53 protein-coding genes and 1 riboswitch (2 of these 54 cut by a window edge) are annotated in these 55,399 nt (G+C 65.2%); of the genes, 17 read left to right on the forward strand and 36 right to left on the reverse strand.

Annotated elements, in window-relative coordinates; translation table 11 throughout:
- The 3 genes from AC07S4_RS09060 to AC07S4_RS09070 form a co-directional block, all read left to right on the forward strand.
- A protein-coding gene (locus AC07S4_RS09060; protein ID WP_494986321.1) for an MHYT domain-containing protein crosses the window boundary here: on the forward strand, positions 1–36 show its 3' end. Its footprint begins 3,429 nt before the window's first position; only the last 36 of its 3,465 coding nucleotides appear in the window; the start codon falls outside the window, past its left edge; its stop codon occupies positions 34–36.
- The gene (locus tag AC07S4_RS09065; protein ID WP_494986322.1) at positions 33–1,049 is read left to right on the forward strand and encodes an HD-GYP domain-containing protein; all 1,017 of its coding nucleotides are present in this window, start codon (positions 33–35) and stop codon (positions 1,047–1,049) included. The genes AC07S4_RS09060 and AC07S4_RS09065 overlap by 4 nt, the downstream gene beginning before the upstream one ends.
- A 108-nt stretch (positions 1,050–1,157) precedes the next feature.
- Positions 1,158–3,584, forward strand: coding sequence for a putative bifunctional diguanylate cyclase/phosphodiesterase (locus AC07S4_RS09070; protein WP_494986323.1), 2,427 nt, complete (start codon positions 1,158–1,160; stop codon positions 3,582–3,584).
- A 7-nt stretch (positions 3,585–3,591) separates the two neighbouring features.
- On the opposite strand, the gene glcF is transcribed toward AC07S4_RS09070, so the two are convergent.
- The 3 genes from glcF to AC07S4_RS09085 are packed head-to-tail and all read right to left on the reverse strand — an operon-like array spanning position 3,592 to position 7,436.
- Complete coding sequence (gene glcF, locus AC07S4_RS09075; protein ID WP_494986324.1) at positions 3,592–4,854, reverse strand: glycolate oxidase subunit GlcF; 1,263 nt, start codon at positions 4,852–4,854, stop codon at positions 3,592–3,594.
- 4 nt (positions 4,855–4,858) lie between these two features.
- Entirely contained in the window at positions 4,859–5,935 is a 1,077-nt protein-coding gene (glcE, locus tag AC07S4_RS09080; RefSeq protein WP_494986325.1) for a glycolate oxidase subunit GlcE, read from the reverse strand.
- 10 nt (positions 5,936–5,945) lie between these two features.
- The gene (locus AC07S4_RS09085) at positions 5,946–7,436 is read right to left on the reverse strand and encodes an FAD-linked oxidase C-terminal domain-containing protein (protein WP_494986326.1); all 1,491 of its coding nucleotides are present in this window, start codon (positions 7,434–7,436) and stop codon (positions 5,946–5,948) included.
- Positions 7,437–7,533: 97 nt separating this feature from the next.
- Between AC07S4_RS09085 and AC07S4_RS09090 the strand changes: the two genes are divergently transcribed.
- Positions 7,534–8,088: a cob(I)yrinic acid a,c-diamide adenosyltransferase gene (locus AC07S4_RS09090; protein ID WP_494986327.1), complete on the forward strand. Its 555-nt coding sequence runs from the start codon at positions 7,534–7,536 to the stop codon at positions 8,086–8,088.
- A 102-nt stretch (positions 8,089–8,190) separates the two neighbouring features.
- Complete coding sequence (locus AC07S4_RS09095; protein ID WP_494986328.1) at positions 8,191–10,329, forward strand: hypothetical protein; 2,139 nt, start codon at positions 8,191–8,193, stop codon at positions 10,327–10,329.
- On the opposite strand, the gene AC07S4_RS09100 is transcribed toward AC07S4_RS09095, so the two are convergent.
- A complete protein-coding gene (locus AC07S4_RS09100) occupies positions 10,309–11,208 on the reverse strand; it encodes a LysR family transcriptional regulator (RefSeq protein ID WP_494986329.1) in 900 nt (299 codons plus the stop codon). The genes AC07S4_RS09095 and AC07S4_RS09100 overlap by 21 nt on opposite strands.
- A gap of 105 nt (positions 11,209–11,313) precedes the next feature.
- Here AC07S4_RS09100 and AC07S4_RS09105 point away from each other — a divergent pair, with 105 nt between their 5' ends.
- Entirely contained in the window at positions 11,314–12,576 is a 1,263-nt protein-coding gene (locus AC07S4_RS09105) for an SGNH/GDSL hydrolase family protein (protein ID WP_494986330.1), read from the forward strand.
- On the opposite strand, the gene AC07S4_RS09110 is transcribed toward AC07S4_RS09105, so the two are convergent.
- The 5 genes from AC07S4_RS09110 to AC07S4_RS09130 form a co-directional block, all read right to left on the reverse strand.
- Positions 12,536–13,288 carry a M48 family metalloprotease gene (locus AC07S4_RS09110; protein WP_494986331.1) on the reverse strand — a complete coding sequence of 251 codons (753 nt, stop codon included), beginning with the start codon at positions 13,286–13,288 and terminating at the stop codon, positions 12,536–12,538. The two genes, AC07S4_RS09105 and AC07S4_RS09110, sit on opposite strands and share 41 nt — an antisense overlap.
- Before the next feature lie 70 nt (positions 13,289–13,358).
- Entirely contained in the window at positions 13,359–13,886 is a 528-nt protein-coding gene (locus AC07S4_RS09115; protein WP_494986332.1) for a gamma carbonic anhydrase family protein, read from the reverse strand.
- Positions 13,887–13,893: 7 nt separating this feature from the next.
- Complete coding sequence (dxs, locus tag AC07S4_RS09120) at positions 13,894–15,774, reverse strand: 1-deoxy-D-xylulose-5-phosphate synthase (RefSeq protein WP_494986333.1); 1,881 nt, start codon at positions 15,772–15,774, stop codon at positions 13,894–13,896.
- Between the two features lie 2 nt (positions 15,775–15,776).
- Positions 15,777–16,676 carry a polyprenyl synthetase family protein gene (locus AC07S4_RS09125; protein ID WP_161071647.1) on the reverse strand — a complete coding sequence of 300 codons (900 nt, stop codon included), beginning with the start codon at positions 16,674–16,676 and terminating at the stop codon, positions 15,777–15,779.
- Positions 16,673–16,933, reverse strand: a complete 261-nt coding sequence (locus AC07S4_RS09130) for an exodeoxyribonuclease VII small subunit (protein WP_161071648.1) — start codon at positions 16,931–16,933, stop codon at positions 16,673–16,675. The genes AC07S4_RS09125 and AC07S4_RS09130 overlap by 4 nt, the downstream gene beginning before the upstream one ends.
- Before the next feature lie 314 nt (positions 16,934–17,247).
- Here AC07S4_RS09130 and AC07S4_RS09135 point away from each other — a divergent pair, with 314 nt between their 5' ends.
- Genes AC07S4_RS09135 through AC07S4_RS09145 form a run of 3 tightly spaced genes read left to right on the forward strand, consistent with a single transcriptional unit; the run spans position 17,248 to position 20,174 of the window.
- Positions 17,248–18,348, forward strand: coding sequence for an aromatic ring-hydroxylating oxygenase subunit alpha (locus AC07S4_RS09135; protein ID WP_494986334.1), 1,101 nt, complete (start codon positions 17,248–17,250; stop codon positions 18,346–18,348).
- 33 nt (positions 18,349–18,381) lie between these two features.
- Positions 18,382–19,305: a DMT family transporter gene (locus AC07S4_RS09140; RefSeq protein ID WP_494986335.1), complete on the forward strand. Its 924-nt coding sequence runs from the start codon at positions 18,382–18,384 to the stop codon at positions 19,303–19,305.
- Positions 19,306–19,322: 17 nt separating this feature from the next.
- Positions 19,323–20,174 carry a sulfurtransferase gene (locus AC07S4_RS09145; RefSeq protein WP_494986336.1) on the forward strand — a complete coding sequence of 284 codons (852 nt, stop codon included), beginning with the start codon at positions 19,323–19,325 and terminating at the stop codon, positions 20,172–20,174.
- Between the two features lie 57 nt (positions 20,175–20,231).
- Here the strand turns inward: AC07S4_RS09145 and AC07S4_RS09150 are convergent, their stop codons facing one another.
- From AC07S4_RS09150 to polA, 4 genes are all read right to left on the reverse strand, one after another.
- Complete coding sequence (locus AC07S4_RS09150; protein WP_494986337.1) at positions 20,232–20,504, reverse strand: hypothetical protein; 273 nt, start codon at positions 20,502–20,504, stop codon at positions 20,232–20,234.
- Between the two features lie 77 nt (positions 20,505–20,581).
- Positions 20,582–21,310 carry a ZIP family metal transporter gene (locus tag AC07S4_RS09155; protein WP_228895019.1) on the reverse strand — a complete coding sequence of 243 codons (729 nt, stop codon included), beginning with the start codon at positions 21,308–21,310 and terminating at the stop codon, positions 20,582–20,584.
- A 131-nt stretch (positions 21,311–21,441) separates the two neighbouring features.
- On the reverse strand, positions 21,442–22,326 hold the full coding sequence (locus AC07S4_RS09160; RefSeq protein WP_494986338.1) for a dienelactone hydrolase family protein: 885 nt from the start codon (positions 22,324–22,326) through the stop codon (positions 21,442–21,444).
- A 48-nt stretch (positions 22,327–22,374) separates the two neighbouring features.
- A complete protein-coding gene (gene polA, locus AC07S4_RS09165) occupies positions 22,375–25,176 on the reverse strand; it encodes a DNA polymerase I (protein ID WP_494986339.1) in 2,802 nt (933 codons plus the stop codon).
- Between the two features lie 139 nt (positions 25,177–25,315).
- Here polA and AC07S4_RS09170 point away from each other — a divergent pair, with 139 nt between their 5' ends.
- The 3 genes from AC07S4_RS09170 to AC07S4_RS09180 are packed head-to-tail and all read left to right on the forward strand — an operon-like array spanning position 25,316 to position 27,526.
- Positions 25,316–25,711: a hypothetical protein gene (locus AC07S4_RS09170; protein ID WP_494986340.1), complete on the forward strand. Its 396-nt coding sequence runs from the start codon at positions 25,316–25,318 to the stop codon at positions 25,709–25,711.
- A 58-nt stretch (positions 25,712–25,769) separates the two neighbouring features.
- Entirely contained in the window at positions 25,770–26,726 is a 957-nt protein-coding gene (locus AC07S4_RS09175; RefSeq protein ID WP_494986341.1) for a homoserine kinase, read from the forward strand.
- 14 nt (positions 26,727–26,740) lie between these two features.
- On the forward strand, positions 26,741–27,526 hold the full coding sequence (locus AC07S4_RS09180; protein ID WP_494986342.1) for a BPSS1780 family membrane protein: 786 nt from the start codon (positions 26,741–26,743) through the stop codon (positions 27,524–27,526).
- 28 nt (positions 27,527–27,554) lie between these two features.
- Here AC07S4_RS09180 and AC07S4_RS09185 read toward each other — a convergent pair whose 3' ends face one another.
- The 17 genes from AC07S4_RS09185 to AC07S4_RS09265 form a co-directional block, all read right to left on the reverse strand.
- Entirely contained in the window at positions 27,555–29,864 is a 2,310-nt protein-coding gene (locus AC07S4_RS09185; RefSeq protein WP_494986343.1) for a UvrD-helicase domain-containing protein, read from the reverse strand.
- Between the two features lie 54 nt (positions 29,865–29,918).
- A complete protein-coding gene (locus AC07S4_RS09190) occupies positions 29,919–32,117 on the reverse strand; it encodes a M56 family metallopeptidase (protein WP_494986344.1) in 2,199 nt (732 codons plus the stop codon).
- 178 nt (positions 32,118–32,295) lie between these two features.
- Complete coding sequence (locus tag AC07S4_RS09195; RefSeq protein ID WP_494986345.1) at positions 32,296–33,402, reverse strand: S-(hydroxymethyl)glutathione dehydrogenase/class III alcohol dehydrogenase; 1,107 nt, start codon at positions 33,400–33,402, stop codon at positions 32,296–32,298.
- Between the two features lie 71 nt (positions 33,403–33,473).
- Positions 33,474–33,887: a response regulator gene (locus AC07S4_RS09200; protein WP_494986346.1), complete on the reverse strand. Its 414-nt coding sequence runs from the start codon at positions 33,885–33,887 to the stop codon at positions 33,474–33,476.
- A complete protein-coding gene (locus AC07S4_RS09205) occupies positions 33,884–34,435 on the reverse strand; it encodes a response regulator (RefSeq protein WP_494986347.1) in 552 nt (183 codons plus the stop codon). Before AC07S4_RS09205 ends, AC07S4_RS09200 begins: the two co-directional genes overlap by 4 nt.
- Positions 34,436–34,576: 141 nt before the next feature.
- Positions 34,577–35,206 (reverse strand): ANTAR domain-containing response regulator, encoded by a 630-nt coding sequence (locus tag AC07S4_RS09210; protein WP_494986348.1) that lies wholly within the window; start codon positions 35,204–35,206, stop codon positions 34,577–34,579.
- 68 nt (positions 35,207–35,274) lie between these two features.
- Positions 35,275–35,913, reverse strand: coding sequence for a thiamine phosphate synthase (gene thiE, locus AC07S4_RS09215; RefSeq protein WP_494986349.1), 639 nt, complete (start codon positions 35,911–35,913; stop codon positions 35,275–35,277).
- A gap of 28 nt (positions 35,914–35,941) precedes the next feature.
- Positions 35,942–36,766 carry a bifunctional hydroxymethylpyrimidine kinase/phosphomethylpyrimidine kinase gene (gene thiD / locus AC07S4_RS09220; protein WP_494986350.1) on the reverse strand — a complete coding sequence of 275 codons (825 nt, stop codon included), beginning with the start codon at positions 36,764–36,766 and terminating at the stop codon, positions 35,942–35,944.
- A complete protein-coding gene (locus AC07S4_RS09225) occupies positions 36,763–37,557 on the reverse strand; it encodes a thiazole synthase (RefSeq protein WP_494986351.1) in 795 nt (264 codons plus the stop codon). The genes thiD and AC07S4_RS09225 overlap by 4 nt, the downstream gene beginning before the upstream one ends.
- A 36-nt stretch (positions 37,558–37,593) precedes the next feature.
- Positions 37,594–37,797 (reverse strand): sulfur carrier protein ThiS, encoded by a 204-nt coding sequence (thiS, locus tag AC07S4_RS09230; protein WP_494986352.1) that lies wholly within the window; start codon positions 37,795–37,797, stop codon positions 37,594–37,596.
- A gap of 6 nt (positions 37,798–37,803) precedes the next feature.
- Positions 37,804–39,696 carry a phosphomethylpyrimidine synthase ThiC gene (gene thiC / locus AC07S4_RS09235; protein WP_494986353.1) on the reverse strand — a complete coding sequence of 631 codons (1,893 nt, stop codon included), beginning with the start codon at positions 39,694–39,696 and terminating at the stop codon, positions 37,804–37,806.
- Between the two features lie 96 nt (positions 39,697–39,792).
- Positions 39,793–39,895, reverse strand: a riboswitch (TPP riboswitch).
- Positions 39,896–39,982: 87 nt separating this feature from the next.
- Complete coding sequence (locus tag AC07S4_RS09240) at positions 39,983–40,363, reverse strand: hypothetical protein (protein ID WP_494986354.1); 381 nt, start codon at positions 40,361–40,363, stop codon at positions 39,983–39,985.
- Positions 40,364–40,486: 123 nt separating this feature from the next.
- Entirely contained in the window at positions 40,487–40,780 is a 294-nt protein-coding gene (locus AC07S4_RS09245; protein WP_494986355.1) for a hypothetical protein, read from the reverse strand.
- Between the two features lie 51 nt (positions 40,781–40,831).
- Positions 40,832–41,071, reverse strand: coding sequence for a hypothetical protein (locus AC07S4_RS09250; protein WP_494986356.1), 240 nt, complete (start codon positions 41,069–41,071; stop codon positions 40,832–40,834).
- A gap of 184 nt (positions 41,072–41,255) precedes the next feature.
- The gene (locus AC07S4_RS09255; protein ID WP_494986357.1) at positions 41,256–42,737 is read right to left on the reverse strand and encodes a DUF4214 domain-containing protein; all 1,482 of its coding nucleotides are present in this window, start codon (positions 42,735–42,737) and stop codon (positions 41,256–41,258) included.
- A 121-nt stretch (positions 42,738–42,858) separates the two neighbouring features.
- On the reverse strand, positions 42,859–43,203 hold the full coding sequence (locus AC07S4_RS09260; protein WP_494986358.1) for a hypothetical protein: 345 nt from the start codon (positions 43,201–43,203) through the stop codon (positions 42,859–42,861).
- 171 nt (positions 43,204–43,374) lie between these two features.
- Positions 43,375–43,674 carry a hypothetical protein gene (locus AC07S4_RS09265; protein ID WP_494986359.1) on the reverse strand — a complete coding sequence of 100 codons (300 nt, stop codon included), beginning with the start codon at positions 43,672–43,674 and terminating at the stop codon, positions 43,375–43,377.
- A gap of 274 nt (positions 43,675–43,948) precedes the next feature.
- Here AC07S4_RS09265 and AC07S4_RS09270 point away from each other — a divergent pair, with 274 nt between their 5' ends.
- Together AC07S4_RS09270 and AC07S4_RS09275 are read left to right on the forward strand one after the other, a co-directional pair.
- The gene (locus tag AC07S4_RS09270; RefSeq protein ID WP_494986360.1) at positions 43,949–46,747 is read left to right on the forward strand and encodes a valine--tRNA ligase; all 2,799 of its coding nucleotides are present in this window, start codon (positions 43,949–43,951) and stop codon (positions 46,745–46,747) included.
- Positions 46,748–46,910: 163 nt separating this feature from the next.
- Positions 46,911–47,357 carry a DUF2147 domain-containing protein gene (locus AC07S4_RS09275; protein ID WP_161071674.1) on the forward strand — a complete coding sequence of 149 codons (447 nt, stop codon included), beginning with the start codon at positions 46,911–46,913 and terminating at the stop codon, positions 47,355–47,357.
- Positions 47,358–47,366: 9 nt separating this feature from the next.
- On the opposite strand, the gene AC07S4_RS09280 is transcribed toward AC07S4_RS09275, so the two are convergent.
- Positions 47,367–47,828, reverse strand: a complete 462-nt coding sequence (locus tag AC07S4_RS09280; RefSeq protein WP_494986361.1) for a YaiI/YqxD family protein — start codon at positions 47,826–47,828, stop codon at positions 47,367–47,369.
- Between the two features lie 145 nt (positions 47,829–47,973).
- Between AC07S4_RS09280 and gcvA the strand changes: the two genes are divergently transcribed.
- The 3 genes from gcvA (at position 47,974) to AC07S4_RS09295 (ending at position 50,822) form a co-directional block, all read left to right on the forward strand.
- On the forward strand, positions 47,974–48,894 hold the full coding sequence (gcvA, locus tag AC07S4_RS09285; protein ID WP_494986362.1) for a transcriptional regulator GcvA: 921 nt from the start codon (positions 47,974–47,976) through the stop codon (positions 48,892–48,894).
- A gap of 162 nt (positions 48,895–49,056) precedes the next feature.
- Complete coding sequence (locus tag AC07S4_RS09290; RefSeq protein ID WP_494986363.1) at positions 49,057–49,803, forward strand: SDR family oxidoreductase; 747 nt, start codon at positions 49,057–49,059, stop codon at positions 49,801–49,803.
- A 197-nt stretch (positions 49,804–50,000) separates the two neighbouring features.
- The gene (locus AC07S4_RS09295; protein WP_494986456.1) at positions 50,001–50,822 is read left to right on the forward strand and encodes an alpha/beta fold hydrolase; all 822 of its coding nucleotides are present in this window, start codon (positions 50,001–50,003) and stop codon (positions 50,820–50,822) included.
- 11 nt (positions 50,823–50,833) lie between these two features.
- Here the strand turns inward: AC07S4_RS09295 and AC07S4_RS09300 are convergent, their stop codons facing one another.
- The 5 genes from AC07S4_RS09300 to ruvC form a co-directional block, all read right to left on the reverse strand.
- Positions 50,834–52,225, reverse strand: a complete 1,392-nt coding sequence (locus AC07S4_RS09300) for a DUF4214 domain-containing protein (protein ID WP_494986364.1) — start codon at positions 52,223–52,225, stop codon at positions 50,834–50,836.
- A 195-nt stretch (positions 52,226–52,420) separates the two neighbouring features.
- Positions 52,421–53,209 (reverse strand): glutaminyl-peptide cyclotransferase, encoded by a 789-nt coding sequence (locus tag AC07S4_RS09305; protein WP_494986365.1) that lies wholly within the window; start codon positions 53,207–53,209, stop codon positions 52,421–52,423.
- A 103-nt stretch (positions 53,210–53,312) separates the two neighbouring features.
- Positions 53,313–54,368, reverse strand: a complete 1,056-nt coding sequence (gene ruvB / locus AC07S4_RS09310) for a Holliday junction branch migration DNA helicase RuvB (protein ID WP_494986366.1) — start codon at positions 54,366–54,368, stop codon at positions 53,313–53,315.
- Positions 54,369–54,371: 3 nt separating this feature from the next.
- Complete coding sequence (gene ruvA, locus AC07S4_RS09315; protein WP_494986367.1) at positions 54,372–54,950, reverse strand: Holliday junction branch migration protein RuvA; 579 nt, start codon at positions 54,948–54,950, stop codon at positions 54,372–54,374.
- Between the two features lie 24 nt (positions 54,951–54,974).
- Positions 54,975–55,399: the 3' portion of a crossover junction endodeoxyribonuclease RuvC gene (gene ruvC / locus AC07S4_RS09320; protein ID WP_494986368.1), read on the reverse strand. It continues 124 nt past the right edge of the window; the window shows 425 of its 549 coding nt (coding positions 125–549); its start codon lies beyond the right edge, outside the window; its stop codon occupies positions 54,975–54,977.

Here is a 55,399-nt window from a genome sequence, read left to right on the forward strand (position 1 = left end):
TCCGTCCTGCCCGCCACGGCCGGGAGCACACTATGACCCAAACACCTGCGCAAGCCAACGGCGCGCCCAAGCGCCTGCCCGTCATCCTCGCGGTGGACGACGAATCCACCAACCTCCAGCTGCTGCGCCAGATCCTGCAGGACCGCTACAGCCTGCTGTTCGCCAAGGACGGCCCGCGCGCGCTGGAACTGGCCGCCAAGGAGCAGCCCGACCTGATCCTGCTGGACGTGATGATGCCGGACATGACGGGCTACGAAGTGTGCCGCCGCCTGAAAGCCGATCCGGCCACGGCCGCCATCCCCGTCATCTTCGTCACCGCGCTCACCGACACCACGGACGAGGTGGACGGCTTCGAGGCCGGCGCGGTGGACTACATCACCAAGCCGGTCAGCCCGGCGGTGGTGAAGGCGCGCGTGCGCCTGCACCTGTCGCTGGTGCGCCTGGACGAGTTGAAAGCGAGCCGCCTGGAGATTGTGCAGCGCCTCGGCCTGGCCGCCGAATACAAGGACAACGAAACCGGCCTGCACGTGATCCGCATGAGCCACTACGCGCGCCTGCTCGGCATCGCGGCCGGCATGGACGAGGACGACGTGGACGACCTGTTCAACGCCGCCCCCATGCACGACATCGGCAAGATCGGCATCCCGGACCGCATCCTGCAAAAGCCCGCCAAGCTGGACCCGGACGAGTGGCGCGTCATGCAGACCCACCCCACCATCGGTGCGGACATCATCGGCCGCCACGCCACCGGCATGCTGGCCGTGGCTTGCCAGGTGGCGCAGAACCACCATGAGAAATGGGACGGCAGCGGCTATCCCAACGGCCTGGCCGGGGAAGCGATACCGCTGGCCGCCCGCATCGTGGCGGTGGCCGACGTGTTCGACGCGCTGACCTCGGTGCGCCCCTACAAGGACGCCTGGACCGTGGAGCAGGCCTGCGACCATATGCGCGCCCAGCGCGGCCTGCATTTCGAGCCCCGGCTGGTGGACCTGTTCCTGACCCAGCTGCCGGCGGTTGCCGAAATCATGGAAAAATGGGCGGAACGTTAAAAAGGGATGTGCTTTATTTACTTTTACGTAATAATGGGAATGGGAACGATTTAGAGCTGGACGGAAACCATGCCACTGCTGGGGAAATTGCTGTCATTGTGGATGCGCATGGGAATCTACGCGAGGCTGTTCGTCCCTATCTTTGTGCTAGTAACCATCATCATCAGCGTGCGCTACTCGCTGCTGACCGAATCCGAATCGGCCACCGCGCGCCAGCGCTATGAAGTGGAAGCGCAGCAGCTCGGCCAATACCTGGCCGCCGCGCTCAGGCCGCTGCAGCGCGAACAGAACGACAACGCCATCTCAGCCCTGCTGGCCGGCGCCGCCGCGCAGAATCCCGACCTGGCCCTGGTGTGCTGGGAACACGCCGGCGGGCAAGCCCGCGCCGCCGGCGACCCGGACCTGGCCGGCATTGCCCATCCCGCCTGGCTGGGACCGGCCATCGCGATCGAACCGCTGTATCTGAACCTGCGCGTGCCGCTGCACAGCGGGGCCGGCGCCGGTACCCTGACGCTGTGGTTCCACCCCACCCAGCCGCTCAACCGCGTGTGGCGCGCGCTGCGCCAGCAGGCCATCATCTCGGCGCTGAACGTGGTCACCATCTTCGTGCTGCTTGGCCTGCTGGTCTATCTGAACCGCCGCATGCAGCTGCGCCTGGAGAGCGCCACCAGCCGTTTCCAGAACGGCGAACTGGGTGTGCGCATGCAGGTTGCCGGCTCGCCCGAAGCGCGCGCCATGGCCAGCACCTTCAACAGCATGGCCAGCCAGGTGCAGGCGCTGGTGCACTCGCTGCAGGACCAGAAGGAGCGCATCGAAGTCACGCTGGCCTCCATCGGCGACGCCGTCATCACCACCGGCCTGGATGGCCGCATCCGCAGCATGAACGAAGCGGCGCAGCAGCTCACCGGCTACAGCGAGGAGCAGGCCTGCGGCAAGCAACTGCAGGCGGTGTTCACGCTGGCCAACAACTTCGGCCACCAGGCGCTCAAGCGCACCATGCACAGCATCGGCGCCGGCGGCGCGGCGGTGCGCGCCAAGAACCAGACCCTGCGCCAGCCCTCGGGCGCCAGCTTCGTCATCGAATACACGGTGGCGGCCATCCGCCGCAACGGCCACGACGAAGAAAGCGCGGTGCAGGGCGCCGTGCTGGTGTTCCGCGACGTGAGCGAGAAAAAGCAGCTGATCCAGCAAATGTCCTGGCAAAGCCAGCACGACCTGCTGACCGGCCTGCCCAACCGCAGCGCGCTGGCGGCGCGCTTCGAGCACGAGCTGGAACTGGCGCGCGACCAGGGCGGCGGCGCCACGCTGGCCGTGTGCATGCTGGACCTGGACCACTTCCAGCAGGTGAACGAGCGCGGCGGCCATGCGCTGGGCGACGAGATCCTCAAGCAGGCCGCGGGCCGCCTGCACAGCTTTGCCGGCCCGCGCCACTACGCGGCGCGCCTGGGCGGCGATGAATTCGTGCTGCTGCTGCCGGACCAGCCCGGCCAGGCCGCCGTCGAGCAGGCGCTGGCCCAGCTCCTGGCGCTGCTGGCCCGGCCCTACCACTGCGAGACGCAAACGCTGTCGGTGCCGGCCAGCGCCGGCGTGGCGCTCTACACCGGCGGCGACATCAGCGCCGACAGCCTGCTGCGCCAGGCCGACCAGGCGCTGTACCAGGCCAAGCTCACCGGCCGCAACAAGGTGCACTACTTCGACGCCCACCTGGACGAGGAAGTACGCACCCACCACAACCGCCGCACCGAAGTGCGCGCCGCCCTGCGCGCCGGAGAACTGTGCTTGTACTACCAGCCCAAGCTAGACATGCGCGCCGGACGCATCATCGGCATGGAAGCGCTGCTGCGCTGGCGCCATCCGCAGCGCGGCATTGTCGGGCCGATGGAATTCCTGCCGGTGGTCGAGCACACCGATCTGATCGTGGAGATAGGAGACATGGTGCTGCGCCACGCGCTGCGCCAGCTGGAGCTATGGCGCGCCAGCCATCCGGACTGGGTGGTCAGCGTGAACATCGCCGCGCGCCACTTCCAGCGCACCGACTTCGTACCGCGCCTGACCGCCATCCTGGCGGAATTCCCCGCCGTGCCGCCGCGCATGCTGGAGCTGGAGATACTGGAATCGTCCGCGCTGGCGGACATCGGCCATGTGCGCGCCATCATGCTCGAATGCCAGGCGCTCGGCATCCGCTTCGCGCTGGACGACTTCGGCACCGGCTACTCGTCCATGTCCTACCTGAAGCGGCTGCCCGCCGAAGTGCTGAAGATAGACCAGAGCTTTGTGCGCAACATGCTGGTGGACCGCGACGACCTGCACCTGGTGTCGGCCGTGATCGGCCTGGCGCGCGCCTTCAACCGCAGCGTGATCGCCGAAGGCGTGGAGACTGTGGAGCACGGCGCCCAGCTGATGCGGCTGGGCTGCGAACTGGCGCAAGGCTACGGCATTGCGCGCCCCATGCCGGCTGACGACGTGCTGGACTGGACCGCCAATTTCGCCGCCACGCCCGCCTGGCAGCGCGCCGCGCTAGCTGCCGTCCCGTAACGGCGGGTTAGCGCGTAGCGCGTAACCCGCCATCCGCCAGCGCCTGGTCGATCAGCTCAATCCAGTGCAGCACCGGCGTCTCCGTCCCCGACTGGATATGCGTCAGGCACCCGATGTTGGCCGAAACGATCTTCCGCGCCCCGGTCGCCTCCAGGTTCTCCACCTTGCGGTCGCGCAGCTGCTTCGACAGCTCCGGCTGCAGCATGGAATACGTGCCCGCCGAGCCGCAGCACAAATGGCTGTCCGCGCACAGCACCACATCCACGCCCACCGCGCGCAGCACGCCCTCCACCTTGCCGCGTATCTGCTGCCCGTGCTGCAAGGTGCATGGCGGATGGAAGGCCACCCGCTCGGAAATCCGTCCGCCCATGCGCTGCGCCAGCTCCGCCTCAAAGGCCGGCATCACCTCGCTCAAATCCCTGGTCAAATCCGAAATCCGCCGCGCCTTCTCCGCATAGGCCGCGTCGTGCGCCAGCAAATGGCCATACTCCTTGACGGTCACGCCGCAGCCGGATGCCGTCATCACAATGGCCTCCACCGGCGCCGCGCCAGCCTCGCCGGACACGTAGGGCCACCACGCATCCACATTGCGCCGCATATCATCCAGCCCGCCATCCTGGTCGTTCAAATGGTAGCGCAGCGCTCCGCAGCAGCCCGCCTTGGGCGCCGCGATCAGCTGCACGCCCAGCGCATCGAGCACACGCGCCGTGGCGGCGTTGATGTTGGGCGCCATGCCCGGCTGCACGCAGCCTTCCAGCACCAGCATCCGGCGCGCATGGCTGCGCACGGGCCTGCGGCCGGCCGGCGCCGCCGGCGGCAGCTTGTCCTGCAAGGCCGGCGACAACAAAGGCCGGACCATGCGCCCCATCGCCAGCGCAGGCGTAAACAGCCAGCGGCGCGGCAATGCCTCCTTCAGCACATAGCGCTTCACGCGCTCGGCCAGCGGGCGCTGCACGCGCTGCTCCACCACCTTGCGGCCGATGTCGGCCAGGCGTCCATACTGCACGCCGGACGGACAGGTGCTCTCGCAGTTGCGGCAGGTCAGGCAGCGGTCCAGGTGCAGCTGCGTCTTCTGCGTGACGGGCGCGCCCTCGAGCACCTGCTTGATCAGGTAAATGCGGCCGCGCGGGCCGTCCAGTTCATCGCCCAGCAACTGGTAGGTGGGACACGTGGCGGTGCAGAAGCCGCAATGCACGCAGGCGCGCAGGATGGCCTCCGCCTCGTCGCCGTCGCGCGTGTTCTTGATGAAGTCTGCCAGATTGGTTTGCATAGTTTTACATGCGGCCCGGGTTGAAGATCCCGGCCGGGTCGAAGGCCTGCTTGAGGCGCTGGTTGATCGTGGCCACGGCCGGCGCCATCGGATGGAAAGCGCCGGGGCGCTTGTCTTCTGCGCGGAACAGCGTGGCGTGGCCGCCGGCCGCCGCCACGCTGCGGCGGATGTCCTGCGCCGCGTCCACGCTGGCGGCGGGATCGACCTTCAGCCAGCGCTGCGCACCGCCCCACTCGATCAGCTGCTCCCCTTTCAGGATGATGGCGCTGGCGGCAGGCGGCACGGACAGCCGCCACAGCGCGCCGCCGTCGAAATAGCCGTGCGCCTGGTCGCGCAAGCTGATCCAGAAAGCCGCCGCCTCCGCATCGTCCACCCGCGTGCCGCCCATGCGCAGCAGCGCCGCGCGCACCGCCGCCTCCGCGCCGGACAGGCGCAGCGTCAGCACGTCCTTGTGCCAGCAGCTGGCCGACACCGGCAAAGGCTGCCCAGCCCATTCATTCAAGCGCCGCAGCGCGTCGATCTCGCTCATGCCGAAGCGCAGCGTGGCTTCGCACACCGGCAGCGGCAGCAACTTGAGCGACACCTCCAGTATCAGCCCAAGCGTTCCCATCGAGCCCGCTAGCAGGCGCGACACGTCATAGCCCGCCACGTTCTTCATCACCTGCCCGCCGAAGCTGAGCACCTCGCCCTTGCCGTCCATGAGCTTCGCGCCCAGCACGAAGTCGCGCACGCCGCCTGCGCTGGCGCGGCGCGGACCGGCCAGGCCGCTGGCCACCACGCCGCCCATGGTCGACGCCGCGCCGTAGCGCGGCGGTTCGAACGCCAGCATCTGCCCATTGGCGGCCAGCAGCGCCTCCACTTCGGCCAGCGGCGTGCCGCAGCGCACCGTGATCACCAGTTCGGTCGGTTCATAATCCACCACGCCGGTGCAGGCGCGCGTATCGAGCACGGCCCCGGCGGAGGCGGCCGTGGCCGCATTGCCATACCAGTCCTTCGTGCCGCCGCCGCGCACCCGCAAGGGCGTGCCCGCTTCAACGGCCGCCAGCACCTGGTTGCGGAATTGTTCTAAGATCGCTTGCAAGATAACTCCGTTAAAAACGCGGCAGGCCCGCGTGCGGCAGCACGCCCGCAGTCACGCGCATTTTGCCGAACTCCGCGCAGCGGTTCAATGTGGGAATGGCCTTGTTCGGATTGAGCAGCATGGCCGGGTCGAAGGCGCGCTTCACGCTGAAGAACGCCTCCAGCTCGGCGGGCTTGAACTGCACGCACATGGAATCAATCTTCTCTATGCCCACGCCGTGCTCACCAGTGATGGTGCCGCCCACTTCCACGCACAGCGCCAGGATCTCCGCGCCGAAGGCCTCGGCGCGATGCAGCTCGTCCGGCTGGTTCGCGTCGAACAGGATCAAAGGATGCAGATTGCCGTCGCCCGCGTGGAACACATTGGCGCAGCGCAGGCCGTACTTGGCCTCCATCTGCGCTATGCCTGTCAGCACCTGCGCCAGGTTCTTGCGCGGGATGGTGCCGTCCATGCAGTAGTAGTCCGGCGAGATGCGGCCCGCCGCCGGGAAGGCGTTCTTGCGGCCGGACCAGAACTTGAGCCGCTCCGCCTCGCTGCGCGAAACCTGGATGGCGCTCGCGCCGGCCGCCTCCAGCACCGCCGTCATGCGCGCGATCTCCTCCTCCACTTCCTCCTGCGTGCCGTCCGCCTCGCACAGCAGGATGGCGGCGGCGTCGGTGTCGTAGCCGGCTTTGACGAAGGGCTCGACCATGCGCGACGACGTGCGGTCCATCATCTCCAGCCCGGCCGGGATGATGCCCGCTGCGATCACCTTGGCCACCGCATTGCCACCGGTGACCACGTCGTCAAACGAGGCCATGATCACGCGCGCGCAGGCCGGCTTGGGGACCAGTTTCACCGTCACTTCGGTGACGATGCCCAGCATGCCTTCGGAGCCGATAAAGACCGACAGCAGATCCAGGCCCGGAGCGTCGAACGCCTCGCTGCCCAGCTCCACCACGTCACCCTCCATGGTGGCCACGCGCACGCGCAGCACGTTGTGCACGGTCAGGCCGTATTTCAGGCAGTGCACGCCGCCGGAATTCTCCGCCACGTTGCCGCCTATGGTGCAGGCGATCTGGGAGGACGGGTCCGGTGCGTAGTACAGCGCATGCTGCGCCGCCGCTTCCGAGATCGCCAGGTTGCGCACGCCGGGCTGCACCACGGCCGTGCGCGAGTAGGCGTCCATGCGCACGATCTGGTTCATGCGCGCGGTGGACAGCACCAGGCCGTCGGCGATCGGCATGGCGCCCCCGGACAGGCCGGTGCCCGCGCCGCGCGGCACTATGGGCACGTCCATGTCGCGGCACACCTTGAGCACGGCCAGCACTTCCTGCTCGTTGGCGGGCAGCGCCACGATCATGGGCGCCTGGCGATAGGCGGCCAGGCCGTCGCATTCGTAGGGTTTGGTGTCTTCCAGGGCGGACAGGATGCTGGCTGCCGGCAGCACGGCGCGCAGGGCTGCCGCAACGCTGTGCTGGCGCTCGGCCGTGAAGGCCGGCTTGGGGGAGGCTATGGTCATGGGTGGGAAGCATATCGCCGATGAAGCACTGATTGTAAGGCACCCGGCCTGAATTTATCGTATGCTCGCTGTCATTCCAGACATTAGGGGCAATACCATGGGCAACCGACTCTCGAAAATCGCCACCCGCACCGGCGACAACGGCACCACCGGCCTGGGCGACGGCAGCCGCACCAGCAAGGACAGCCTGCGCATCCACGCCATCGGCGACGTGGACGAACTGAACTCCAACCTGGGCCTGCTGCTGTGCGAGGCCATGCCGGACGAGCTGCGCGACGAGCTGGTCGGCTTCCAGCACGACCTGTTCGACCTGGGCGGCGAGCTGTGCATTCCGGGTTATCAGATGATCAAGGAAGAGCATGTCGAAAAGCTGGACGCGCTGCTGGCCAAGTACAACGCCACGCTGCCCGCGCTGACCGAGTTCATCCTGCCGGCCGGCTCGCGCGCCGCCGCGATCGCCCACGTCTGCCGCACCATCTGCCGCCGCGCCGAGCGCAGCATCGTCACGCTGGGCAACGCCGAGCCCATCCACGAGCACCCGCGCCAATACGTGAACCGCCTGTCCGACCTGATGTTCGTGCTGGCCCGCGTGCTGAACCGCTACGCCGGCGGCGGCGACGTGCTGTGGCAGCACGAGCGCAAGAGCCGCTGATCCCATCCGCGTTTGCGCCAGATCAAAGGGGCGCGCGCGCACGATTGCTGCAGGCGGGCGTTGTCGATAGGATGAAGCGTTGTCCTTTACTCAACTCCCGCCATGACCCGTCGCCACGCCTCCCTGTGCGCGCAGCTCTGCGCCGCGTGCGTCCTTTGCTCTGCCGCTGCGGCGGCCGACCTGGACGGCTTGGCCAAGCGCAGCTGGATTAAAGTCGACAGCCCCAACTTCAGCATCGTCACCGAACAGCCGGAGGCGGTCGCCCGGCAGGTCGTGAAAGACCTGGAAGCCTTCCGCCATTTCAGGCTGACTCTTGGCGGCATGCAGCCCCTCAACCTCAGCAAGCCCCTGCCCATCCTGGCCGTCGGTGCCGACGCATTCTCCGAGCTCGGCTTTCCGGCCACGTGGGGCGGCGCCTTCCAGCTCGACCTGAGCGGCTATTCCGCAGTGGGCAACATCGAAGATTACATGCGCGGAAGGAAAACCGACAACTGGGCGCGCACTGTCCTGCTGCACGAGTATTCCCACTTCATGCTGCGCGTGCTGGAGCAGACTTCCGCCTACCCGGTCTGGGTGGATGAAGGCGTGTCGGACTACTGGGCCACCTTCAATGTCGAAGGGCCTACCATCCGGATAGGCGACAAAGTGAACAACAACCACGGCGGCAGCCGGGACTACGGCCTCTACAACCGCTTCGGCCGCATGGCCATCGATACGGAAACCACGTTCAATAAAGTCACGCTGCCGGTGACCAGCAAGGCATTCGAGGACGAAGAAGAGGTGGACCGGTTCTACTCCTGCGCCTACTACGCGGTCCACTATTTCAACTCCACGGAGGCACTGCGCACTTCCCTCGATAAATACATCATGCTGATCAACCGCGGCTACCGTCAGGACCGCGCCGCCATGCTGGCTTTTCAAAAGCCCTACGATGAATTGGACAGGGACATCACAAAATATGTCACCCGCCGCTTGTCAGTGCACTTGCTGACGCACAAGCTGGGCAATTTTGAATTCCCCGCAATCACCCCTCAGGTCGCGCGGCTCGACGTGCCGGGCTTGTACATCCAGCTTGCCCGCATCCTCCGCACCTACAGCCTTCCCGGCCTGGACGTGGCCAAGCTGCTCGCCAGAAACCGCGAACAGAATCCGAACGACGGCGACGCCAACGTATTCCCCCTGCTGCATGGCATGGAACGCAGCGCGGCGGTGGCGGCGGAACTGGAGCGGCGCTTTCCCAGGCATCCCAAGCTGCTGGCATGGCGCGCCGACCAGCTGCGGCTGCAGGCTGAATACATGAACGACAAGGGCGAGGCCGGCTGGCTGCCCATCGCCTACAAGGCGCGCGACTACTACCGCATGGCCATAGGCCTCGACGCGGAATACCCTTCCCCCTACCACGGCCTGGGCAAGGTGTATCGCCTGCTGCCGGACAGCGAACCGCTGCGGGAAGCGGTGGCCGGCTTCGACACGGCATCCATCTACACGCGCAGCCCGGCAACCTTCATGGAACTGGCAAGCGTTTTCCTCCGCATGGGCAAACCGATGGAAGCGCTGTCCGCCTTGCGCAGCGCGGTCGCATTCAGCAAGCCGTCCCGGCTCGGACCCGAGGTGCTGCTGCTCGACAATATCGAATTGCTGAACGACCTCGCGAGCGAGGCGAAAGCCATGGCCACGGGGCTAGAATACCCCAGCGGCACGCGCTACACCGGCGCCGTCAGCAAGGGCAAGCCGGACGGCACAGGCAGAGTCAGCCTGCCGAACGGCTCGTACTACGAAGGGCCGTTCGTGCAAGGCGTGCCGCACGGAAAAGGCAAACTGGCCAGCGACTCGGGACTGGTCTACCTCGGGGACTTCGACCAGGGATACGGACGCGGCCAGGGAGAAGTGAGCTACCCGGCAGGCAACGAGGGTATCTCGTACAGAGGCCAGGTGGACTATATGCGGCCATCGGGCAAAGGCGAACTGGTGACAAAGTCAGGCCGCTATGTGGGCGCTTTCGAGGACGGCAACATGCACGGCGCGGGCGCATTCACGGCAGCGAAAAAGCCGGTGACCCTCAGCGGCGCCTGGCGGCGCGGCGGCATCGAGTGGGCGGCGGAGGACGGCATTGTGTTCAGTGGGCCGGCGGACGCAAACGGCCTTCGGCACGGCAAAGGCAAATGCCGGGGACCAGATGTGAAAGAGGTGCCCGCGCCATGCGCGTTCAAGGAAGGGAAGCTATTGTCCTTGCTTGACTGACGCGAAACGCGCCTGCAGGAAATCCATGAACAGGCGGGCGCGCAGCGGCTGGTGGCGGCGGGAGGGATAGAGCAGGCTCAGGTCCTGCGCCGCGCCTTGCCAGCCGGGCAGCACGCGGGCAAGCTTGCGCGCCTTGAGCAGGTCTTGCACCAGCCAGGCGGGACACAAGCCGATGCCGCCACCCATGGCCAGGCTTTCACGGATGGCCAGCGCGTTGTTGACGCGGTAGCGGCTGTGGGTCTGCACCTGCACGCTGCGCTCGCCGTTGTGCAGCTCCATCATGCCGCCGGTGCTGAGCCAGGCAAAGCGTATCACTTCATGCGCAGCCAGGTCTTCGGGCTGGCGCAATTTGGCGTGGCTTTTCAGGTAGCCCGGCGACGCCACCAGCCAGCGCGGCGAGCTGGAGATCTTGCGGGCGATGGCGTTGGGCGGCAGTTCGCTGCCCAGCCGCAGCGCGACATCGACGCCCTCCTCCACCAGATCCACCATGCGGTCGTTCAGTATCAGCTCGATCTCCATGGCCGGATAGTGCGCCAGGAATTCCTGCACCAGCGCGTTCAGCAGGAACTGGCCCAGCGCCACCGGGGCGTTCACCCGCAGCAGGCCGGACGCCGTCTGCGTTTCGCCGCGCGCGTCGGACACGGCTTCGGCGTAGTCCTCCAGTACGGCCTTGCTGCGCTCGTAGAAGCGCTGGCCCTGGACCGTGGGCGAGAGGCTGGACGTGCTGCGCTCCAGCAGCCGCACGCCCAGGCTGTCCTCCAGAGCGGCCACGGTCTTGCTGACCGTGGGCTGGGTGGTGCCGTGCTCGCGCGCGACGGCGGACAGGCTGCCCAGTTCCACGGCGCGCACGAAGTATTGCAGGGAACGGATAGTATCCACGGCGGTCCTCATTCGAAATTGGAATAAAGCATAGTGCATTTTCCCGCCTTCCGCACAAAGATGGAATGAATGAACATGGCTGCACACTTACTCAAGGAGCAGACCATGTTCAAGACTATTTCCGCCATCGGCCTCGCCGTGGCCATCGCCTCTTCCGCGACGGCGGCGGAGCAGTGGCAGACCAGCTGGTACGCCGCGCCCCAGCCCAGCTGGGATGCCGGTTTCGTGCTGCCCACCGGCATGCCGTCCAGCTTGCAGGACCAGACCGTGCGCGAGACGCTGCGCCTCAGCGTGGGCGGGCGGCGCGTGCGCGTGGTGCTGTCGAACCGTTATGGCGCCGAGCCGCTGGTGATCGGCGAGGCGCGGCTGGCGCGCGTGGCGGACGGCGCGGCGGCAGGCGCGCTGCTGTCTTTTGGCGGCAAGCGTTCGGTGACGGTGGCGCCGGGGCGGCAGGCGGTCAGCGATCCGCTCGATTTCAGCGTGCGGCCGCTGGAGCGCGTGAGCGTGTCGACTTACTTCCCGCAGCGCGCAGCGCCGTCCACTTTCCACTGGGGCGCGCAGCAGACCGGCTTTATCGCCGCCGGCAATCAGGCGGCCGCGCCTCGGCTGGCCGGCGCCGCGGCCCTGCACGGACGGGTGTTCCTGAGCGCCCTGCATGTGAGCGGCGGCGCCGGCAAGGCCACGGACGGCGGCACGGTCGTTGCGCTGGGGGACTCGATCACGGATGGCAACGGCTCCACGCCCGACCAGGACCGCCGCTGGCCGGACTTCCTGGCGCGGCTGGCGGCGGCGCGCGGCATCGGCGTGGCCAATGCGGGGATCTCCGGGGCGCGCGTGCTGGCGGACGGCATGGGCGAGCGGGCGGCGGCGCGCTTCGAGCAGGATGTGCTGGCGCAGCCCGGCGTGCGCAGCGTCATCATCGCGCTGGGCATCAACGATATAGGCTGGCCCGGCAGCGCCTTTGCGCCGCACGATACGGCCATGGCGGCGGACACGCTGATCGCAGGCTACCGCAAGCTGATCGCGCGCGCGAAGGCGAACCAGGTGCGGGTGATAGGCGCGACCATGGCGCCGTTTGAGAACGCGCTGCAAGGCACGCCGCTGTCGGATCATTACAGCCCCGCCAAGGACGCGGTGCGGCGCCAGGTGAATGCGTGGATACGCGCCAGCGGCGCCTTCGACGCGGTGGTGGATTTCGACGCCGTGCTGCGCGACCCTGCGCATCCGTCGCGCCTGTCCCCCGCTTTCGATTCAGGCGACCACCTGCATCCCGGCGACGCCGGATATGAAGCAATGGCAAAAGCGGCGTATGAGGTTTTGTGGGGCCCTACGGCTCCAGCAGCCGCGCCATGCCGCGCGACATGCTGATGCGCGAGGCGTGCGAGGGGTGGCTGGCGATCAGCGGTTCGCCGGGGCCGCCGTCGGCATCCATGTCGGCCAGCTTGCGGTAGAAGCTGAGCATGTCCGAAGCCGGCCATCCTGCGCGGTGCGCGATCACCATGCCCAGCTGGTCCGCCTCGCGCTCCTGCATGCGCGACAGCCCGGCCAGGCGCAGCTGCAAGGACAAGTCGCTGTCCAGCCGCAGCATCACCACGTCCACCGGCACCAGCGGGCGGTAGGCCAGCTGCGCTTCGGACAAAAACTCGCGGGAATGTTCGGCGATGGCGTGCGCCACCTCGTGCGCCAGCAGCACGGCCAGCTCGCCGTCGGTCAGCGCCAGCCGCCGCACAAAGCTCGCGCCCACCAGCAGCTTGCCGCCGGCCAGGCAGACCGCGTCGATATCCGGCCCGCCGGCCAGGTGCACCTCCCAGGCCCATCCCGCCGCTTCCGGCTTCAGTTCGATGGCGGCGGCGATCAGCGTGGCGCTGACGTAGCGCAGGCGGTGCAGCAGCGCGCGGTCGGTATCGAGCTTGCCGTCGGCGGCCAGGTCCACCACCTGCTCGATATAGCGGTCTTCCATGCGCTCGCCGACTTCGTCCGCGCCAAAGCGCAGCTCCTGCCAGCGTCCGGAATCCGGCACCTGGCCCTGCGCGCTGGCGCACAGCAGCCATCCGGCCAACAGCATAGCGAGACCGCGCATGACGCCCCCTTGATTGGAATAAACCGTTTATACCAATATAGGAGAGCGCGGACGCAGCCGCAAGCGGGACTTACTTGTTGTAGTTGTTTTTAACGCGGACGTAGTGCTCGGCCGAATACTTCAGCCAGGTGATTTCCGCTTCGGTGAGCTTGCGCACGCGCTTGACCGGGCGGCCCACGTACAGGTAGCCGCTTTCCAGCACCTTGCCCGGCGAGACCAGGCTGCCGGCGCCCACCATGACGTGCTTCTGCACCACCACGTCGTCCATGACGATGGAGCCCATGCCGATCAGGCATTCATCGCCGATCTCGCAGCCGTGCAGGATGACCGAGTGGCCTATGGTGACGTAGTTGCCGATCTTGAGCGGCGAGCCGTCCGGCTTGGCCGGGTTCTTGTGCGAGACATGGCCCATGGCGAAGTCCTGCACATTGCTGCATACGCCTATGGTGATGCGGTTGACGTCGCCGCGCAGCACGGTGTTGCACCAAACCGAGGAATCGCGCCCGATGCGCACGTCGCCGATCACTTGCGCGGTGTCGTGCAGGTAGACGCCCTCGCCCAGTTCGGGCGAGGTGTCGAGGTAGGAACTGACTGGCATGGCGGAACTATCCGTTATTGACGACCAGGCGCGGCTCGCCGCTGCCGTCCTTGTCCAGGAAGCGCGCCTTGATGGACGCGGCGATGCCGCCCGCATCCAGGCCCACGCTGGCCAGCAGCTTGGCCGGGTCGCCGTGGTCGATGAATTTGTCGGGCAGGCCCAGCATCAGCACCGGCTTGATGATGCCTTCAGCGGCCAGCGCCTCGGCCACGGCGGAGCCGGCTCCGCCCATGATGCAGCCCTCTTCCACCGTCACGAAGTAATCATGTTCGGCGGCCAGTTGCTTGACCAGTTCCACGTCCAGCGGCTTGACGAAGCGCATATTGGCGACCGTGGCGCCCAGCTGCGTGCCCGCCGCCACCGACGGCGCGACCATGGAGCCGAAGGCCAGGATGGCGATCTTCTCGCCCTTGCGCTTGATCTCGCCCTTGCCGATCTCGATCGAGCCCAGCGCCGGTTCGATGGCCGCGCCTATGCCCGCGCCGCGCGGATAGCGGATGGCGGCCGGACCTGGGTAGTGGTAGCCGGTGGTGAGCATCTGGCGGCACTCGTTTTCGTCCGACGCGGCCATCACCACCATGTTCGGGATGCAGCGCATGAAGGCCAGGTCGTAATTGCCGGCGTGCGTGGCGCCGTCCGCGCCCACCAGGCCGGCGCGGTCCAGCGCGAAGGTCACGTCCAGGTTTTGCAGCGCCACGTCGTGGATCAGCTGGTCGTAGCCGCGCTGCAGGAAGGTGGAGTAGATCGCCACCACCGGCTTCAGGCCTTCGCAGGCCAGGCCCGCGCCGAAGGTGACCGAGTGCTGCTCGGCGATGCCGACGTCGAAATAGCGGTCCGGGTATTCCTGCTCGAAGCGCACCATGCCCGAGCCTTCGCGCATGGCGGGCGTGATGCCCACCAGGCGCTTGTCGGCCTTGGCCATGTCGCACAGCCAGTTGCCGAACACTTCGGTGTAGGTGATCTTGCCGGCGGGCGCAGGCTTGATACCTTCGGCCGGATTGAATTTCGGCGTGCCGTGGTAGAGCACCGGCTCGGCCTCGGCCAGCTTGTAGCCCTGGCCCTTCTTGGTCACCACGTGCAGGAACTGCGGCCCCTTGAGCTTCTTGATGTTCTCCAGCGTGGGGATCAGCGATTCCAGGTCGTGGCCGTCGATGGGGCCGATGTAGTTGAAGCCGAACTCCTCGAACATGGTGGCCGGGACCACCATGCCCTTGGCGTGTTCCTCGAAGCGCTTGGCCAGCTCCAGCACGGGGCCGGGCAGCACCTGCTTGCCCACGTTCTTGGCGGCGGCGTAGAACTGGCCCGACATCAGGCGCGCCAGGTAGCGGTTCAGCGCGCCCACCGGCGGCGAGATCGACATGTCGTTGTCGTTCAGGATCACCAGCAGGTTCACGTCGTCCTGCACGCCCGCGTTGTTCAGGGCCTCGAAGGCCATGCCGGCGGTCATGGAGCCGTCGCCGATGACGGCGATGGCGTGGCGGTGCTCGCCCTTGATCTTGGCCGCCTGCGCCATGCCCAGCGCGGCCGAGATGGAGGTCGACGAGTGCGCCGTGCCGAAGGTGTCGTATTCGCTTTCCACGCGGCGCGGGAAGCCGGAAATGCCGTCCAGCTGGCGCAGCGTGTGCATCTGATTGCGGCGGCCGGTCAGGATCTTGTGGGTGTAGGTCTGGTGGCCCACGTCCCACACGATGCGGTCGTGCGGCGTGTTGAAGACGTAATGCAGCGCCACGGTCAGCTCCACCGTGCCCAGGTTGGACGACAGGTGGCCGCCGGTCTTGGAGACCGAATCGAGCAGGTAGTTGCGCACCTCGTGCGCCAGCGGCGTGAGTTGGGTGCGGGCCAGCTTGCGCACGTCCGCCGGGTCGTTAATATTTTCGAGCAAATTCATTCTTATGCCTTCCGCTGCACGATCAAATCCGCGAGTTCGCGTAAGCGCATCGCTTGTTCACCAAACGGCGCGAGCGCTGCGTGCGCATCCAGCCGCAATTGTTCCGCCAGCACGCGCGACGGTTCCAGGCCCAGTATCGACACATAGGTCGGCTTGTTGTCGGCGGCGTCCTTGCCGGCCGTTTTGCCCAGCGTGGCCGAGTCGGCGGTGGCGTCGAGCACGTCGTCCACCACCTGGAAGGCCAGGCCGATGGCGCGCGCGTAGGCGTTCAGCGCCGCCAGTTCGGCCTCGTCCAGCTCCTTGCCGGCCAGCGCGCCCAGCACCACGGACGCGCGCAGCAAGGCGCCGGTTTTCAGCTGGTGCATGCGTTCGAGCTGCTCCAGCGTCAGGCTCAGGCCCACGCTGTCCAGGTCGATGGCCTGGCCGCCGCACATGCCGGCCGAGCCGGACGCGTGCGCCAGCAGGCGCAGCATGGCCGCCAGGCGGGCCGGCGGCAGCCCAGCCACTGCGGCGGCGTCGGCCAGCACCAGGAAAGCCTGCGATTGCAGCGCGTCGCCCACCAGCAGCGCGGTCGCTTCGTCGTAGGCCACGTGCACGGTGGGTTTGCCGCGCCGCAGTTCATCGTCGTCCATGCAGGGCATGTCGTCGTGCACCAGCGAGTAGGCGTGGATCATTTCAACGGCGGCGGCGGCGCGGCTCAGCACCGCCGCATCCGCACCGAACAGCGCGCCGGCGGCGTACACCAGCAGCGGGCGCACCCGCTTGCCGCCGCCCAGCAGCGCGTAGCGCATCGCCTCGTGCAGCTTGGCCGGTTCGGCGCCGGCGGCCGGCAGGTAGCCGTCCATGTCCTGCTCCATGCCGGCCTGGATGGTCTTCATCCAATCCTGGAAGGACGCGCTCATGCCAGCTCCTCCGTGTCGGCGAAGGGCTTCAGCATGCCGCCTTCGAGCACCTTCACCTGCGTTTCCACCTTGTCGAGCTGGCCGGCACAGTATTTCACCAGTTCCGAACCGCGCGCATAGGCCGCGACGGACGCTTCCAGCGGCAGCTGGCCCGCCTCCATTTGCGTCACCAGTTGCGCCAGCTCCGCCATGGCTTCCTCGAAAGAGGCCGGCGGCGGCAGCACAGGAGCGGATTCAGCGTTCAATTTCTTAGACATAAGCACTCAAATCAGTAAGGCCGGACGGCGTTCAGGGGCCGCCAGCCCAGTTTAGCCCGTTATTTTAGATCAAACCATCCAATGCAGTGGAATTAACAGTTGGCCAAGTGAGCGCGGCGGCGACGCGGTGTTGCAAATCAGTCTACCCTATCAGGACGGCAATCCGGCGCGCCCCACCTTAACACAAGCGGAAGATGGGCATTTCACGCTATAATCGCCGGTTCTGTCCGAAATACCGTTTCAAAAACTGAATTCAGGTCTTTACGGATTCTGTCTCTTCTTGGTTTGCAGCACATTAATTAAGGGGGGTTGGGATGTCCGATCTGGCTACCCACGCCAAGCTAGCGCGCTCCAACGCGCAACTTCCGGTTAACGTCTACTTTGACGAAACGCTACTGCAGCGTGAAATGCAGCAACTGTTCAAAGCCGGCCCGCGCTATATCGGGCATGAGCTGATGGTGCCGAACACCGGCGATTTTGCGACCCTCGTTTCCGAAAACGAAGGGCGTATGCTGGTGCGCAACGCCAACGGCCTGGAAGTGCTGTCCAACGTCTGCCGCCACCGCCAGGCGCTGATGTTCAATGGGCGCGGCAACAGCAGCACCATCGTCTGCCCGCTGCACCGCTGGACCTACGACCTGAAAGGGGAGCTGATCGGCGCGCCGCACTTCCCCGAAACGCCATGCCTGAACCTGCCCAAGACCAGGCTGCAAAGCTGGAACGGCCTGCTGTTCGAGCAGAACGGCTACAACGTCATGGAAAAGCTGAAGGAAATGTCGGTCACCAAGGACCTGGACTTCAGCGGCTATATGTTCGACCACGTGGAAGTGCACGAGTGCGACTACAACTGGAAGACCTTCATCGAGGTCTACCTGGAGGACTACCACGTCGAGCCCTTCCATCCCGGCCTGGGCAGCTTCGTCAACTGCGAAGACCTGCGCTGGGAATTCGGCGCCGACTACAGCGTGCAGACCGTGGGCGTGAACCGGAGCCTGCGCAAGTCCGGCTCGCCGGTGTACGAGAAATGGCACGAGCAGGTGCTCAAGTTCCGCGGCGGCGAGCCGCCGGAATACGGCGCCATCTGGCTCACGCTCTACCCCAACATCATGGTGGAATGGTATCCGCACGTGCTGGTGGTGTCCACGCTGTGGCCGGACGGCCCGCAGAAGACGCGCAACGTGGTGGAGTTCTACTATCCTGAAGAAATCGTGCTGTTCGAGCGCGAGTTCGTGGACGCCGAGCGCGCCGCCTACATGGAAACCTGCGTGGAGGACGACGAGATCGCCCTGCGCATGGACGCCGGGCGCAAGATCCTGATGCAGCGCGGCGAAAACGACGCCGGCCCCTACCAGTCCCCAATGGAAGACGGCATGCAGCACTTCCACGAGTGGTACCGCAGTAAAGTCGCTTTGTAACCGAGCCGCCAAGGCGGCAGAAACAGGAATGTAATGCAATCGCTTTGGATGCTCTTCGCCAGTTTCATGTTCGCCGCCATGGGCGTGTGCGTGAAACTGGCCTCGGAAATCTACACCACCTCCGAGATCGTGCTGTGCCGTGGCGTGATCGGCGTGACGGTGCTGTTCTGCATGATACGCATCCAGGGCGGCAGCCTGAAGACCAGCATGCCGCTGGCCCACCTGTGGCGCGGCTTCATCGGCGTCATCTCACTGTGGCTGTGGTTCTACGCCATCGCCAAGCTGCCCCTCGCCACCGCCATGACGCTGAACTACATGGCGCCGATCTGGATCGCCGTCTGGCTCTTCATGCACGGCTGGTGGCACGCCAAGAACCGCATCGAATGGCCGCTGATCCTGGCCGTGTTCATGAGCTTTGTCGGCGTCACCCTGCTGCTGCAGCCGGCCTTCAACTCCCACCTGTTCGGCCCCACGCTGGTGGCGCTCGGCTCCAGCGTGCTGTCGGCCATGGCCTATATGCAGGTGCGCAAGCTGGGCCTGGCGGGAGAGCCGGAATACCGCGTGGTGTTCTATTTCTCGATCGGCAACCTGATCGCCGGCGTGGCGGGCAACATCCTCGAAGCGGGCAACGGCCCGGTGGTGTGGCACGCGGTCGACACCTGGCAAAAATTCTTCCTTATGCTGGGCATAGGCCTGTTCGCCACCGCCGCGCAAATGGCCATGACGCGCGCCTACCGCGTCGGCAAGACGCTGGTGGTGGCCAATCTGCAGTACACCGGCATCGTGTTCTCCAGCTTCTGGGGCGTGGTGGTGTTCAGCGACACCTTCGACTGGCACAGCTGGCTGGGCATCGCCATTATTCTCGCCTCCGGCATCGCCGCGACGTTTTACAATACCCGCAGTACGGAGCGCGGCAAGGCCATCGCCACCACCGATCCGATTGCCAGCGAAGTGTAAAAAACAAGAGGAGCGCCATGCACACCACCCTGATCGACGCCGCCAGCCTGGCGCAGCACCTGACCGACCCGGACTGGGTCATCCTGGACTGCCGCCATGACCTGATGAATCCAAACGCGGGCCGCGACGGCTACGCCATCGGCCATATCCAGAATGCGCAATTTGCCAGCATCGACGACGACCTGTCCGGTCCGAAGAGCCCCGCCGGCGCGCAATTCACCGGCCGCCATCCGCTGCCGGAGCGCGGCGCGCTGATCGAAACGCTGCGCGGCTGGGGCATCAGCGACAGCACCCAGGTGGTGGCTTACGACGCGCACGGCGGCATGTTCGCGGCGCGCCTGTGGTGGCTGCTGCGCTGGATAGGCCACCCGGCGGTGGCGGTGCTGGACGGCGGCATGGCCGCATGGCAGTCGCAAGGCCTGCCGCTGGTGACGCCGGTGGCGCAGCGCGCGCGCGGCCACATCACCGAGCGCCCTACCCTGACGCATACGGTGACCGTGGCGGATGTGGTGGAGAACCTGGGCACGCAGCGCCGCACCGTGGTGGACGCGCGCGCGGCGGACCGCTATCGCGGCGAGAACGAGACCATCGATCCGGTGGGCGGCCACATCCCGGGCGCGAAGAACCGCTTCTTCAAGGACAACCTGCAGCCGGACGGCCGCTTCAAGCCGGCGGCGCAGCTGAAACAGGAATTCGCGCCGCTGTTCGGCAGCGCCTCGGCCGCCATCATGCAATGCGGTTCGGGCGTGACGGCCTGCCACAACCTGCTGGCGATGGAAGTGGCCGGCCTGCACGGCGCGGCGCTGTATCCCGGCTCCTGGAGCGAATGGTGCGCCAACCCCGCCCGCCCGGTCGCCACCGGCGCCTGATCACGGCCGCTGGCGGCGCTGGCGATGTCAGCTTTCGCTGCCGGGGCCCAAACGATCTTAGGCTTGCTTGGCTCGCTTGGCACGCTGAGCGCACTCGTCAATGATGCGCTGGGCGTCTTCCATCACTTGTCCGTTCGGAATCCCGCGTCCCTCAGCAATATCTTGCTCGGAGATTAAATTTTCACGCACGCTCTCTTCGCATTCTTCGAACCCGTCTCGCTGAACAAAATACAAGGTTTCCAGCGGTGTGCGCCCGGCCAGCGCCGCCAGGCGCTCAAGGCGCTCGCGGTCGGATGGGGACAGGGCTTGCAGGTCTTGTTCGGTAGCCATGATTGCCTCCTTGGCGGCCAAAACACCACCTTAGCACAGGGCGGACCGCGCGGTTTGCGCGGCCGCAAGCGGCGGGCTTAGTGGCGGTGCGCGGTGAGGAAGAGGACGATGGCGACGCCGGCGGCGATCAGCAGCACCTGGGGCACGGTTTCGCGCAGCGTGGCGCGGCGCTGCATCTGCGGCATCAGGTCGCTGACGGCGATGTAGATGAAGCCGGACGAGGCGAACACCAGCACGTAGGGTATCAGGTTGCTGGCCTGGTCCAGCGTGTAGTAGCCCAGCAGGCCGCCCGCAATCGCCATCATGCTGCACAGCAGATTGTAGATGTAGGCGCGCGTGCGCGAGAAGCCCGCGTTCAGCAGCACGATGAAGTCGCCGATCTCCTGCGGAATCTCGTGCGCGATGATGGCCAGGCCGGTCACCAGGCCCAGGCCCGGATCGGCCAGGAAGGCCGCCGCGATCAGGATGCCGTCGGTGAAATTATGCATGCCGTCGCCCACCAGTATCATCCAGCCCGCCTTGCCGGCCTCGCGCTTGTCGTGGCCGTGGTGGTGGTGGTGGCCGTCGTGCTCGTGGTGGTGCGAGTGGCGCAGGATGGCCAGCTTCTCCAGCATGAAGAAAGCCAGCAGCCCGCCCAGCAGCGTCGCAAACAGCGTGCGCGGGTCGGCGTTGGACTCAAACGCCTCCGGCAGCGCGTGCAGCAGCGACGTGGACAGCATGATGCCCACCGACAGGCTGACCATGCGCTCGACCACCTTGGACAGCAAGGTAAACGAGAAAATGGCCGCAGCCGTCAGGCTGATCACGCCGCCGATAGTGGTGGCCAGCAGTATGGAAATGAGTGTGGAATCGATTTTGTGACCTCGTACTGCCTTGGAACGCTGCGCAAAAAGGCGCAAACCGGGCATTTTACCGCCCGGCCCGGTTTCCTGCTCAGTTATGCAACGCCGTTGGCCTTGAACCAGGCGATGGCGCGCGCGAAACCGTCCTTGGCGTCGGCTTCGTTGTAGCTGGGACGGTAGTCCGCGTGGAAGGCGTGGCCCGAGTTCGGGTAGACCACGAAGGCGGACTTGGTGTTGCCGGCGGCCGCCAGCGCCGCTTTCAGCTTGTCCAGCGATTCAACCGGGATGCCGGTGTCCTTGGCGCCGTACAGGCCCAGCACCGGCGCCTTGATCTTGTCGGCCACGTCGATCGGCTGCACCGGATTGATCGGCGTCTTGTCGCCCACCACGCGGCCGTACCAGGCCACGCCGGCTTTCACGTTCGGATTGTGCGCGGTGTACAGCCAGGTCTGGCGGCCGCCCCAGCAGAAGCCGGTGATGCCCAGCTTGTCGGTGTTGCCGCCGTTGGCCTTGGCCCAGGCCACGACGGCGTCCAGGTCGGCCAGCACTTCGGTGTCCGGGGTTTTGCCGACAATGTTTTTCATCAGCTCGGCCTGGGACGGCGCCTTGGTGGCGTCGCCCTGGCGCACGAACAGGTCCGGCGCCAGCGCCAGGTAGCCCAGCTTGGCGAAGCGGCGCGCCACGTCGGCGATGTGCTCGTGCACGCCGAAGATTTCGGAGATCACCAGGATCACGGGCAGGCCGGTCTTGCCGGCGGGCTGGGCGCGGTAGACCGGCACAGCAGTGCCGTTCACCGTCACCGAAACGGTGCCGGCGGTCAGGCCTTCGGTGTCGGTCTTGACCACGTTCTGCGCCACCACGGGCAGCGCGGCGGCGGCAAAGCCGGTGCCCAGCGCCACCTTCAGGAAATCGCGGCGGGGTACGCCGTCGTGCAGATGTTTTTCGTTCAGGCTTGCTGCGTCGTTCAACAAATCTTTCATCGATACCCTCCTGTGGTTAATTCGAATACGAATGCGCGGAGGCACAAATCAATGCGCCTCCTCCCAGTTCTTCCCTACCCCGACCTCGGCCAGCAGCGGCACCTTCAGCTGCGCCACGCCCGCCATCAGCTGCGGCAGCTTTTCGCGCACCAGCGCCAGCTCGTCGTCGGGCACTTCCAGCACCAGTTCATCGTGCACCTGCATGATCATCTTGGTTTTCAGCTGGTCTTTCTCCAGCCAGTCCTGCACCGCGATCATGGCCAGCTTGATCAGGTCCGCCGCCGTGCCCTGCATCGGCGCGTTGATTGCGGCGCGCTCGGCGCCCTGGCGGCGCGGGCCGTTCGGCGAATTAATCTCGGGCAGCCACAGGCGGCGGCCGAACACGGTCTCCACATAGCCCTTGGCCTTGGCCTGCAGGCGCGTGTCGTCCATATACGCTTTCACGCCGGAGAAGCGCGCGAAGTAGCGGTCGATGTAGTTCTGCGCGGCGGCGCGGTCTATGCCCAGGTTGCCCGCCAGGCCGAAGGCGCTCATGCCGTAGATCAGGCCGAAGTTGATCACCTTGGCGTAGCGGCGCTGCTCGCTCGTCACGTCGGCCGGCGCCACGCCGAAGATCTCGGCGGCGGTGGCGCGGTGGATGTCCTCGCCTTCGGCGAAGGCGCGCAGCATGTTCGCGTCTTCCGAAATATGCGCCATGATGCGCAGCTCGATCTGCGAATAGTCGGCCGACACGATGTGGCTGCCCGGCGGCGCCACGAAGGCTTCGCGGATGCGGCGCCCTTCGGCCGTGCGGATCGGGATGTTCTGCAGATTGGGATCATTGGACGCCAGACGACCCGTCACCGCCACCGCCTGCGCGTAGTTGGTGTGCACGCGGCCGGTGTCCTTGTTGATCATCAGCGGCAGCTTGTCCGTGTAGGTGGACTTCAGCTTGGCCATGCCGCGGTATTCCAGCAGCACTTTCGGCAGCGGGTAGTCCTCGGCCAGCTTTTGCAGCACTTCCTCGTCCGTGGACGGGGCGCCGCTCGGGGTCTTTTTCACCACCGGCAGCTTCAGCTTCTCGAAGAAGATCTCGCCGATCTGCTTGGGCGAGCCCAGGTTGAAGGGCTGCTCGGCCAGTTCGTGCGCCTTCGCTTCCAGTTCCACGATGCGCGCGCCCAATTCAGCCGATTGCGTCTTGAGCAGCGCGGCGTCTATCATCACCCCGTTGCGCTCTATCTTCTGCAGCACGATGGCGGTGGGCAGTTCGATCTTGCCGTAGATGTGCTCCAGCTTCGCGTCCGCAGTGACGTTGCCATGCATGGCCAGGTGCAGGCGCAGCGTGATGTCGGCGTCCTCCGCCGCGTACTCCGTGGCGCGGCCGATTTCCACCTGGTCGAAGGTGATCTGCTTGGCGCCCTTGCCGCACACGTCCACGAAAGGAATGGTGGTGTGGTTCAGGTGGCGCAGCGCCAGGCTGTCCATGTCGTGCGTGCGGTGCGACTCGAACACATACGATTGCAGCAGCGTGTCGTGCACGATGCCGCGCAGCGCCACGCCGTGGTTGGCGAAGATGTGCGCGTCGTATTTCAGGTTCTGGCCGACCTTGGGTTTGCTGGCGTCCTCCAGCCAGGGCTTGAGCTTGTCCAGCACCAGCTCGCGGCTCAGCTGCTCCTGCACGCCCTGGTAGCTGTGCGCCACCGGGATGTAGCAGGCCAGGCCAGGCTCGGTGGCCAGCGAAATGCCGACCATTTGCGCCGTCATCGGTTCGAGCGAGGTGGTTTCCGTGTCCACGGCGGTCAGTCCGGCGGCGTTGATGCGCGCGATCCAGGCGTCCAGCTGGGCTTCGGTGAGCACGGTTTCGTAGTGCACGCTGGCGGGCGCGCTGGCGGCGGCGAACAGGTCGCCATTGGCGCCGCCGGCGGCGATCGCGCCGTCCGGCGCGGCGCCGGCGCCGGAGGCGGCCGCCGGAGCGCCTGCGCCGCCGGCCCCGATAGGCGCGGACGGCGTCATGCCTCCCAGTTCACGCAGCAGGGTCTTGAAGCCATACTTGCCGAAGAAGGCCAGCAGCGCTTCCTTGTCTTCGCCCTTGGCCACCAGCGATTCGGAGATCGACATCATGTGCGCGGCCAGGTCGCAATCGGTTTTCACGGTGATCAGCTCGCGGCCCTTGGGCAGCCATTCCAGCGCCTGGCGCAGGTTTTCGCCGACGGCGCCGGTGATCTTCTCCGCATTGGCCATCACGCCGTCCAGGCTGTCGTAGGCGGTCAGCCACTTGAGCGCGGTTTTCGGGCCGCACTTGGCCACGCCCGGCACGTTGTCCACCGTGTCGCCGATCAGCGTCAGGTAGTCGATGATGCGGTTGGGCGGCACGCCGAACTTGGCCAGCACGCCCGCCTCGTCCATGCGCTCGTTGGTCATGGTGTTGATCAGCATGACGTGGGGATTGACCAGCTGCGCCAGGTCCTTGTCGCCGGTGGACACCACCACGTCCAGCCCCACCTTCACCGCGTCCACGCACAGCGTGCCGATCACGTCGTCCGCCTCCACGCCCTCCACCATCAGGATGGGCCAGCCCATGGCGCGCACCGCCTCGTGGATAGGCTCGATCTGCAGGCGCAGGTCGTCCGGCATGGAAGCGCGGGTGGCCTTGTATTCCGGGTACATATCGTCGCGGAAGGTCTTGCCCTTGGCGTCGAACACGCAAGCGATATAGGCGGCGGGGAAGTCGGCGCGCAGGCGGCGCAGCATGTTGACCATGCCGTGCATGGCGCCGGTCGGATGGCCGTCCGGACTGCGCAGGTCGGGCAGCGCGTGGAAGGCTCGGTAGAGATAGCTGGAACCGTCAACCAGCAGCAGGGTCTTTTGCATATTAGAAAATTAAGCGTTCCGGCGTTATAACAATGTAGTCGGCCATTATCGCAGACTATTTTAAAACCGGAACCGTGTCGGTTTGTTACAATGGGCACATACAGAATCTAGCAATTCACTTAACAGGGCGGTATACATCATGCGTGCATCCATAATCTGGCCAGTCCTCATTCTCGCCCTGAACAGCGTCGCCCAGGCTCAAACGCCTTCGGCCGCGCCTCCGAAACTCGACAAAATCGAAGAAGTTGATACGCCGATCACGGTTACCACCAAGCCGGCCAACGAACGCAAGATCACGGAAAAGCGCGAAGGCGGCCGTGTGACCGAGGCCAAAGTCAAGAGCGGCCCGAGCACCTACACCGTCAAGGCGCAAAACACCAACAGCACCACGGCCCTGCCCGGCGACGCCGCCGGCTCGGCCAACCGTGGCCCGCAGTGGACCGTGATGGAATTCGACATCGGCAAGAAAAAGACCAAGCAGAAGGAAGGCGAAGCGGCTGACGATACGCCGGCCCCGCCGCCTGCCAAGCCCTGAGCCAGCGCTGGTCCGCGACTTTCTTGCTCCCGCAGCTTACTCAAACACATTTCTACTCATGGCAGTTTTTACCCCGGTCAGCCTGGATGACGTCAGCCAGTGGATCACGCAATTTCCTCTGGGCAAACCGGTCGCGATCAAAGGCATCGCGTCCGGCATCGAAAACAGCAATTTCTTCCTCACGACCGAGCGCGGCGAATATGTGCTCACGATCTTCGAGAACCTGTCTTTCGAACAACTCCCCTTCTATTTGAACCTGATGCGCCACCTGGCCGACCGGGGCGTGGCCGTGCCCGCGCCGATCGCCAACGCGGACGGCCAGCTGGTGGTGCCGCTGCACGGCAAGCCGGCCTCCATCGTCACCAAGCTGGTGGGCAAGTCGCAAATGGACCCGCAGCCGGTGCATTGCGCCGAAGTGGGCGCCATGCTGGCGAAAATGCACGTGGCGGCGCTCGACTACGCCGGCACGCAGCCCAATCTGCGCGGCCTGGACTGGTGGAACTGGGCCACGCCGCAGGTACTGCCCTTCCTGTCCGACGCGGAAGCGCACCTGCTGCGCGCCGAGATGCATTTCCAGGAAGCGTTCTACGGCTGCGACACCTACAAGCTGCTGCAGCAAGGCCCGGTGCACGCCGACCTGTTCCGCAACAACGTGATGTTCGACGGCGACAAGCTCACAGGCTTCTTCGACTTCTACTTCGCCGGCTGCGACAGCTGGCTGTTCGACGTGGCGGTGACGGTCAACGACTGGTGCATCGACCTGGACACGGGCGTACTGGACACGGCGCGCGTGCGCGCCCTGCTGGACGCCTACCATGCCGTGCGCCCCTTCACCGAAGCCGAGCAGACCGCGTGGCAGCCCATGCTGCGCGCCGGCGCGCTGCGCTTCTGGCTCTCGCGCCTGTACGACCTGCACCAGCCGCGCGAAGCGGAGATGCTCACGCCGCACGACCCCACCCACTTTGAACGCATCCTGCGCGAACGCATCGCCGTAGCCGCACCAGCACTGTACTGACACTGAAAACCGATATGGGCAAACTTCCCGCAAGCACCGGCTGGCTCTGGATCAAACAGGGTTACGGCATGTTCAAGCAGCAGCCAGGCAACCTGACCTCGCTGGCCATGCTGTACGCCATGCTGAATCTGCTGCTCAGCATCGTGCCCTATATCGGCCAGCTGGCCTCGGTGATCCTGATCCCGGTGTTCTCGGTGGCGTCCATGCAAGCCTGCGCCGACGTGGAACAAGGCAAGCGCGTGACGCCAAGGCTGCTGGCGGTGGGCTTTCAGAAACCCGCCTTCGGCAAGCTGGTGGCGGTGGGGCTGCTGTACATGGCCGCCGCCGCGCTGGCCATCGGCCTGGCCACGCTGGTGAGCGACGGCATGCTGATCAAGCTGCTCACCGGCCAGGTGCCGCACGACTCGCAGGAAGCGCGCGACGCCAGCCTGGGCAGCGCCTTCCTGGTCATCATGGCTGCCGGCATACCGGCGGCCATGGCCTTCTGCTTTGCCGCGCCGCTGATCTACTTCCAGAAAATGGGCGTGGGCAAGTCCATCTTCTTCAGCTTCTTCGGCGTGTGGCGCGCGTTCAAGACCTTCGCCGTCTTCCTGATCAGCGTATTCGGCCTGATGCTGCTGCTGTCGCAGACCGTGGCCCTGCTGTTCGGCCGCAGCCCGGCCCTGTATCTGATGGTGATGCAGGTGGTGCTGGTGCTGTTCTCGGTGCTGTTCCACTGCTCGCTGTACGCCAGCTACCGGCAAATCTTCGGCAGCCCGGTGCAGCCGCAGGAGCAGCAGGAAAACCAGCCGCAGGAATAAAAAAAGGGGAGCTTCAAGCTCCCCTTCTTTATCGTCCCAGCCGCTCCAGCTTGGCCACGCTCAGGTCCAGCACCTTCATGCCGTGGCTGCCGAAGTTGATCTGCGCGCGGCAGTTGGCGCCGCTGCCTTCGATGTTGACGATCACGCCTTCACCGAATTTGCCGTGCGAAACCGACTCGCCGATGCGCCAGCCGCTGCCGCCGCCGGCCTTCTGCGCCATGCGCTGGGCCAGGGCGTTGTCGCTGCCCAGGTTCAGCGGCGCGTCGTCCCAGGCCGACTTCTTGTTGGCGAACCAGTGCGACTGCACCTTGGGCGACAGCCACTTCAGCGACTCCTCCGGCAGCTCGTCGAAGAAGCGCGACTTCATGTTGTAGCGGGTCTGGCCGTGCAGCATGCGGGTCTGCGAGAAGCACATGTACAGGCGCTTGCGCGCGCGCGTGATGGCCACGTACATCAGGCGCCGTTCCTCCTCCACGCCGCCATCCTCTTTCGAGCTGCTCTCGTGCGGGAACAGGCCCTCCTCCAGGCCGGTGATGAAGACGTTGTCGAATTCCAGGCCCTTGGCCGAGTGCACCGTCATCATCTGCAGCGCGTCCTGGCCGGCTTGCGCCTGGTTGTCACCCGCTTCCAGCGAGGCGTGCGACAGGAAGGCCGACAGCGGCGACATCACCGTGGCCAGCGGCGCGTCCGCATCCAGTATCTCGATGCCGTCGGCGTTGACGATGGGCGCGCCGGCCTGCGCGTCCGCGCGCGGTCCCAGGTGCGCCGGGGCGCCCTGGCCGTAGCCTTCTTCGGACACGAACTGCGTGGCCGCGCTCACCATCTGCTCCAAGTTCTCGACGCGGTCCGCGCCTTCTTTCTCGGCGGCGTAGTGGCTCAGTAGCGTACTGCCTTCCAGCACCACGCGCACCAGCTCGGGCAGCGCCATCTGCTGCGTTTCAAAGCGCATGCCTTCGATCATCTTGACGAAGCCGGACAGCGAGCTGCCCGCCTTGCCCGACATATACGGCACGGCTGCGTACAGCGAAATGCCGTACTGCTGCGCCGCGCCCTGGAGGTTCTCGATGGTGCGCACGCCGATGCCGCGCGTGGGGAAGTTCACCACGCGCAGGAAGGCCGAGTCGTTGTGCGGGTTGTCCATCAGCTGCAGATAGGCGATGGCGTGCTTGACCTCGGCGCGCTGGAAGTAGCGCAGGCCGCCGTACACATGGTAGGGAATGCCGGCCGAGAACAGCGCATGCTCGATCACGCGCGACTGCGCATTCGAGCGGTACAGCACCGCGACTTCGCTGCGCGAGGCGCCTTCGGCGATGAGGTTCTTGGTCTCCTCGATAATCCACTGCGCTTCCTGCAGATCCGAGCTGGCCTCGTACACGCGCACCTGTTCGCCGTGCCCGGCGTCGGTACGCAGGTTCTTGCCCAGGCGCTTGCTGTTATTGGAGATCAGCATATTGGCCGAATCCAGGATGTGGCCGTGCGAGCGGTAGTTCTGCTCCAGCTTGATCAGGTTCTGGACGTTGAACTCCTGCTCGAAGGCGCGCATATTGCCCACGTTCGCGCCCCGGAAGGCATAGATGCTCTGGTCGTCGTCGCCCACCGCGAACAGCGCGCTGCGGGCCTGGCTCTGGCCCTGGCCGGACAGCAGCTTGAGCCACTTGTATTGCAGGTCGTTGGTATCCTGGAACTCGTCCACCAGGATGTGCTTGAAGCGCTGCTGGTAGTGCTCGCGCAGCGGCTGGTTGCGGCTCAGCAGCTCATAGCTGCGCAGCAGCAGTTCGGCAAAATCCACTACGCCTTCGCGCTGGCACTGGTCGTCATACAGGCCGTACAGCTCCACCATCTTGCGCTCGGCGGGATCGTGCGCTTCCACGTCCTGGGCGCGCAGGCCCGCGTCCTTGGCGCCGTTGATGAAGTACATCACCGACTTGGCCGGGAACTTCTCGTCGTCGATATTGTAGGCTTTCAGCAGGCGCTTGATGGCCGACAGCTGGTCCTGCGAGTCTAGGATCTGGAAGGTCTGCGGCAAGGCCGCGTCGCGGTAATGGGTGCGCAGCAGGCGGTTGCACAAGCCGTGGAAGGTGCCTATCCACATGCCGCGCGTATTGATCGGCAACATGGCCGACAGGCGCGTGAGCATTTCCTTGGCGGCTTTATTGGTGAACGTCACCGCCAGGATGCCGGCCGGCGATACCTGGCCGGTCTGGATCAGCCAGGCGATGCGGGTGGTCAATACGCGGGTCTTGCCCGAGCCGGCGCCGGCAAGGATGAGGGCGCTTTGGGCCGGCAGCGTAACAGCGGCCAGTTGTTCGGGGTTGAGGTTGTGGAGGAGATTTTGCATCCCGTGATTATACCGGGGCGGCGCGCGCCCCGGTGCAAAACACTGGATATCCAATCAGCCCTTGGGTGTCGGGACGGCTTCGGCCTGGCCGTTGCGCACCGCTTCCTGGATCAAGGCGCGCACGGTCTGGTCCGCTTCGCGGCTCAGGCGGCCCTGCTCCCGGCCCAGCTCGCCCATTTTCCGGCCCAGCTCCTTCATGGGCTTGCCGGCTTCGCGCATTTCCGCGCTGAGCGCCTTCATCGGTTCCTGCTTGAGGGCCATTTCGGCGTGCATTTTCGCGAACTCGGCTGTCAGCTCCTTCATTTGCTGTTTGAAGGGCTCCATTTGCGTTTTCAGGGCCGCCATCTCGCGCTGCAGGGCCTCGCGGTCGGCGCCGGATTCGCCGTTGCGCTCCATCCTGCGCCCCACCGCCTCCATCTTGCGCGCCACGGCTTCCTGCTCGCGCGCCACTTGCTCTATCCTGGTGTGGCGCTCGCCGCGCTCCAGGCGCTCAGCCTGGTCCGACATCGCGCGCATTTTCTCGCCCAGCGCGGCCATGGCCTTGCTGTGCTGCTCCATTTCCTTGCTTTGCTCTTTCATTTTCAGGTCCAGCGCGTCGGCCGGCGCCCAGGCGGCGTTGACCTTGGCCAGCAGCGCGGGATCCTTGATCAGCCAGGCCTGGCTGCCGTCGCGGTACCAGATGAAGTCGCCCTTCACGGCGCCTTCCAGGCGGCTCAGTTCGGCCATGTCCTTGCGGCCTGAGTAGATCGACTTGTAGCCGTCGCCGCGCTTGATTGCGTAGGCTTCCTTGGCGTCGTTGTTCATGGTCAGGCGGCCGAAGGTCATGCGGATGCGGCCGGGGGTGTGGGGGGCAGCCTGCTCGTCGCCCAGCATGGGCGCCGGCGGCGCAGCCGGAGCCGCTGGTGCGGCCGGGGCTGCCGGTGCGGCGGGCGCTGCCTTCGCTGCCGGTGCAGCTGGCGCGGCAGGGGCAGCGGGGGCTGCCTTCGCCGCTGGGGCGGCGGGTGCGGCGGGGGCGGCAGGGGCTGCCCACGCTAACAACGCGGCTGGAGCCCGGGCCGGAGCGGCGTCAGCCACTGGCGGCACTGGCGGCACCGGGGCGACGGCAGCGGGCGCCATGGGCGGGGCAACAGCAGGCACCGGCGGCACGGCAGGCAGGGCTTTGGGCGCGGCGGGCGCGGCGACAGCAGGCACGGCAGGAGGGGCCGGCGCGTCGACGGCGGGCGGCTGCGGGGCGGCGTGGGCGTACAGCACGGCGCAGGCGGTGCACAGGCCAAACAGGGGCGCGGCAATCTTCCAGCTCAGTGGCTGGCTGTCTGGGCGGACCAGACGTTTGATACGGGACATGAGGTTTCCTCCTTGAGCCCCCAGCGCAAGCTGGGGGGTGGCGAACTGGAAGCGGTCCAGTTCGGACAATGCAAGGGCCAGGCGCCGCGGTTCGCCGAGCGTGCTTGCGGCTAAATCATCTGCAATCTGCTCCCGCTCGTCGCGGATGTGCCGTGACAGCATCCACACGCTCGGGTGGTAAAACAAAAGTATCTCGATGGCGCTCTGCACCAGGTTCACCAGGTAGTCGTGGCGCTTGATGTGGGCCAGTTCGTGCGCCAGCAGCGCTTCCAGCAAGTCGGCCGGCATGCCGGTCAGCAGCGACGCCGGCAGCAGCACCACCGGCTTCCAGCAGCCCGCCGTCATGGGCGTGTCCAGGTGGTCCGCCACCGCCAGCCGCACCGGGCGGTCCAGCCCGAGACGCAGCGCCAGGCGGTCCAGGCGCTGCTGCCAGTGGGCGTTCGGCACGGCCTGCGCCTCCAGCGTGCGCTCGCGCACCCAGAGCAGGCCCAGCGACAGGCGCACCGTCATGAACGCGGCCCCGCTGGCCCACAGCAGCACCAGCCAGGGCAGCTGGCGCTGCAGCATGTATTGCCAGGAAATGAGCTGGTCGCCATCCATCAGCACCGGCATGGCCAGGCCGCCCGATGCGGCGGCGCCTGCAGGGGCGGCGGCCATCAGCAGCGCGGCGGGATCGGCGGCGGGCGCGGCGCTGGCCGCGTCGAGCAGCCGCCAGATAATGCCCGCCAGCGGCAGCGCGGCGCACAGCAGCAAGGCGCCGCAGGCGACCGCGTAGCGCGCCTGGGGACGGGCGTTGCGCAGCAGTTGCAGCGCCAGTGTCGCCGCCCAGCCGATCAGCAGCCCCTGCCATACAAAGTGCAGCAGCGACCAGCCTATGGCGGGCATCAGCAGGGACAGCAACTCGGCCATGGATAACTCCTTGAAATATGCAATGTAGATTAAATGATCTAGAACTCGCTGTCTAGAACTTTTTTTCTACTTCCGGCCGTAACGGCGTCAGCATAAATGTAGCGGCGGGCGCCGCCAGGAGCGAGGGATTTGCGACGAAATGCCGCCTGCGCGGAGCAGGCGGCAAAAAATGCGGAGTTTAGAACTCGACCACGGAACGGATCGACTCGCCGGACTTCATCAGGTCAAAGCCCTTGTTGATGTCTTCCAGCTTGAGCTTGTGGGTGATCAGGTCGTCGATATTGAGCTTGCCTTCCATATACCAGTCGACGATCTTCGGCACGTCGGTGCGGCCGCGCGCGCCGCCGAAAGCGGAGCCTTTCCACACCCGGCCCGTCACCAGCTGGAACGGACGGGTGGAAATCTCCTGCCCCGCCGCCGCCACGCCGATGATGATGGACTGGCCCCAGCCCTTGTGGCAGCACTCCAGCGACTGGCGCATGGTGGTGGTGTTGCCGATGCACTCGAAGCTGTAGTCGGCGCCGCCGTCGGTCAGCTGCACGATGGCGTCGACCACGTTTTCCACCTTGGTCGGGTTGACGAAGTGCGTCATGCCGAACTTGCGCGCCATCTCTTCGCGCGCCGGGTTGATGTCCACGCCGATGATCTTGTCCGCGCCCACCATCTTGGCGGCCTGGATCACGTTCAGGCCAATGCCGCCCAGGCCGAACACCACCACATTGGCGCCCGCCTCCACCTTGGCGGTGAACAGCACGGCGCCCACGCCGGTGGTGACGCCGCAGCCGATGTAGCAGACCTTGTCGAACGGCGCGTCCGAGCGGATCTTGGCCAGCGCGATCTCCGGCACCACGATGTAGTTCGAGAAGGTGGACGTGCCCATGTAGTGGAAGATCGGCTTACCGTCGATGGAGAAGCGGCTGGTGGCGTCCGGCATCAGGCCGCGGCCCTGGGTCGAGCGGATCGACTGGCACAAGTTGGTTTTTTGCGACAGGCAGAATTTGCACTGGCGGCATTCCGGCGTGTACAGCGGAATGACGTGGTCGTCCTTCTTCAGCGATTTCACGCCCGGACCCACGTCCACCACCACGCCCGCGCCCTCATGGCCCAGGATGGCCGGGAAGATGCCTTCCGGGTCGGCGCCGGACAGGGTGTAATAGTCGGTGTGGCAAATGCCGGTGGCCTTGATTTCCACCAGCACTTCGCCCTCGCGAGGGCCGCCCAGCTCCACTTCCTCGATGGTCAGCGGAGCGCCGGATTTCCATGCAACGGCTGCTTTGGTTTTCATTCTTGTTTCCTGTGTACGTTGGGGATTGCCCTGATAAGCGGGATACCCGAATCATAACAAGGAAAACAAGATTACACCGGCAATAAGGCCCGCCCCTGTTCCGGCCTGTCGTCCCACAGGCGGCGCAGCTGGCCGGCCAGGCGCAGCGGTTCGAGCGGCTTGGCGATGATGCCGGCCGCGCCGGCCGCCACGTAGCGCGCCATTTCGCCCGGCGAGACCACGCCGGTCACGAACATGGCCGGCGTATGGCACAGGTGCGGCAAGCTGCGCAGCTGCGCCAGCGTGGCCACGCCGTCCATGCCGGGCTCCTGCACGTCCAGCAGAATCAGATCAGGATGAAAGTCAGCCCCCAGGCGCAACGCGGCCAGTCCTGAGCTGCACTCGCGCACCTTGAAGTTGCCTATCACTTCCAGCGCCATCTTGGCCACGCCGCGCAGGTGCGGGTCGTCTTCAACATACAGTATGCTGTTCAGCACTCCCATCATGTGGTCTCCTCTTGCAGGATCACCGGCTCTATGCCCAGCAGGTGGGACACGGTGCGCCACAGCTGGCGCGGCGAAGTCCAGGGCTTGGGCAGGAAGGCGTGCGCCTGCAGGCGCAGGCCGGGATGGCGGGCCGAATACAGCAGCACCGGCATGCGCTCCTGGCGATGCCGCAGCTGCTCCAGCAGCACCGTGCCGTCGCCATCCGGCAGGTCCGGATCGAGCACCACCAGCGCGTAGCTGGCCTGCTCCACCTTGCGCAGCGCCTCGGCCAGCGTGGCCACGTGCACCACTTCCGTTTCCGGCACCAGCAGCGTGGCCAGCACCAGCGCCGCGTCGGCGTCGCCATCAACGTGCAGCACGCGCGGCACTTCGGTGACGAGGGACGCCAGTTCTTCCATGACGTCGCCGATTGCGTACAGATTGTCCTTCATGTTTTTTTCTCCGCCCGCAGCCATGGCGGCTGCGGTTTGCTTGTGGCGCAGTGCCTGGAACCAGAAGGCGCGCGCGCACAGCAGCGGCGGGGCCGTATCGATGGATTCAGGGTGCAAGGTCGGCGGAGCTGGGCCGAAATTCAGATACAGCGGCAGGGAGAGGGCGGCTGCAAGGGGAAGCAGCGAGGGCGGTTCAGGCCCCCGCGCTGATGGATGTAAGTTTAGCGTATTTCCGGCGAAACGTATTTAATTTCGCACTTATTTTTTCAGCCGTGCATTAAACGCAGCATGCAAGCCATTCAACGTTTCCTCTGCGGTCAGCAGCTGGTCGGCGATCTCGTTGATCTTGCGGCGGCTGGAACGCGCATGGTCGCGCAGCACTTCAAACGCGGTGTTGCGGTCGGTCTGGAATTTGCACATCAACAGGCCAACGGCCAGGCTGGTCTCGCGCCCGGCGGCCAGCGCCGCGTTCAAATTCAGCTCGGTGCGGCGCAGCTGGCGGATCTCGTCGGCGCGCGCCAGGCCGGCTTCGAAGGCCGGCATCAGGTGCTGCTCGTCGACCGGCTTGACCACAAAGCCGACCGCGCCGTAAGCGGCGGCCTGCTTGGCCGCGTCGCTGTCGCCGCGCCCGGACAGGAACATGAACGGCACCGAGGTGTTGCGGTTGAGCTGCTTGGCAAGTTCCAAACCGGACATGCCGGGCATGTGGATGTCGAGCAGCGCCATATCCGGTTCGCGCTCGGCCACCTGGGCCAGCGCCTGGTCGGCCGAATAGGCCAGCACCGTGTCGTAACCTGCATGGTGCAGCACTTCGCTAAGGAAGGCGGCCAGCAGCTGGTCGTCGTCAACGATCAGTATCAGGCGCTTCGCCGGGGTGGGTGCATTCATTGGGTCGCAACCTTGAGCGGATGATAATGCGACCGATTATAAAACGATCACGCCGCACCGGCGCGAATTTATTCGCTTAAGAGTTCTTCGGCGGGTTCCGCTAAAAACAGCGCATTGAAATCGCGTACCGCCTGGCCCGGATCGTCCACCATGTAGACCCCGCTGACGGCCGCCACCATGTGCGCGCCCCGCGCCACCAGCGGCGCGGCGTTCTGCGGCGTCATGCCGCCGATAACCACGCGCGGCAGGTGCACGCGCCGGCGCGCCTCGTCCAGGATCCCGGGCTGGGTGGTGACCGCATACTGCTTCACGCGCGACAGGTAGAAGCCGCCGAAAGCGACATAGCTGGCGCCGGCTTCCTGGGCATCGAGCGCCAGCTGCATCTCGCCGTAGCAGGAGGCGCCGATGATGGTGTCCGGGCCGAGCAGCGCGCGGGTCTGGGCGATGCGGGCGTCGGTGCCGCCGAGGTGGATGCCGTCCGCGCCGATCAGCAGGCACAGGTCGACATGGTCGTTGACGATGAAGGGCACGCCGTAGCGGCGGCACAGCGCCAGCAGCTCAGCGCTCTGCTTCATGCGCAGTTCGGGGCTGGCGTCCTTGTGGCGGTACTGCAGCATGGCCACGCCTTCGGCCAGCGCCTGTTCGGTAACGTCGAGCAGGCGGGCGGTGTCATCCCAGTTGGGGGTAACCAGATAAAGTCCTTGCATGATGGTCTCTCTTTGATAGTTGTAGTAACTAGCGTTGTGGAATGCGCTGGCCGGGCGCAATGGCAAATGCGGCGGCCAGCGCGCCATGCGTGTAGTCTTGCGCGCGCGCCAGCGCCTGCTGCATCGGGACGCCTTGCGCCAGCAGGCCGGCGGCGGCGGCGGCCAGCGTGCAGCCGCTGCCGTGGAACTCGCCGGGCAGGCGCGCCCAGCTCCAGGCCTGATCCTGATCCTGATCCAGCATCGGCGCCGCGCTGAACCAGCGGTTGACGACCGTGCCGCCGCCCTCATGGCCGCCCGTGACCAGCACATGGCGGCAGCCCTGCCGCAGCAAGGCCTGCGCGGCCATCCCCGGCCCCTCGCCGGCGTTGACGGCAACGCCGGCGGCTGCTGCCAGCGCGGCCGCTTCCGGCCCGTTGGGCGTGATCAGCGTGACCAGCGGCAGCAGCACCGCCAGCGCCTGCACGGCGTCGCCGCGCGAGAGCAGATCGCCGTGGCCGCTGGCCAGTACCGGGTCGAGCACGACGGGCAGCGCATCGCCCGCTCCGGCGCGCAGCTCCGAAATCAGCTGCGCAATGGCGCGCGCGTTGGCGGCGCTGCCGGGAATGCCGATCTTGATGGCGTCCACCCTCCCCTTGGCCGCCAGCGCGCGGGCCTGGCGCAGCACCACGTCCGGCGCCACCGGCAGCACCTCGTACACGCGGTCGTTGTCCTGCACCGTCAGCGCCGTGATGACCGGCAGCGCGTGCGCGCCCTGCGCGTGGATCGCCAGGATGTCGGCGGCAATGCCGGCGCCGCCGGACGGATCGGCGCCAGAGAACACCAGCACGCAGCGCCGCCGGAGCTCGGCCGTCATACCATTCTGCCCGCCATCGGCGACGACGGCGAGGCCGCGAACTTGCGCGCGATGCGCCCCGCCAGGAAGGCCTCCCGGCCAGCCTGCACGCCCAGCTTCATGGCGCGCGCCATGCGCACCGGGTCCTGCGCGCCGGCGATGGCCGTGTTCATCAGCACGCCGTCGCAGCCCAGCTCCATCGCGATGGCCGCGTCCGACGCCGTGCCGACGCCCGCATCCACCAGCACCGGCACCTTGGCCTGCTCGATAATCAGCGACAAATTCCAGGGGTTGAGTATGCCCATGCCGGAGCCGATCAGCGACGCCAGCGGCATCACCGCCACGCAGCCGATATCCTCCAGCATGCGCGCCTGGATGGGATCGTCGCTGCAATAGACCATCACATCGAAGCCATCCTTCACCAGCTCCTTCGCCGCCACCAGCGTCTCCGGCATATTGGGGAACAGGGTTTTCTCGTCGCCCAGCACCTCCAGCTTCACCAGCTTGTGCCCGTTGAGCAGCTCGCGCGCCATTTGCAGCGTGTACACCGCGTCCTTGGCCGAATAGCAGCCGGCGGTGTTGGGCAGGATGGTGTACTGCGACGGCGGCAGCACGTCCAGCAGGCTGGGCGCCTTCGGGTCCTGGCCGATGTTTACGCGGCGTATCGCCACCGTGATGATTTCGGCGCCCGCCGCGTCGGTCGCCTCGCGGGTCTGCGGCAGGTCTTTGTATTTGCCGCTGCCCACCAGCAGGCGCGAAGTGTAGGTCTTGCCCGCGATGGTCAGCAGGTCTTCATTTTTCAGGTCACGCATAGTCTATCTCCAAATTTTTTGTTTGACGCGCCGCGCTCAGCCGCCGCCGATGGCGCGCACGATGTCCACTTTGTCCTGCGCCTGCAAGGTGCGGCCGCCCCACGCCTGGCGCGGCACCACGCTGCGGTTCACCGCCAGCGCCAGCGCCTGGTGCGCCAGCCCCAGCTCCTCCACCAGCGCCTGCAGGCTGTATTGCGCCGGCACGCTGCGCGCCTCGCCGTTCAGTTCAATCGCGATCATGGCGGTTCAGGCCTTGCTGTAGAGCTGCGCGCCCTTCTTCACAAACTCCACCGCCTTCTCCTGCATGCCCTGCGCCGCGTATTCGCGCACTTCCTGCGTGATCTTCATCGAGCAGAAATGCGGGCCGCACATGGAGCAGAAATGCGCCACCTTGGCGCTGTCCTTGGGCAGGGTCTCGTCATGGAAAGAGCGCGCCTTGTCCGGATCGAGGCCGATGTTGAACTGGTCTTCCCAGCGGAACTCGAAGCGCGCCTTGGACAGCGCGTTGTCGCGGATCTGCGCGCCCGGATGGCCTTTCGCCAGGTCCGCCGCATGCGCCGCGATCTTGTAGGTGATGATGCCGTCCTTGACGTCATCCTTGTTCGGCAGGCCGAGATGCTCCTTGGGCGTGACGTAGCACAGCATGGCCGTGCCGTACCAGCCGATCAGCGCCGCGCCGATGCCGGAAGTGATATGGTCGTAGCCCGGCGCGATGTCCGTGGTGAGTGGCCCCAGCGTGTAGAACGGCGCCTCGTTGCACTGATCCAGCTGCAAGTCCATATTCTCTTTGATGAGCTGCATGGGCACGTGGCCCGGGCCTTCTATCATCACCTGCACATCGTGCTTCCATGCGATCTGGGTCAGCTCGCCCAGCGTCTTCAGTTCGCCCAGCTGCGCTTCGTCGTTGGCGTCGTAGATGGAACCGGGACGCAGGCCGTCGCCCAGGCTGAAGGACACGTCGTAGGCCTTCATGATTTCGCAGATCTCTTCGAAGTGCGTGTACAGGAAGGACTCCTTGTGATGCGCCAGGCACCACTTGGCCATGATGGAGCCGCCGCGCGAGACTATGCCCGTCAGGCGCTTGGCCGTCAGCGGCACGTAGCGCAGCAGCACGCCGGCGTGGATGGTGAAGTAGTCCACGCCCTGCTCCGCCTGTTCAATCAGCGTGTCGCGGAAAATCTCCCAGGTCAGGTCTTCGGCCTTGCCGTTCACCTTCTCCAGCGCCTGGTAAATCGGCACCGTGCCGATAGGTACGGGGCTATTGCGGATGATCCATTCGCGCGTCTCGTGGATATGCTTGCCGGTGGATAGATCCATCACATTGTCGCCGCCCCAGCGGATGGCCCAGGTCATCTTCTCCACTTCCTCGCCGATGGACGAGGTGACGGCCGAGTTGCCGATGTTGGCGTTGATCTTGACCAGGAAATTGCGGCCGATGATCATCGGCTCCACTTCGGGGTGGTTGATATTGGCCGGGATAATGGCGCGGCCACGGGCGATTTCCTCGCGCACGAATTCCGGCGTGATCTCGGCCGGCGTGGAGGCGCCGTAGTTCTGGCCCGGATGCTGGCGGCCCATCATTTCCGCCATGCGCTCGCCCATGGGGCCGGACGCCTTCAGCTCCGCCAGGTACTCCTTGCGGCGCATGTTTTCGCGGATCGCCACAAACTCCATCTCGGGCGTGATGATGCCCTGGCGCGCGTAATGCATCTGCGTGACATTGCCTGCCCCGTTCGGGTTCGCCCTGGCGCGGCGCGGCTTGCGGGTCAGGTTGAAGCGCAGCTCGGCCAGCGCGGCATCGTTCAGGCGCTCCTTGCCGTAGGCCGAAGTCGGACCGTCCAGTTCCTCGGTGTCGCCGCGCTCCAGTATCCACGGCAGGCGCGGCGTGGCCAGGCCGGAGCGGATATCAATCTGCACGTCCGGGTCGGTGTACGGGCCGGAAGTGTCGTAGACGTAGATGGGCGGGTTCTTCTCGTGGCCGAAGCTGGCCGGCGTGTCGGACTGCGAGATCTCGCGCATGGGCACGCGGATATCCGGGCGGCTGCCCTCGACATAGAATTTGCGGGAATTCGGCAGCGGCGCGATGGCCGCGCTGTCCACCTCTGCGGTGGCGGACAGGAATTTCGGGTTGGCGTTCATTTGGCTCCTTTGTTGGCTACAGGAGCCAGCAAAGGAGGTTCGGCAAATACCCGGCTGCGGCGCGCAGTCCCGTGGGTACGGGCGCGCGGCGTGGCGGGTGGAGGCCTAAAGCTTCCCTTCGCTGGCATTATCCAGATCAGGTTCGGAGGGTATTTCTCACCCGCGCCGCTTTCGCGACGCAGGACCCCTAGCGTGTGCCGCCTTGCGGCAGCGATTTGAATTATACATGGCCCGCGAGCGCAGGCAACATTGATTCGAAACTAAACTTTTTTACCGCACCGCAGGTTCAGCGCGATACGCTGCAGCGGGCAATGCGGTCAATAGAGCCGCTCCACAGGCCGAGATGGCCGCGTTCTTTGGCGACGAACTTCCCTTCCACGGAGGCATAGCGCAGGGTTTTGCAGCGCAACTCAGGGCTGTCCTTGGCGAAGGTGACCCACAGGCCGTTGCGCTGGATGCCATGGTCGTAGTCGTCGCGGTGCAGGTAGATCGCATCGCCTTCGAACTCGCGCACCAGGTAGCCGGTCACGCGGATCTGCTTGCCGTCGAAGCGCGCGGGGTTCGCGATCAGCTCTATCAGGGACACGTCCTGCGGCGGGCGCGCCGCAGGTGCGGCCTGCGCCGCCATTGCCGCCGCCATCATCAGCGCCGCTACGATAGTCTTCACCACAACACTCCATCCATCCGTTCAAAATGCGATGATAACCGAGCGTGGCGGCGTTGCGGCGCGCATCCACACGCAGACGAAAAAAAGCCCCGCCGAAGCGGGGCTTTAAGCAAGAACCGTAGATTACTTCGCGGCTGGCGCAGGCGCGGCTGCGACGGCTGGCGCTGCGGCAGGCGTTGCGGCTGCTGGCGCGGCGGCGGCCTTCTCAGCGTGCTTGCCATCCTTGGCGTGCGATTTCTCTTTCGACTTTTCCGCCTTCTCGGTCTTCACCACTTCCTTGCTTTCCTTGGCTTCCGCTTTCACCACTTTGGCTTCCGCCTTGGCCGACGGCGCTGGAGCAGCGGCCGGAGCCGGGGTTTGAGCGAAGGCAGCGGTTGCGAACAGGCCGGCGATCAGGGTAGCGATAGTCTTGGTCATGATGTATTCCTCTGTAATTTTATAAACGGTTTATTTGATTTTTTTTACTGCTTACTTCGTTGCAGGGGCGGCTGGCTTTGCCGCTTCCTTGACTTCTTTGTGTTCTGCTTTGTGTTCTGCTTTGTGTTCTGCTTTGTGTTCTGCTTTGACTGCGGCTTTGGTTTCCACTTTCACTTCGGTCTTGGCTACCGGCGCCGCTGGAGCGGCGGGCGCCGTTGCTGGTGCGGAGGCCTGTGCAAACGCAGCGCTAGCGAACAGTCCGGCGATCAGGGTAGCGAATACTTTTTTCATTTTTCAGTCCTCTATCTAGTTTGTGGTTTCGTGCACATTTGCCGTGTCACTGAGGAGAAAACGCGGCGCGGATTCACGCAGTTGACGGGCTTTACACGCGCTTACAACTTGCGGTAATTGCTTACAGTTAGCCCAAAAAAAATCCCCGCCGAAGCGGGGATCCATTTGCGGCAAGCAGGCCGTGTCAGGCGAAGGGCGTGTAGGAGATCCCGTTCTGAATGGCGCCAATTACCTGCAGCTGGTTCTCGGCGCTTTCGCTGAAGCTCACCAGCATGTCGGCATAGGCCAAACCACTCTTGACGGAGTTGCTCCAGTATTCGAGGCCGCCCTGGTCCGGCGCGCGGTGCAGCACATTGGCGTACAGCTTGGAGATAAACGCGTCGGCCGACAGATTGCCGCCATACATGCCCTGGAATTCGGCGCTGCCGATAAAGCTGCCGGCAACGTCCCGCATGCTGCTGCCTGCATCCAGCACCGCCATCCAGTAGCCCAGGCCACCGCTGTCCGGCGTGCGGTTAAGCGCCGCCTGATACACGCGGTAGGCCATGCCTGCGTTGCCGGCGATATCAAAGGCAAGCGCCCCGTCGGCAAATTTCACGCGTTCGATATTGCCGGTCATGTCCACGCTCTGGCTGCCGTTCAGTGACGAAACGTTGAAGCCGGCGGCAGTCTTCGCGATCGCATAGGCGGACTTGGCGCCGCTGTACTTCAGCACGTCGACGCCGCTGCCGCCGTCAATGCGGTGGGAGCCCGACAGCACCGAGATCACATCGTTGCCCGCGCCCGCATCCACATGCAGCTGCCCTCCACCGCCGCCGACGGCGACGGTGTCACTTCCCGCACCAGACATAATCCACGCATCGCCGTATATCCGCGCCGGCAGGCTGATGCTGATGGTGTCATCCCCTGGAAAAAGTGCGCTGTTAGCCAGCATGCTGGCATCGATTACCTGGCTCGCGCTCAGCGTCGTCGACAGTCCCGTCAGGCGCTCATAACTTCCGTCGCGGTATTCGGTGACATACGAGGACATGACGCCGCTTACCGACGAATGGCTCAGCCCCTGTGCAATGGTCAGCGAATTGCCGCTGACCTGGAAATCGCCTGCAATGGTGCTGGAGGCGATTACTTTGTCGGCCGTCAGCACAAGCTTGGACAACGTGCCGCCGACATTGCCGTTCAGGGTTGAATTCAGCAGCCCGTTGAACTGGATGCCGACGTTGCCGAACTGCTGATCGTAGCCGGGCGAATACTGGGGCAATATCGTCGTGATCTTGGCGGCCGTGGTGCTGCTGGCCGTACTCACGACAGACAACTGGTTGCCGGCGTTGATATCGTACTTGAAGCTGTACTGGCCCGCCTCCGCTATCGTTACAGCGCCGGCCACGCGCACCTCAATGCCGGTCGCGGTCGCCGTGCCGCTCAGCGCATTGGGATCGGACAGCGCAACGCCTGTGAAAACTTCCGACGAGCCGTCAGCAAAATTGAGGCGCAGCGTCGTTCCGAGAAAACTCCACGAAGAATAGTAGTTCAGCGCTTCGCCCGCTGCATGGCTGACTAACGCCACCGCATCCAGCACCGAGCCCAATGTGCCATTGCTGCCCTGGTCAGTGAAATTTCCGCCTGCATCCAGCGCACTTTGGGAGAGCTTGATATCGATGAGTGCCATGGTTCCGCCTTTATCAAATATAAAATATGTACAATATTTTAACATTGCGGCTATTCACGCGATTTCGCAAGGCAAAAAAAAATCCCCGCCGAAGCGGGGATCTACATCAGGGCCGAAAGTATTACTTGGCTGGCGCGGCAGGGGCGGCGGCGGTTTCAGCTGCCTTCACTTCCTTGGCGGCCTTGGCGTGTGCTTTGGCTTTCGATTTTGCGGACTTCTCATGCGCCTTGGCTTTTTCCACTTTGGCGTCGGCCTTGGCGCTGGCGACATCGGCGTTGGCGCTGGCCACGGTTTTGGCTTCCTTGGCTTCGGCTTTCACAACTTCCTTGGTTTCCTTGGCTTCGGCTTTCACAACCTTGGCTTCGGTTTTTGCCGCAGGTACAGGCGATGCTGCAGGAGCAGGGGTTTGTGCGAAAGCTGCGGTAGCGAACAGGCCGGCGATCAGGGTAGCGATGGTCTTGGTCATGATGTAATCCTCTTTAAATTAATATAAACGGTTTAGGTTGTTTCCACTAACTTACCACTCATTTACTTCAGTTCCAGGGCAGCTGGTTTTGCCGCGTCTCTGAGCAGAAAACGCGGGCCGGGAGGCGGCAGTTGACCAGCCTTACACGTGCTTACAACTTGCTGTATTTGCTTACAGGTGGACTTCTTTGGCGCGCGCCAGCACTTCAAAGCGGTTGTCGAGGTAAGCGCGGCGGCCGCGCAGCATCTGCCACAGGCTTTCCAGCGGATAGGCGGCGAGGAAAACCGGCCCCCACTGTTCATATTGGCGCACATGCTCATGCTCGTGCAGGCGCAGGCGCTCCAGGTCCGCGCGCGTGGCGCCGATGACCGCGTGGCCGAAAGTAATGGCGACGAAAGGCAGCTTGCGCAGCCAGCCGGCGTCCCGGCGCACCGACAGCGCGATCTCGGCCACGCCGTCCACGGACCGCATCCTGGCGCCAAACAGGAACGCGGGCGCAGCCAGGCAGATGCCAAGGGCAGTGCATGGCGCCGCCCAGCCATAGCGCAGGCAGCGCAGCGCCCACCGCGCTGCGGCGGAGCGGTTTTCCGGAGGTCTGAACGGCGTTGCGCCCACGGTGGCGGCCTTTCATTATCAATATGGCACATATTATGGCGAAATATTGTGCACTGCGGCGCTGGCGGCATGCGCTGGCGGCATTGCCCCTTTATAATGGTCGTTTTCGCCTACAACACAGCCCAACATCATGGAATTAGCCAAGTCTTTCGAGCCCGCCGACATTGAACAGTTCTGGCGCAGCGAGTGGGAGAAGCGCGGTTACTACGCCGCTTCGCTCGACCTGTCCAAGCCTTCCTTCAGCATCCAGCTGCCGCCGCCGAACGTGACCGGCACGCTGCACATGGGCCACGCGTTCAACCAGACCATTATGGACGGCCTGACCCGCTACCATCGCATGCTGGGCCATAACACCGCCTGGATCCCGGGCACCGACCACGCAGGCATCGCCACGCAGATCGTGGTGGAGCGCCAGCTGGACGCGCAGAAGATTTCGCGCCATGACCTGGGCCGTGAGAAGTTCATCGAAAAAGTCTGGGAGTGGAAAGAGAAATCCGGCTCCACCATCACCGGCCAGATGCGCCGCATGGGCACCTCGCCTGACTGGGCACGCGAATACTTCACCATGGACGAGCCGCGCTCGAAAGTGGTGTCCGAAGTGTTCGTGCGCCTGTTCGAACAAGGCCTGATCTACCGCGGCAAGCGCCTGGTCAACTGGGACCCGGTGCTGGGCACCGCAGTGTCCGACCTGGAAGTGGCGTCGGAAGAAGAAGACGGCTCCATGTGGTACATCAAGTACCCGCTGGCCGACGGCAGCGGCTTCCTGACCGTGGCCACCACCCGTCCTGAAACCATGCTGGGCGACGTAGCCGTGGCCGTGGACCCGACCGACGAGCGCTACCAGGCGCTGGTGGGCAAGATGCTCAAGCTGCCGCTGTGCGACCGCGAAATCCCCGTCATCGCCGACTCCTACGTGGATAAGGCCTTCGGCACCGGCTGCGTGAAGATCACCCCCGCGCACGACTTCAACGACTACGCGGTGGGCCAGCGCCACAAGCTGGAAATGATCACCATCCTGACGCTGGACGCGAAGATCGCCGACAACGCGCCGGCCGCCTATGTGGGCCTGGACCGCTTCGCCGCCCGCAAGCAGATCGTGGCCGACCTGGACGCGCAAGGCCTGCTGGAGCAGGTCAAGCCGCACAAGCTGATGGTGCCGCGCGGCGACCGCACCGGCGTCGTCATCGAACCGATGCTGACCGACCAGTGGTTCGTCGCCATGAGCAAGCCGGCCCCTGAAGGCACTTTCAACCCGGGCAAGTCGATCACCGACGTGGCGCTGGAAAAAGTGGCCAGCGGCGAGATCAAGTTCGTGCCGGAAAACTGGAACACCACCTACAACCAGTGGCTCAACAACATCCAGGACTGGTGCATCTCGCGCCAGCTGTGGTGGGGCCACCAGATCCCGGCCTGGTACGACGAGCAGGGCAACATCTTCGTGGCGCGCACCGAAGCCGAAGCGGTGGCCAAGCAGCAGGCCGCCGGCAGCACCGGCGCCCTGCGCCGCGACAACGATGTGCTCGACACCTGGTTCTCGTCCGCGCTGGTGCCCTTCTCCACCCTGGGCTGGCCGGAAGAAACGCCTGACCTGAAGGCCTTCCTGCCGTCGTCCGTGCTGGTGACCGGCTTCGACATCATCTTCTTCTGGGTCGCGCGCATGGTCATGATGACCGCGCACTTCACCGGCAAGGTGCCGTTCAACACCGTGTACGTGCACGGCCTGGTGCGCGACTCGCAGGGCCAGAAGATGTCCAAGTCCAAGGGCAACACGCTGGACCCGATCGACCTGATCGACGGCATCGGCATCGAAGCCCTGGTGGAAAAACGCACCACCGGCCTGATGAACCCGAAAGCGGCCGAGAAGATCGCCAAGGCCACGCGCAAGGAATTCCCGGAAGGGATCGCCGCCTACGGCACCGACGCGGTGCGCTTCACGATGGCGTCCTACGCCTCGCTGGGCCGCAACATCAACTTCGACCTGGGCCGCTGCGAAGGCTACCGCAACTTCAGCAACAAGCTGTGGAACGCCACCCGCTTCGTGATGATGAACACCGAAGGCAAGGACTGCAGCGCGAGCGAAGCGGACCTGTCGCAGGCCGACAAGTGGATCATCTCGCTGCTGCAGAAGGCCGAGGCGGACGTGGTGAAGGGCTTCGAAGACTACCGCTTCGACAACATCGCCAGCACCATCTACAAGTTCGTGTGGGACGAGTACTGCGACTGGTACCTGGAACTGGCCAAGGTGCAGGTACAGAACGGCACCGAAGGCCAGCAGCGCGCCACCCGCCACACGCTGCTGCGCGTGCTGGAAGTGGTGCTGCGTATGGCACACCCCATCATTCCGTTCGTCACCGAGGAACTGTGGCAGGCCGTGGCCCCGCTGGCAGGCAAGGACAGCGCCGACAAGTCCATCATGACCCAGCAATACCCGCTGCCTAACCTGGCGAATATCGACGAAGCGGCCGAAGCCTGGATGGGCGAGCTGAAAACGCTGACCGACGCCACGCGCAACCTGCGCGGCGAAATGAAGCTGGCGCCGTCGCTGCGCGTGCCGCTGGTGGTGGAAGCGTCGTCGCCGGACGACAAGGCACGCCTGGCCGTGTTCGCCCCCTACATCCAGGCCCTGGGCAAGCTGGCCGACGTCACCATCGTCGACACGCTGCCGGAGACCACGGCGGCCGTATCCATCGTCGGCACCACCAAGCTGATGCTGAAAGTGGAGATCGACGTTGCGGCCGAGCGCGAGCGCCTGTCGAAAGAGATCGCCCGCATCGACGGCGAAATCACCAAGGCCAGCACCAAGCTGTCCAGCGAAAGCTTCGTTGCCCGCGCCCCGGCGGCCGTCGTGGCCCAGGAAAAAGAACGCCTGGCCAACTTCACCGCCACCATCGAAAAGATGCGCGAACAACTGGCCAAGCTGCCGGCATAAACTAGCTCCATAGCAAAAAGGGGTCAGGGTCGATATTCCCAAGCGGGAATATCAACCCTGACCCCTTTTTTTTGCTTTGCAAGGGTACGGCACGAAATAGTACGACTATTCTATTAATTGGCGCTACACTCGCCGGACAAACATAACTTTTGGAGACAACCTTATGCGTAACTGGATCAAAGCCGGCGCCCTGGCCGCCGCCGTCGTCATGGCGCCTGCCTTTGCCGATGATGCCAGCCCTGTTGGCCTGTGGAAAAATATCGATGACGTGAGCGGCAAGCCGAAGGCGCTGATACGCATCAGCGAGAGCAACGGCGTGTTGCAGGGCAAGATCGAGAAGCTGTTCCGCCCCGCCGACCAGGAGCAGAATCCCAAGTGCGACAAGTGCACCGACGCGCGCAAGGACCAGCCCATCCTGGGCATGGTGTTTATGTCCGGCCTGAAAAAAGACGGCGACGAGTACACCGGCGGCGAGATCCTCGATCCGGATAACGGCAAGGTCTACAAGAGCAAGATGGAACTGGCCGACGGCGGCAAGAAGCTGAAAGTGCGCGGCTACATCGGCGTACCGATGCTGGGCCGCTCGCAGACCTGGCTGCGCCAGGAGTAAGCGGGAAAATCAGCCGCGGCTGGCCGCCTTGACCTTGGCCAGGTGGCGGTCCAGCGCGTTGGCGAAACTCTGGCGGTCCGACTGGCTGAACGGCGCGGGGCCGCCGGTGTCGACGCCGCCGCTGCGCAGCTCTTCCATGAAGGCGCGCATGGTCAGCATCTGCGCGATGTTGTCCACGGTGTAGAACTCGCCGCGCGGGTTGAGCGCCAGCCCGCCTTTCTTCAGCACGTCCGACGCCAGCGGGATGTCGGCAGTAATGACCAGGTCTCCCGGCGCCAGCAGGCGCACGATTTCCTGGTCCGCCACGTCCGCCCCGGACGGCACTTGCACCGAGCGCACAAAGCGCGACGGCGGCACCCGCATCAGCTGGTTAGCCACCAGCGTCACCTGCATCTGTGTGCGCTCGGCCACCCGGTACAGGATGTCCTTGATCACGGCCGGACAAGCGTCCGCGTCCACCCAAATTTGCATTGTGTCTCCTGTCTACGATGGGCGACAGTATAGCCGCCCTGGCGCGCAGCAAGCGTCCAGGCGGATGCGGTTTGACGCAGGACATGGCAACTGCCATGATGCGAAGTCTGCCGGACCTAGGCCCGGCCCCTTCGAAGGTTCCCCCATGCGCGCCCCAAACAATCTCAATGCCTTGCGCGCCTTTGAAGCGACCGCACGCCATTCAAGCTATGTAACGGCGGCCGAGGAACTGAACGTCACCCCTGCGGCGGTAGGCCAACTTGTGCGCGGACTGGAGGAATATCTGGGCGTGGCGCTGTTCCATCGCGCGCTGAGCGGCCCCGCCCGCCTGACCCTGACCGAGGCGGCGCGCGCGGTCCTGCCGGAGCTGCAAAGCGGATTCGATCAGCTGTCGCTGGCAGTCAGCCGCTTGAAGGCGAGCGTGGAGCGGCAGTCAATCACCGTGACCGTGCCGCCTGCGTTCGCCGACAAGTGGCTGCTGAGCCGGGTAGAACGCTTCCAGGCGCTGCATCCCCAATTCGATTTGATACTCGACACCAATGGCCGCATCGTCGATTTCAACACCGACCGCGTCGATGTCGGCATACGCTACGGCGCCGGCCGCTGGTCCGGCCTCAAGGCCACGCGGCTGTTCTGCGACACCTTCTTCCCCGTGTGCAGCCCTGCCCTGCTCGCCGGCGAACACCCCCTGCGCAGCGCCGCGGACTTGCCGCATCACGCCCTGATACATGATGCGTCCATGCGCTTTGAAGCGAGCTTCCCCACCTGGCGCGGATGGCTGGCCAAGGCCGGCATCAAAGGCATCCACGCGGAGAAAGGCCTGCAGATCAACGACTCCGCAGCGGTGGTGCAAGCAGCCATCGCGGGCCGCGGCGTGGCGCTCGGCCGCAGCTCCCTGGTGCAGGACGATCTCGCGGCCGGCCGCCTGATGCGTCCCTTTGGCGACAGCCAGCCCTTCGAATTCGCCTACTTCGTGGTCTGCAAGGACGATATCGCCCCGTCGCCGGCGGTGGCCGCGTTCCGCGACTGGATGGTGGCCGAAGCCCAGCTCCAGCGCGGGCACTGAACCGGGCCTGCACAGGGCTGGCGCACGCCGGCCCGCGATAGAAATTCTATCTCGCGGCGACAGATCTTCTGATTTGTCGCGCCGCGCTCAAACACCGATAGTGGAACCACGGCAAACACAACACGGTTTGTTCAAGCCACCTCAACTCATCGGAGAACCATCATGAAACTGAACGGAAAAACTGCACTGATCACCGGCGGCACCACTGGCATCGGCCTGGAAACCGCGCGGCTGCTGCAGAGCGAAGGCGCGCGTGTCATCGTCACTGGCGTGAATGCCGAGCGCATGGCGGAGGCGCGCGAAGTGCTGGGCAAAGAAGTGCTGGTGCTGGCGGCGGATCTACGCAAGGCCGGCGATCTGGACACGGTTTTCGAGACCGTCAAGCAGCGCTTCGGCAAGCTCGATATCCTGTTTGCCAATGCCGGCGTCGGCACCGTGGCCACGCTCGACGCCGTCACCGAAGAACAGATCGATACGCAGTTCTCGATCAACTTCAAGGGCGCTTTCTTCACCGTGCAGAAAGCCACTCCGCTCATGGGCCAGGGCGGCAGCATCGTGCTCACCACCTCCTTCCTGAACGAAATCGGCGCGCCGGGCTTCTCCATCCTGTCCGCGTCCAAAGCCGCCGTGCGCTCGCTGGCCCGCAGCCTGGGCGCCGAACTGGCGCCGCGCGGCATCCGCGTCAACGCGGTCAGCCCCGGCCCGATCGCCACCAACTTCCACAGCAAGCTCGGCCTCACCGACGCGCAACTGGGGGAAGCCGCCGCGTCGATTCAGGCCTCGATTCCGCTGGGCCGCTTCGGCGACGCCGGTGAAATCGCCAAAGCCGTGCTGTTCCTGGCCAGTGACGATGCATCTTTCATGACCGGCGCCGAGCTGGTTGCCGACGGCGGCCTGTCCCAGTTCTAACACCCGCCGGATGGCAAGCCGCTTCCAGCGGCGCGCCATGCCAGGCCGAGTCCTTCCTACGAAAGAAAAATATGAACACCTTCTTTAAATTGATTTCTGCCCTGGGCGTCGCTTCCGTGGCCGCCGCAGGCCCGGCTTCGGCTGCCGCCACCGCATCGTCCGCCGTCAGCTACAACAGCATCGAAGTCGACGGCCACATGGTCTACTACCGCGAGGCGGGGCCGGCCAACGCACCGGTTCTGCTGCTACTGCACGGCTATCCAAGCTCGTCGCATATGTTCCGCAATCTGATGCCCAAACTGGCAGCCAAGTACCGCGTCATCGCACCCGACCTGCCAGGCTTCGGAATGACGCAAGTGGCCACCGACAAACCCTTCGCGTACACCTTTGACAATCTGGCCCAGGTCATCGACGGCTTCACCGCCGCCAAGAAACTGGACCGCTACGCCATCTACGTATTCGACTATGGCGCGCCGGTCGGCTGGCGCCTGGCGCTCGCGCATCCGGAAAAGATCACCGCCATCATTTCGCAAAACGGCAACGCCTATGAGGCCGGCCTGAGCACGGCGTGGGCGCCCATCCAGGCATATTGGAAGGAGAACACGCCCGCCAGGCGCGAAGCGATTGCCGGCATGCTGAAACCGGAAACAACCAAATGGCAATACGCCGAGGGTGTGAAGGATGCCGCCGCGCTGTCGCCCGACGGCTACAACCTGGACCAGTATTTCCTGGACCGTCCCGGCCAGAAAGATATCCAGCTGGACCTGTTCTACGACTACCGCAACAACGTCGCGATGTATCCCAAGCTGCACGAGTACTTCCGCCAGCACCAGCCTGCGCTGCTGGCAGTCTGGGGCAAGAACGATCCCTTTTTCCTGCCGCCGGGCGCGGAAGCGTTCAAGCGGGACTTGCCGAACGCGGAGCTGTCCTTGCTGGACACCGGCCACTTTGCGCTGGAAACGCATAACGACGAAATCGCCGCTGAGATCCTAGGCTTCCTCGGCCGCAATCTGAAGTAGCGGCGCAAGGCTTAGTAGGGAATGTAAGCGATGCCGTGCTCGATCACGCCGATGACTTGCGCCATGTTTTCAGCGCTTTCGCTGAAGTCGACCAGCAACTGCGTCCGCATGGCGCCATTGTCCAGCGCGCGCACCCAGAAGTCCAGCCCGGCCTGCTCCGGGTCGCGGTGCAGCACGTTGTGGTACAGCTCGGTCACGAATTGCTGGTTCGGCTGGGCGGCGCCGTACAGGCGGGTGAATTCCTGGCTGCCCAGGAAGGACGCGGCCACGTCGCGCAGGGCCAGCCCGTCATCGAGATGCGAGATCCAGTAGCCCAGGCCCGGCAAGTCGGGCTGGCGGTCGAACGCGGCCTGGTAGAGCCGGTAGGCCTGGCCTGCGTTGCCGTCCACGTCGAACGCTATGGTCTGGTCGGAAAACGCCACGCGCTCCACGCTGAGCAGCGTGCTGCTGACGCCCTGGCCGTCCGTGACGAGAAAGCCGCCGCCGGCTTTGCGCAGCGTGAAGCCGGTGCTGGCCTTGGCAAACGCCACTTCATCAAGCCCGGCGCCGCCCTGGATGATGGCGGGACTGGGTTCCGGGCCGCTCTGCGGCGCTTCAGGCGGCGCTTCGGCGGGCACCCCGTCGCGCACTTCGAAATGGGTATTGACGCCCATGGCCGCAAGCTGGGCTGCGGTGTATTCCGTCGCGTTGCCGCTTTGGTCGGTGACCACCGCGCCCAGCAGGTTGTAGACCCCGAGGGCGGTTTCCGCCGACAGCGTGCCGGTGTAGGCTGCGGTGTTCAGCGTGCCGTCGTAAAAGGTGTCGCTGCCGCCCACGAAGCCGCCGATCGATACCGCCGGACCGGTGAAGGTGTCCAGATAAAAATCGCGGTCGAAGAACAGGTCCACGCCGGCCACGCCACTGCCGGCGCCGTCCTGCGCATGGGCGGTAAAGCTGAGCTGCTGGGCGCCGCCGCTGATGTCCACCACGCCCGGCAGCACCAGCCCGGTCAGCACCGGCGCCGTGGTGTCCGCCACGCCGCCGGTAATGGTGACCGAGGTGTTGAAGCCCATGGCGGCCAAGTCCGTGTCGAAATAGTGTTTCACATTGCCGGCCATATCGTAGACCGCGACTTCGTACACGCTGTACACGCCGGGCGGCGTGGCCGTGCCGACCGGGAACACGCGGCTGGCGGAGCCGTCGCTCAACGGGTCCGCGCTGCCGGGCGCGCCTATCATGATGGCCTGGCTGGGGCCTAGCGGGGAGATGACGGACTGCTGCATCCAGACTTGCGCCCAGCCGGGGTCGGAGCCGCCGGTTTCGTCGCGCGCGTCCACCCGCAGCGACAGGTTGCGCGCGCCGAGGCTGAGGTCCAGCGTGGCGGGCATGGAAAAGCTGACGAGGCGGGGCGGGGTAATGTCCATGGGATGATCCGTTCGAACTGAAGCTGTGGCGGCCGCTGCCGGCCAGAATAATGCCGTGAGGCAATATCCAGCAGGCTAACCGGCTGCGCAGCAACATTCAATGGCGGACGGGCATTACCGATAGTCACTGTAGCCAGCCGTCCACACCGCGCGGCGCGCAGAGTTGGCGAGCTGCTATCGCCTATTGCAACTTGATTATTTACGTTTCAGTTCAATTTCGAACAGCTTGGGCCATAGCTTTCCGGTTACAAACAGGCGGCGCTTGACGCTGTCGTAGGCGATGCCGTTGAGGACGTTGTCGCTGCCGGATTCGATGCCGGCCTTGGCGGCCAGGCCGCTCAGGTCTATCCAGCCCAGCACGCGGCCGCTGAAAGGATCGATGCGGGCGATCTTGTCGGTCTGCCAGATGTTGGCGTAGATCTGCCCTTCCACCCATTCCAGCTCGTTGATCTGCGTCACCGGCTCGCCGTCGGCGGTAACGCGGATGCGGCGGGTCTGCTGCATGGTTTTCGGGTCCAGCACGCGGATGTAGGCGGTGCCGTCGCTCATGTAGAGGCGCTCGCCGTCCGTGGCCAGCGCCCAGCCTTCGCCGGGGTAGCTGAAGGTCTGCTTGAGCTGCAGGGTTTCGCTGTCGAAGATAAAGCCGGTCTGGCTGGTCCAGGTCAGGCCGATGATGACGTTGCCCACGGCGGTAATGCCTTCGCCGAAGAATTGCGAGGGGATGTCGGTCTTCTGCAGCACCTTGCCGGTTTCCAGCGCCACCTTGCGCACCGAGGAGCGGCCGTTCAGGCCCGTGCTTTCGTACAGGATGCCGTTCTGGAACAGCAGCCCCTGCGTGAAGGCCTGCGGGTCGTGCGGGTAGCTGTGCTTGATTTCGTAGCCGTACACCGGCACGGCGGCCTGGACCGCCGTCACCGAAACGCACAGCGCCAGGCCGGCTGCGGCCAGGCGCGCTACTGCATGAATGCTGCTCCAACTTTGCATGGTTATTCCGTAGCGTATCGTTAAACCATGCAGTATAGCGCCAGCGTCAGGTCGCCTGCTTGGTCGGCATCGGGTTCACGCGCGGCGGCAAAGGCGGCCATGGCTACAGGTCCCACAGCTCGCCGTTGGGATTGGTGCGCGGCGGCGTGACCCCGAAGTGCTTGTAGGCCGCCGGCGTGGCGACGCGGCCGCGCGGCGTGCGCTGCAGATAGCCTTGCTGGATCAGATACGGTTCCAGCACGTCCTCGATGGTGTCGGCCGCCTCGCCGATGGCGGCGGCCAGGTTGCCGATGCCGACCGGGCCGCCGCCGAATTTGTACAGCACCGCTTCCAGCAGCTTGCGGTCCATCACGTCGAAGCCGACGGTGTCCACGTCCAGCATCACCAGCGCGGCGGCGGCGACGTCGCGCGTGATGTCGCCGTTGCCCTTCACCTCCGCGTAGTCGCGCACGCGGCGCAGCAGGCGGTTGGCGATACGCGGCGTGCCGCGCGCGCGGCGGGCGATTTCGGCCGCGCCTTCCACGTCCATGCTGGCCTTGAGCAGCGCGGCGCTGCGGCTGACGATCTTGGTCAGTTCCGGCACGGTGTAGAACTCCAGCCGCGCCACGATGCCGAAGCGGTCGCGCAGCGGATTGGTCAGCATGCCGGCGCGCGTGGTGGCGCCCACCAGCGTGAAGGGCTGCAGGTCCAGCTTGACGGAACGCGCCGCCGGGCCTTCGCCTATCATGATGTCGATCTGGTAGTCCTCCAGCGCCGGGTACAGGATCTCCTCCACCACCGGCGACAGGCGGTGGATCTCGTCGATGAACAGCACGTCGTTCGCTTCGAGGTTGGTGAGGATGGCGGCCAGGTCGCCCGGGCGCTCCAGCACCGGGCCGGAAGTCTGGCGCAGGTTCACGCCCATTTCGCGCGCAATGATGTTGGCCAGCGTGGTCTTGCCCAGGCCCGGGGGACCGAACAGCAAAGTGTGGTCCAGCGCTTCCTTGCGCTTGCGCGCGGCCGAGATGAAGATCTCCAGCTGGTCGCGGATCTTGGCCTGCCCGACATATTCATCGAGGTGCTTGGGGCGCAGGGCGCGTTCGATCGCCTCTTCATTGGGCGAAGACGGCGCCGCGTCGATGATGCGCTGTTCGGTGAAATCGTCGGTCTGGATGCTCATTGATTAACCTTTGGACAGCGCTTTCAGCGCCTGCTTGATGCCGTCCGACACGCCGGCGCCGGCGGGAACGGTCTTCAGCGCCAGCAGCGCTTCCTTGTCAGAATACCCCAAAGCGATCAGCGCGTTCAGGATGTCGGACTGGGAGTCGTGCACCGGATGCGCGCCGCCCGCGCCGAGGTCCGCGCCCAGCTTGCCTTTCAGCTCCAGCAGCAGGCGTTCGGCGGTTTTCTTGCCGATGCCGGGCACTTTCACCAGGCGGCCCGATTCCTGCAGCGTGACGGCTTGCGCCAGGTCCGCAATCGACATGCCGGACAGGATGGACAGCGCCATGCGCGCGCCGATGCCGCTGATCTTGATCAGCTGGCGGAACACGGCGCGTTCCTCGGCATTGCCGAAGCCGAACAGCAGGTGCGCGTCTTCGCGGATGGCCTGGTGGGTGAACAGCACCACCTTCTCGCCCACACCGGGCAGGTTGTAGAAGGTGCTCATGGGCACATCCACTTCGTAGCCTACGCCTTGCACGTCAACCAGCAGTTGCGGGGGATTTTTTTCAAGCAGGAGGCCGGAGAGACGTCCGATCATGGGTGGTAACCTTTGTTTGTGGGTTTAATCGACCAGGCGGCCGCGGCGCATGCGCAGGCCGGCCAGCGGGCTGGCCGCCGTGCCGCCCGCCAGGCTGATCAGCGCCAGCGCGTCGCAGCTGTTGGCATGGCAGATGGCCACGCCGAGCGCGTCGGCGGCGTCCGAACCGGGCAAGCCGGGCAGCGCCAGCAGGCGCGCCACCATGTCCTGCACCTGGGCCTTGTCGGCCTTGCCGGTGCCGACCACGGCCTGCTTGAGCTGGGTGGGCGAATATTCCGCCACGCTCAGGCCGTTGCTGACCAGCGCGCAGATGGCGGCGCCGCGCGCCTGGCCCAGCAGCAGGGTCGACTGGGGATTGACGTTGACGAAGACTTTTTCGATGGCGGAGCAGTCCGGCTGGTAGGTGGCCGCCACTTCGCTCACGCCGTCCAGGATGACTTTCAGGCGGG

Source organism: Pseudoduganella sp. GW821-FHT05F09 (genome assembly GCF_059419605.1).

Excerpts from the sequence above, each read along its gene's own strand:
- AC07S4_RS09250 (WP_494986356.1), bottom strand. The coding sequence starts at position 41,071 with ATGAAAAAAGTATTCGCTACCCTGATCGCCGGACTGTTCGCTAGCGCT.
- AC07S4_RS09200 (WP_494986346.1), bottom strand. The coding sequence starts at position 33,887 with ATGATGGGAGTGCTGAACAGCATACTGTATGTTGAAGACGACCCGCAC.
- AC07S4_RS09295 (WP_494986456.1), top strand. The coding sequence starts at position 50,001 with ATGGTCTACTACCGCGAGGCGGGGCCGGCCAACGCACCGGTTCTGCTG.
- thiS (WP_494986352.1), bottom strand. The coding sequence starts at position 37,797 with ATGATCGCGATTGAACTGAACGGCGAGGCGCGCAGCGTGCCGGCGCAA.
- AC07S4_RS09290 (WP_494986363.1), top strand. The coding sequence starts at position 49,057 with ATGAAACTGAACGGAAAAACTGCACTGATCACCGGCGGCACCACTGGC.
- AC07S4_RS09105 (WP_494986330.1), top strand. The coding sequence starts at position 11,314 with ATGTTCAAGACTATTTCCGCCATCGGCCTCGCCGTGGCCATCGCCTCT.
- AC07S4_RS09305 (WP_494986365.1), bottom strand. The coding sequence starts at position 53,209 with ATGCAAAGTTGGAGCAGCATTCATGCAGTAGCGCGCCTGGCCGCAGCC.
- AC07S4_RS09270 (WP_494986360.1), top strand. The coding sequence starts at position 43,949 with ATGGAATTAGCCAAGTCTTTCGAGCCCGCCGACATTGAACAGTTCTGG.
- AC07S4_RS09115 (WP_494986332.1), bottom strand. The coding sequence starts at position 13,886 with ATGCCAGTCAGTTCCTACCTCGACACCTCGCCCGAACTGGGCGAGGGC.
- ruvB (WP_494986366.1), bottom strand. The coding sequence starts at position 54,368 with ATGAGCATCCAGACCGACGATTTCACCGAACAGCGCATCATCGACGCG.
- ruvA (WP_494986367.1), bottom strand. The coding sequence starts at position 54,950 with ATGATCGGACGTCTCTCCGGCCTCCTGCTTGAAAAAAATCCCCCGCAA.
- glcF (WP_494986324.1), bottom strand. The coding sequence starts at position 4,854 with ATGCAAACCAATCTGGCAGACTTCATCAAGAACACGCGCGACGGCGAC.
- AC07S4_RS09150 (WP_494986337.1), bottom strand. The coding sequence starts at position 20,504 with ATGGCTACCGAACAAGACCTGCAAGCCCTGTCCCCATCCGACCGCGAG.
- AC07S4_RS09065 (WP_494986322.1), top strand. The coding sequence starts at position 33 with ATGACCCAAACACCTGCGCAAGCCAACGGCGCGCCCAAGCGCCTGCCC.
- AC07S4_RS09185 (WP_494986343.1), bottom strand. The coding sequence starts at position 29,864 with ATGCAAAATCTCCTCCACAACCTCAACCCCGAACAACTGGCCGCTGTT.
- AC07S4_RS09255 (WP_494986357.1), bottom strand. The coding sequence starts at position 42,737 with ATGGCACTCATCGATATCAAGCTCTCCCAAAGTGCGCTGGATGCAGGC.
- AC07S4_RS09225 (WP_494986351.1), bottom strand. The coding sequence starts at position 37,557 with ATGCGTGACCTGAAAAATGAAGACCTGCTGACCATCGCGGGCAAGACC.
- AC07S4_RS09275 (WP_161071674.1), top strand. The coding sequence starts at position 46,911 with ATGCGTAACTGGATCAAAGCCGGCGCCCTGGCCGCCGCCGTCGTCATG.
- thiD (WP_494986350.1), bottom strand. The coding sequence starts at position 36,766 with ATGACGGCCGAGCTCCGGCGGCGCTGCGTGCTGGTGTTCTCTGGCGCC.
- AC07S4_RS09195 (WP_494986345.1), bottom strand. The coding sequence starts at position 33,402 with ATGAAAACCAAAGCAGCCGTTGCATGGAAATCCGGCGCTCCGCTGACC.
- AC07S4_RS09085 (WP_494986326.1), bottom strand. The coding sequence starts at position 7,436 with ATGACCATAGCCTCCCCCAAGCCGGCCTTCACGGCCGAGCGCCAGCAC.
- AC07S4_RS09180 (WP_494986342.1), top strand. The coding sequence starts at position 26,741 with ATGGGCAAACTTCCCGCAAGCACCGGCTGGCTCTGGATCAAACAGGGT.
- polA (WP_494986339.1), bottom strand. The coding sequence starts at position 25,176 with ATGCAAAAGACCCTGCTGCTGGTTGACGGTTCCAGCTATCTCTACCGA.
- AC07S4_RS09130 (WP_161071648.1), bottom strand. The coding sequence starts at position 16,933 with ATGTCTAAGAAATTGAACGCTGAATCCGCTCCTGTGCTGCCGCCGCCG.
- AC07S4_RS09300 (WP_494986364.1), bottom strand. The coding sequence starts at position 52,225 with ATGGACATTACCCCGCCCCGCCTCGTCAGCTTTTCCATGCCCGCCACG.
- AC07S4_RS09175 (WP_494986341.1), top strand. The coding sequence starts at position 25,770 with ATGGCAGTTTTTACCCCGGTCAGCCTGGATGACGTCAGCCAGTGGATC.
- AC07S4_RS09145 (WP_494986336.1), top strand. The coding sequence starts at position 19,323 with ATGCACACCACCCTGATCGACGCCGCCAGCCTGGCGCAGCACCTGACC.
- AC07S4_RS09095 (WP_494986328.1), top strand. The coding sequence starts at position 8,191 with ATGACCCGTCGCCACGCCTCCCTGTGCGCGCAGCTCTGCGCCGCGTGC.
- AC07S4_RS09070 (WP_494986323.1), top strand. The coding sequence starts at position 1,158 with ATGGGAATCTACGCGAGGCTGTTCGTCCCTATCTTTGTGCTAGTAACC.
- AC07S4_RS09125 (WP_161071647.1), bottom strand. The coding sequence starts at position 16,676 with ATGAGCGCGTCCTTCCAGGATTGGATGAAGACCATCCAGGCCGGCATG.
- AC07S4_RS09140 (WP_494986335.1), top strand. The coding sequence starts at position 18,382 with ATGCAATCGCTTTGGATGCTCTTCGCCAGTTTCATGTTCGCCGCCATG.
- AC07S4_RS09090 (WP_494986327.1), top strand. The coding sequence starts at position 7,534 with ATGGGCAACCGACTCTCGAAAATCGCCACCCGCACCGGCGACAACGGC.
- AC07S4_RS09135 (WP_494986334.1), top strand. The coding sequence starts at position 17,248 with ATGTCCGATCTGGCTACCCACGCCAAGCTAGCGCGCTCCAACGCGCAA.
- AC07S4_RS09160 (WP_494986338.1), bottom strand. The coding sequence starts at position 22,326 with ATGAAAGATTTGTTGAACGACGCAGCAAGCCTGAACGAAAAACATCTG.
- AC07S4_RS09190 (WP_494986344.1), bottom strand. The coding sequence starts at position 32,117 with ATGGCCGAGTTGCTGTCCCTGCTGATGCCCGCCATAGGCTGGTCGCTG.
- thiC (WP_494986353.1), bottom strand. The coding sequence starts at position 39,696 with ATGAACGCCAACCCGAAATTCCTGTCCGCCACCGCAGAGGTGGACAGC.
- dxs (WP_494986333.1), bottom strand. The coding sequence starts at position 15,774 with ATGAATTTGCTCGAAAATATTAACGACCCGGCGGACGTGCGCAAGCTG.
- AC07S4_RS09110 (WP_494986331.1), bottom strand. The coding sequence starts at position 13,288 with ATGCGCGGTCTCGCTATGCTGTTGGCCGGATGGCTGCTGTGCGCCAGC.
- AC07S4_RS09170 (WP_494986340.1), top strand. The coding sequence starts at position 25,316 with ATGCGTGCATCCATAATCTGGCCAGTCCTCATTCTCGCCCTGAACAGC.
- thiE (WP_494986349.1), bottom strand. The coding sequence starts at position 35,913 with ATGCAAGGACTTTATCTGGTTACCCCCAACTGGGATGACACCGCCCGC.
- AC07S4_RS09265 (WP_494986359.1), bottom strand. The coding sequence starts at position 43,674 with ATGCGGTCCGTGGACGGCGTGGCCGAGATCGCGCTGTCGGTGCGCCGG.
- AC07S4_RS09260 (WP_494986358.1), bottom strand. The coding sequence starts at position 43,203 with ATGACCAAGACCATCGCTACCCTGATCGCCGGCCTGTTCGCTACCGCA.
- AC07S4_RS09245 (WP_494986355.1), bottom strand. The coding sequence starts at position 40,780 with ATGACCAAGACTATCGCTACCCTGATCGCCGGCCTGTTCGCAACCGCT.
- AC07S4_RS09280 (WP_494986361.1), bottom strand. The coding sequence starts at position 47,828 with ATGCAAATTTGGGTGGACGCGGACGCTTGTCCGGCCGTGATCAAGGAC.
- gcvA (WP_494986362.1), top strand. The coding sequence starts at position 47,974 with ATGCGCGCCCCAAACAATCTCAATGCCTTGCGCGCCTTTGAAGCGACC.
- AC07S4_RS09210 (WP_494986348.1), bottom strand. The coding sequence starts at position 35,206 with ATGAATGCACCCACCCCGGCGAAGCGCCTGATACTGATCGTTGACGAC.